Origin of the sequence: Streptomyces sp. AA4 (genome assembly GCF_000158875.1) — a bacterium.
GTDB lineage: Bacteria > Actinomycetota > Actinomycetes > Mycobacteriales > Pseudonocardiaceae > Amycolatopsis.
Genome location: NZ_GG657747.1, coordinates 169436 through 225579 on the forward strand (window position 1 = coordinate 169436; position 56144 = coordinate 225579).

Genomic DNA, 56144 nt, shown 5'->3' on the forward strand with positions numbered 1-56144 from the left:
TGCCATTTCCGGCTGCCACCTCGAAATCAGCTGTTCGCAACCGTCGTCGCGAATCCGCCGCCTCGGATCGCCGTGGGCGTACTGCGTATGCGTTTGTCTCAATCGCTCGCAGCAAACACGCTGTCTCAACCTCGCGCCGCTGTGAACCCACCGCTGTGAACACACCGCGCACCAAGAGATTCAGCCTTCACGAGTCATCGAACACGCTCCTTCCTCGAATTCTTTCGCCTGCCACCGAGCCGTTGTCCATGGTAGCGAACAATCGAACATCCATTCGGCACTCAATTGGGTGAACCAATCCACGGAACTCGGCTACCCTCAGCTCTGTCTTGGCCGCCGAGAACCCCGTCCGCAGCAACGCGGGCGGGGTTTGGGCGCGGAATCAGCAGAAGTCAGTCGCGGTTAGCGAAGAAAGCGCGAATGTCGCCGGCGAGGAGGTCGGGGCGTTCCATCGCCGCGAAGTGTCCGCCTTCCTCGAAGCGGCTCCAGTGCACGATGTTGGTGTTGTCGCGTTCGGCGAAGGTCTTGATGGTCTGGAAGTCGTCCTTGAACACCGCCACTCCGGTGCGCGCGTCGCTCACGCGCGGTTCGGCCTGTGCGCGGGCGTTCTCCAGGTAGCTGCGGCTCATCCCGGAAGCGGCGTTGGCGAACCAGTTCACGCTCACCTCGAGCAGGATGGTTTCCAGCGGGACAAGGGAAGTCCCGTTGCCGAAGGAGTTGAACAGCTCGCTGTAGGCGAGTAATCCGATCGGGGAGTCACTGAGGCCAACGGAAACCGTCTGGGGGCGCGAGGCGTTCATCGTGTTGTAGCCACCGACTGATTGAAACCATTGCATGTGCGCGAGGCCGGCGTGGTCGGCGGGTTCGAGGCGTTCGAACTCCGCCGGGTCGCCGGACGGGAACGAGAACAGCTGCAGGACGTGCAGGCCGAGGAAACCGTCCGGGTTCAGCAGGCCGAGTTCCCGGGCGACCATCGCGCCGTTGTCCGAGCCGTGGATTCCGTAGCTCTCGTACCCGAGGCCGCGCATCAGGCGGTCGTACGCGGCGGCGACGCGGGCGACTGTCCAGCCGGCTTCGGCGACGGGCTGGGAGAAGCCGTAGCCGGGTGCGTCGGGGATGACGACGTCGAAGGCGTCCTCGGCGCGGCCGCCGTGCGCGACCGGGTCGACCAGGCGGTCGATCAGGTCGAGGTAGTCGACCGACGAGCCGGGGTAGGTGTGCGCGAGCAGCAGCGGCGTCGCGCCGGGGTGGGCGGAGCGGACGTGGATGAAGTGGAACGTCTGGCCGTCGATCTCGGTGGTGAAGTGCGGGACGGAGTTGATCCGCGCTTCGGCGGCGCGCCAGTCGAAGGTCCGCCACGCTTCGAGCGCCGTGCGCAGGTAGGCGTTCGGGGTGCCGGCGTCCCAGTCGTCGGTCGGCGACGGCTGCGGCAGGCGGGTGCGGGCGAGGCGGTCGTGGAGGTCCGAGAGTTCGGCGTCGGTGACCTCGACGGTGAAGGGGCGGAGGGTGAGGGAGGCGGTTGCGTTCGTCATGAGAAAGACACTAGGAGGCTATTAGGCTAGATTACTTCCTAATAGAACAAGGAGTTTCGATGGCCGATCCGACGGCGCGGTTGCTGGCGCTGCTCGCCCTCCTCCAGACCGCCGCTGGACGGAGCGGCAGGGAGCTGTCCGAGCGACTGGGCGTCTCGGCCCGGACGATCCGGAGCGACGTCGAACGGCTGCGTGACCTGGGCTATCCCGTCGAGGCGACGCGCGGCAACGTCGGTGGCTACCGGCTCGGCTCGGGCGGGAAGCTGCCGCCGCTCCTGCTCGACGACGAGGAAGCGGTGGCGGTGACCGTCGGGCTGCGGGCCGCGGCGGGCATTTCCGGGATCGAGGAAGCCGGTACGCGGGCGCTCGCGAAGCTCGAACAGGTCCTGCCGTCGCGGCTGCGTCCGACGGTCGACGCGCTGCGCTCCACGATCGACCGCGGTCCGGAGAACACCGGCACCGACGCGCCCGATCCGGAGGTCGACGCCGCCGTCCTGCAGGAGGTCGCGCGGGCGATCCGGCACGTCGAATGGCTCCGGTTCGACTACGCGGACGAGCTGCGGCTGGTCGAGCCGTACCGGTTGCTCAGCTGGCAGCGGCGCTGGCACCTGGTCGCCCGCGACCCGCGGGACGGCAGCTGGGCGACCTACCGCGTCGATCTGATGCAGCCGCGGATGCCGACGCGCCGCCGGTTCGAGCCGAATCCCTTGCCTGGCGGGGATTACACCGCCTTCGCGATGCGCACGATCGTGGCGAGCGGGTGGATCGTGCACGCGCGCCTGCGCATCGACGCACCGGCGGACAAGGTGCTGGCGCGGATCAACCCGACGGTCGGCGTCGTCGAACCCATTGACGACAACCACTGCGTGCTGGTCACCGGCGCGGACAGTTTGGACACCGTGGCTGTCTACATTGGAATGCTAATGATGGACTTCACCGTCGAGTCACCGCCGGAACTGATTCCGTTGCTGCAGTTGCTGTCCGAACGCTACGCGCGGGCCGTCGCGGGCAGCTGATTCACTTGCCGCGCCGGGCGATCCACGCGGCGGCCTGGGTGCGGCGCTGCATGCCGAGCTTCGCGAGCACGGACGTCACGTAGTTCTTCACCGTTTTCTCGGCGAGGAAAAGACGTTCGGCGATCTCGCGGTTCGACAACCCCTGTCCGATCAGCTCCAGGACGTCGCGCTCGCGGTCGGTCAGGGCGGCCAGTTCGTCGGTCGGCGGATGGCGCAGTTTGTCGAGCACGCGAGCGGTGCTGACCGGGTCGAGCAGCGACCGGCCGGCGGCGACCTCGCGGACCGCGTTCACCACGTCCTGGCCGCGGACCTGCTTGAGCAGATAGCCCGAGGCGCCCGCCATGATCGCGCCGACCATGGCTTCCTCGTCGTCGAACGCGGTGAGCATGAGGCAAGCCGGCGGATTCGGCTTGGACCGCAGTTCGCGGCAGAGCGTGATGCCGTCGCCGTCCCCGAGCCGGACATCGACGACCGCGACGTCCGGCTCGACGTGCATGGCCACCGCGAGCGCCTCTTCGACGCTCCCGGCCTCGGCGACCACTTCCAGGTCGGCCTCGTCGCTGAGCAGGTCGCGCAGGCCCCGCCGGACGAGTTCGTGGTCGTCTACGAGCAGCACCTGGATCGGCATATCTCCAGGTTACGGGCCGTGAGGCGGTTCGTCTGCCGGTGGTGCCGCACGACACCAGGAGTCACCGCTCGCAGGCGATTCCGTCTCCGTCGCGGTCCAGGGCGGGGCGGTAGCCCGGGTCGCCGCGGTGCAGCGGCGCGACCCCCGCAGCCTTCGCGGCCGCGCAGTTCTTGTAGTACGCGCTGCTCGGCTGCTCAGGTTCCGGCGCGTCCTCGACCGGCGGCGGGGCGGGTTGCTCGGACGTGCGCGGCGCGGGAGGCGGCGCGGGCGCTTCCTTCGGAGGAGCCGGGGGCGGGACCGGCGTCGGCGCGGTGATCACGCCTTTGCACGGTTCCGCCCACAATCCCGTCGCAGCTTGCTGGGCCGCATTCGCCGCGTTGCGCAGCGAATCGGAGATGACATTGCCCGCCAGCCGGGCATATCCGGAGGAGAGCGCGGCGGTCGCGTAATCGGTGCCGTCGCTCAAGGCCAATGCGACGCCGTCGGTGGTGTCCGCGGTGATCTTCACCGCCGCGCCAGTGAGCTTGTTGTTGGCCCAAATCGCGGTTTCGCTCGCGTAGCAGTTGTTGCCGGTCGCCACTTCGAGTCCGAGGATGTGCACGGTGCGATGGCTGCCGTCGGAACCGGTCAGTTCGATGTTGGCGGCGTCGGTGATTTTGCCGACGGTGTAGGTCACCGGTACTGGGGTGGCCGAGGTGGTTGCCGAAGTCGGGGGCGGAGCGGCCGGTGCGGCGACCGGCTCCGGAGTCGGCGCCGACTTTCCGAAAACCGCGCCAAGAAGAAAAAGAACCGCGAAGACGCTGAGCACCGCCGTCAGCCAGGCCGGGAATTTCAGCCGGGGACGCGACGGCGGCGCGGGCGTGGAGTGCATTCGGAATTCCTCTTCCTGAGGCGGGTGCCGAATGGTGTTCGCAAAACCGGCGGCAAGTGTTACGCGGCCGGCAGCAAGAACTAAGAAGACGTCACGGATCCGTCACAAAGGCAGCGTTTCCCGTTCCGCTTGTGACGATTCGCTCGCTGCTCGCGATGGACAAGGGAACTGCCCAGGAGAAAGCGCATCCACGATGGCCGAGCTGATCGAACGACTGTCCCTGTCCTCGCGCGGGCGGGTGCCCGCGAGCGGCACGGAATTCACCGCGCTCGACGTGAAGACGACCGGACTGCACACCGGCCGGGTCCTGGAGGTCGCCGCGATCCGGTTCCGCGGGGACGGAACGTTTCTCGGCGAGTTCGCGACGGTCGTCGCCGCGGACGCGAGCCGGCGCAACCCGCACCGCATCACCGCGGCCGAACTGGCGGACGCGCCGGCCTTGAGCGGCATCCTCGGCCGGTTGTTCGAACTGTGCCAGGGCGCGGTCCTCGTGGCGCACGACCTGTCCTCGGTGGAAGGGCTCCTCACCGAGATCGGCCAGCTGGGCGTCCGGCTGCCGCGACTGCCAGCGATCTCGCTCAAGGACACCGCGCAGGCGGCGTTGCCCCTGCCCAACTACCGCCTCGCCACCATCGCGCGCGCCTTCGGCATCGAGGACTTTCCTGGCTACCTGGCCGAACCGGCCGCCCGGGCATGCGCGCAGGCGATGCTCGCGCTCGTCGGTACGCACGGGTTGCGGTTGGCGCAGCCGGTGCGTTTTCCGGAACTGCCGTGGTACGCGGGCAATGCGGCGACCCTGCGCCGGACGGTGGCCGGTGCGGAGACGGGCTGGATGGCCGAGGCGGTGGACCGCGTTCCCGCGGGCGCCTGGGGACCAGTCGCGCAGGCTTACCTCGACCTGCTCGCCGAGGCGGTCGGCGACCAGTTCCTGACCGACGAGGAGGTCTGGGCGCTCGCCGACCTCGCCGCCGAAGCCGGGATGGCCGCGGCGGAGGTGCAGCGGATCCACACCGGCTTCATCGCCGAACTGCGCCGGGTCGCGGAGGCCGACGGGGTCGTGACTTCCGCCGAATACCGCGAACTGCGGCAGGTCGCGGACGCGCTGGGCGCGTTGGAAGTGGTGGTGGACCTCAAGGTCACCGCTACCGGGGACAAGCCGACGCGAGTCCTGGTGCTCGGTACGACGGCGGACGCGGACCAGCTGCGGGCGCGGGTGCTGTCCGAAGGGTTCCAGCTCGCGAAGAACCTCACGGGTTCGGTCACGCACCTGGCGTACGACTCGGGAGTGCGCGACTCCGAACCGCGGCTTTCCCGGGCGCTCGAACTCGGTGCGCACGTCGCGCGGCTCGACGAGGCCGCCGTGCTGCTGGGCTTCGCCCCAGCTCCGCAGCCGAGGCACCAGAAAGCACCGTCGAGCAGCGGGCACCTGGTCGGGCGGGTGCTGATGGGCCTCGGGCTGGTCCTGATGGTCCTCACGGTCGCCGCGATGTTCGGCGGGGCTGGGCTCGGGCCGGGGATCGTGCTGGCCGTTTTCGCCGTCGGTGCGCTGGTCGGCGGCTGGTACCTCGACGAGACGAAGCGCGCGACGGCCGGGTCAGCGGGCTAGCGGAGGGAACCTCTTCTCGTTCCGGTCCACCTTCGCGTTCGCCGCTTCCAGCAGGTCGATCCCCAGCACGTCCGCCAGCCGGACCAGGTACAGCATCACGTCGGCGATTTCGTCCTGGACGTTGAACTCCTGTTCCGGGTCCGAGCGCCAGTTCGCGGCCTCCTCCGGCGTCAGCCACTGGAACAGGGCGGTCAGCTCGCCGACCTCGCCGGACAGGGCCATCGTCAGGTTTTTCGGGGTGTGGAACGGTTCCCAGTCCCGGGCGGCGGCGAAGTCGCGGAGGCGCTGGGCGAGGTCGTCTAGGGTCACTGGACCTGACTATCACGCGCGGTGCTCACCTGGGGTGTCCGGGTTGGGCCGAAAAGAGTACGCCGTTGGCCCACACGCTGGTTACCGGCCATACGGCAGACTGTTCGCGTGAGCGTCCCCGACCCGGTCGAGTACACCGCCAAAATCGGTGCGGTTCTCGATACTGTGCGGCGGCTGCTCGACTCCGGCAGCCGCGCTGATCTCGCGCCGCTCGCCCGGCGCGCGGTGGACGACATCGTGGGCATGCTCGAACAGCACGGCGATCTCGCCGGGGACCTTCAGGTGCGGCTCGACCAGGCGGTCGCCCTGTACGCGCGGGCTTGTGCGGCTCGGCCGCCGGATCCGGAGCAGCTCGCGGACTGGGTGCTGGAGGCGGCGTTCAGCGGACGGGCGGTCGCGGTGGCCGATTTCGCGGCGGCGCTCGGGGACGCCGGGCTCGCGCGGATGAAGTCCATTGTGGACGAAATCGCGAACGAACCGGGCGAGAAGCACGAGATCGCGCAGCGGCTGCGCGAGGAAATCGCGGAGGCCAGCGGGGACGTGGACGGGCTGGTCGCCATTCTCGCGGCCAAACCGCCTCGGGTGGACGTCAGTCTCAAGATCGTCCGGGTGTTGCGGGCGGCGGGGCGGCACAGTGAGGCGATCGCGTACGCGGCGCGAGTGCTGACTCCACAGCGGACAGAGAAACCGCGGGCAGTGAAACCGCCGCGAGCAGAGAAACCGCCGCAGGCAGAGAAGTCGCGGCAGGCGGAAAAGCCACCGAAGGCGGAAAAGCCGCAGCGAAAAGAAACACCCCAGCAGAAAGAAGCACCGCCGAAAGAGGAACACTCCATCCCGGAGTACCGCGAGCGGATCGAGCAGCTGATCGCCCAAAAGGAAGCCAGCGCGTACCAGGAAGCCGCGCAGTGCCTCAAAAAGCTGCGCACCCTCCACAAACAAGCGGGCACGGCGGAGGAGTTCACCGGCTACGTCGCCGAGCTGGTGAACGTCCACCGCCGCAAGACCCGATTGCTCGCGGAGATCCGGTCGGCCCGGATCGCGCTTCCGAAGGGCTAGATCTCGGCCAGTGCGGCGCGGTAGGCGTCCAGGTCGTAGTCCAGCTGGTCTTCTTCCTCGGTTTCGGTCAACTGTCCTTCGAGGACGGACACCAGGCGGTCGAGGACGTCGGCGCGGGAAAGGTCCTGCCGCAGCAGGTTCTGCGCGGCGGTCCACACCTCGGCGGGCTCGTCGTCCCACAGCTGGTCCACAATGGACGTCTCAAGGGCGAGCCGGAGGCCGTCCGCGCCGTCGAATTCTTCCGCGGCCAGCGATTCGTGGTATTCCGGGTGCGCGCCGATCACCAGCAGGCGGCGCTGTTCCGGGTCGCCCGGGTCGAGGTCGGTCAGTTCCTCGTCACCGATCACTGTGGACAGTTCGGGCACCGCGAAACGACGGCGCGCCACCACTTCCAGGGCTTCCTCGGCGGATTCGGTGCCGTCGAGGTAGTCGCTGAAGTCGTCTTCCTCGTCGTCGTCCGAGAGGTATTCGCCGAGGTATTCGGTGACCTCTTCCAGCAGCGCGGCCGTGGCCACTTCGGACAGTCCGGCGCGAGCCGCGGCCCAGCCGGCCCAGGACAGCACGACCGGCGCGACGGCGTCCTCGTCTTCCAGCTCGTATTCGCCGTCCAGCAAGGATTCGAGGAACCGGGCCAGCTTCTCCGGGCCGACGCGCAGCGGGTTCGCCGGTTCCGCCCGGCAGCCGTGGTCGACCAGCAGGCCGGCGATTTCGCGGGCGGCGTCGGCGTCCGGCAGGTTCGTGTCGGCGAGGAACTGGGCGACCGCTTCGTCGCGCTGCGCGGCGGTCCACTCGGCGACCGGCGGGGCCTGCGAAGGCTCCGGCAGCGAACGCGCCCAGGTCAGCGCGATGGCGTGGAACCGGGCGTAGTCCTCGCCGACGTCCGGTTCGTCCAGCGCGTCCGTGGCCGCGATCCCGGACACCAGCAGCCGGTGCGCGTCGGCGGGCTCGATTTTCTCCAGCACGACCAGTTCGCCGTCTTCCTCGACCTGCGAGCGCATTTCGGCGAGCACCTCGTGCGGCTCCTCGATGACCACCAGGTCGCGCACCCGGCCGCCCTCGGTGAAGTCCAGCAGCGCGAGCAGGCCGAGCGAATGGTCGCCGCGGGAAAAGACGCACAACACCGACGACTCGTCGCCGTAGACGTCCCCGGTGCGCCAGCATTCGCCGACGCTGACCTGCCCGACCTCGGCGGCCCACTCCGGCTCCGGAATGCCGCGGCCGAGCACGACGCCCAGCGCCTCGGCCGCCGCCGCGCGCTCCTCTTCGGACTCGGCCAGCACCTTCAGCGCGGCCAGCAGCGCCGCCGCGCCGGGCGTGATCTTGCGCTGGGCGAACGCGATCAGCTCGAGTCCGAGCTGGCTTTCCGGCTCGTCCTCCACGACGACGTCCCGCCACTGCCCGACGACCTCGGAACCCAGCAGCTCGATGTCGAACGGACCGGGCTCGGCCGCGACCGCGGAGAAGTCCCGCAGCACGTCCTTGAACAGACCGTTGACGCTGGGGGCGGTGGGGAGGGAACTCTTCTTGCGCGCGCGGCTCACCGGACTCATGCCGCACATCTTGCCTGGGCCCGAAGGCGCGGCATCAGCTGGTCGGCTCCGCCGTGCCGCGTGCCTTCACGCGCCGTTCGCGCAGCGCGTCGTCGAAGTCGACGACGAACGCCCCCGCGGCCATCGCGACCAGCAGCGTCAATCCCAATACCGCGCCGACCCAGGTCAGGACGATAGTCAACATCGTGGCCTCCTTCGCAGGTCAAGTGCGACATCCTGCTGCTCTCAGGGTCGCTTGCGGACGGAGGTGCGGGTATCGGCCAAGTGGTTACGAAGACGCTGGCCGATCGGTCAATTACCCGGCCCTCTGTGCAGGGACGGGACTTCCGAGGCGCGTGTGGGTGAACTCAGAGCTTCCGCAGCCGAACCCGGTTGATCGCGTGGTCGGCGTCCTTGCGGAGCACGAGCGTCGCCCGGGGACGCGTCGGCTTGATGTTCTCCATGAGGTTCGGCTCGTTGATGGTGCGCCACAGGTGCCGTGCTTCTTCGCGGGCCTCGTCGTCGGGCAGGCCGGCGAAGTGGTGGAAGTGCGAGGCGGGGTCGGCGAACGCGGTGTGCCGCAGCTTCAGGAACCGCTCGACGTACCAGTGCTCGATGTCGTCGATGTGCGCGTCGACGTAAATCGAGAAGTCGAACAGGTCCGAAACCGTCAGGCTCGGGCCGGGCTGCAGGACGTTCAGCCCCTCGATGATGAGGATGTCCGGCCGCTCCACGACCTGTTCCTGGTCCGGGAGGATGTCGTAGGCCAGGTGCGAGTACACCGGCGCGGACACCCGCTCGGCCCCGGACTTCACCTCGGTGACGAACCGCAGCAGCGCGCGCCGGTCGTAGCTTTCCGGGAAACCCTTGCGGTGCATGATCCCGCGCCGCGTCAGCTCCGCGCGCGAGTAGAGGAACCCGTCGGTCGTCACGAGGTCGACGCGCGGGTGGTCGGGCCAGCGGGCGAGCAGGGTGCGCAGGATGCGGGCGGTGGTCGATTTGCCGACCGCGACGCTGCCCGCGATGCCGATCACGAACGGAGCTTTGGTGTTGCGGCAGTCCTCGCCGAGAAATGTCGTGGTGGCCTCGTACAGTTGCTGCCGGGCCTTCACCTGGAGATTGATCAACCGCGAAAGCGGCAGGTACACGTCGGCGACCTCGGCGAGATCGATTTGCTCCCCGAGTCCGCGGAGCCGGACCAGCTCGTCCGCGGTCAGCGGCAGCGGAGTGGAGCTGCGCAGCTCCCGCCACTGTTCCCGATGCAGCTCTACATAAGGGCTGAGTTCACGGACCCGTGTGGGCATCGCACACTCCTCGGCCGTCGCCTGCGCTGGCTCCGTCTGCGCTACTTCCGTAACGCCGTATCAACGGTAGGGCTTACCGCGCGTGAACGCGCTGTGATGTGATGCACGCACCCCCGGGCGGGCAAGGATTCGATCACCGAAGGTGACCGTTGCTCCCGAAAACTTCCTGCCACGCGGCGGCGACCTGACGGGCGCACGCAGCCGGGGACACCCCGCCGACGCCGGTGCCGAGACCGGGCATCGCGATCGTCCGCACGGCCGAGGCGACCGGACCGGAATCCAGCTGCCCGCGCTGCCACTGCAGGAACACCGCGCGCGCCGCGAGGTACGGGTGGACGGTGTCGACGGGCAGCCGCTCGCCGGGTTCGCGCATGGTCGGCGCGCTGATCAGCCACGCCGGTTCGGATTCGCCGGTCGGGACGATCACCGATTCGCCGATCGGCAGCTCACCGCCGTAAGAAGCCAGCACCGCGCTGCGCACGCTCTGCTCGATGCCGGGGAACGCCCGCGCGTAGACCGCGTCGATCCCGCCGCGCATCCAGCCGTAGGAGTTGGCCGGGCTGACCACCGCCTGCGCGGCGATGTCGAGCACCGAACCGCGGTGCACCCGGACGGAGCCGCCGAAGTCCGCCACGGCGGACGTCCACGCCGCGGCGAGCGGTTCATCGACGGCGCACAGCACCAATTCCGGCGTTCGGGGAGAACCCGGCGAACCGGCTTCCCCGTGCCCGGCGTGTGTGCCTGAGTCGGCGGTCACCGTTCCAGCATGGCAAAAAACGCCACCCGGCGTAACCGGTTTAGCCACCGGCTGTCCGAGTGAAAAGCGCCACGCACGCGGTCGCTAGCCTGACGTTCGTGTTGCGGATCGCGTATTTCGGCCCTCAGGGCACGTTCACCGAGCAGGCCGCCCGCGCGCTCGCGCCGGGCGAGGACCTGACCCCCTACGAGACCGTCCGGCTGGCGCTGCAGGCCGTCCGCGACGGAGCGGCGGACGCCGCGTGCGTGCCCATCGAGAACTCGGTCGAGGGCGTGGTGCCCGCGACGCTCGACGGGCTCAGCGACGGGGACCCGCTCGTCGCCACGGCCGAGACGATCCTGCCCATCCACTTCAGCGTGCTCAAACGGCCCGGCAGCGGCGAAATCCGCACCGTCGCGAGCCATCCGCACGCGCTCGCCCAGGTGCGCGAGTGGCTGGAGGCGAACCTGCCGGACGCCACCCCGGTCGCCTCGTCGTCCACCGCCGCGGCGGCGGTCGGCGTGGTCGAGGGCGATTTCGACGCGGCTGTCTCCGCCCCGGTCGCCATCGAGCACTACCCGCTCGAGGAGCTGGCCACCGGCGTCGCCGACGTCCGCGACGCGCAGACCCGGTTCCTGATGGTGCGCCGCCCCGGCGAACTGCCCGCGCCCACCGGAGCCGACCGCACGTCGATCGTCGCGGCCGCGGTCAACCGCACCGGGACGCTGTCCGACCTGCTGGTCGAACTGGCCGGCCGCGGGATCAACCTGACCCGGATCGACGCCCGGCCGACCCGCAACAACTTCGGCGAGTACCGCTTTTTCATCGACTTCGAGGGACACATCGCCGAACCTAGGATCATCGACGCGATGACCGCCCTGCGCCGCCGCTCTCACCTGCGCTTTCTCGGTTCGCACCCGCGCGCGGACCAGGTCGCGGCCACCATCGAGGAAGGCGCCGGGAACCAGGATTTCCTCGACGCGCAGGCGTGGGTCGACGCGGTTTTGAAGGGAGAGGGCGCGTGAGGCTGCTGCTGGTCCGGCACGGACAGACCGAAGGCAACGTCCGCCGCGCGCTGGACACCGCGTTGCCCGGCCCGCCGCTCACCGAACTCGGCCGCGAGCAGGCCGCGGCACTCGCCGAACAGCTGAAGGCCGAGCCGATCGTGGCGGTGTACGCGTCGGAAGCGGTGCGTGCGCAGCAGACCGCGGCCCCGCTGGCCGAGGCGTTCGGCTTCGACGTGCAGGTGATCGAGGGCGTCAAGGAGGTCGACGCGGGCGATCTCGAAGGCAACACGGACCTGGACTCGATCGGCGTCTACCTGCGCGTGGTGAAGGCGTGGACGGAGGGCGATCTGGACGTCTCGATCCCCGGCGGCGAGACCGGCAGGCAGGTGCGCGACCGGATGCTCGGCGCGGCGGCCGAGCTGCGGGCCAAACACGAGGAAACCTCGCCGGACGGCGTGGTCGTGCTGGTCAGCCACGGCGGCGCGATCCGGCTCGCCGGGGAATGGCTGGCCTCGAACGTGCCCGCCGAGCTGGCGAACGAGGCCCTGATCCCGAACACGAAGTTCGTCGAGCTGGAAGCCCGCCCCGGTGGCTGGGAGTGCCTGCGCTGGGTCGACACCCGCCTTTCGTGAGCGGTCGATCACTCGTGCGGGGAAACGCTGAGTGAAGCCGGGTCCGGTGGGGAACTCACCGGATGCGGAGCAACCCCGTCCGGACCTGGCACGTCCTCCGGATGAAGGTTTCACCCAGATCGGCGTTCACCAGCACAGCGAGGCGAGTGAGATGGCAAACACGAAGAAACCGTGGATTTCCCTGGTCTTCCTGTCCGCAGTGGGTGCGTCGGGGGCGCTGCTGCTTTCCGCGTGCGGCCAGGGCGCACCCGCCGCGAGCGGGCCGGCGAGTTCGGACACCCCGTCGAGCAGCCCGATGTCGTCGGCCTCGTCCGCCGCGTCGTCCGCTCCGTCTTCCGCGTCGTCCGCGCCGAGCGGCGGCACCGCACCGGCCGAGAAACCGCCCGCCGACAACGGCCTGTGCAAGGCGGGCGACGTGTCGCTGTCGCTGGGCAGCGGCGACGCCGGCGCGGGCTCGCAGTACCGGCCGCTGCTGATCAAGAACACCAGCAGCCAGCCGTGCACCATCCAGGGCTTCCCCGGCGTGTCCTACGTCGGCGGCGAAAACGGCGCCCAGATCGGCCAGCCCGCCCAGCGCGACGGGGCCAAGGGCGATCCGGTGAAGCTGGCTCCCGGCCAGACCGCCGCGGCCGACCTGCAGTTCGCGCAGGTGCGCAACTTCGACCCGGGCGTCTGCAAGCCGACGCCGGTGAAGGGCCTGCGCGTGTACCTGCCGCAGGAGACCGCGTCGAAGTTCGTGCCGCTGGACGGCACCGGCTGCGCGGGCACGAACATCCCGGGCAAGCAGCTCGGCGTGAAGACCGTGCACAAGGTCTGACCGGGCGCTCTGCGCGGGAAGCTCAGCCTCGCGCGCAGAGCTGTTCCGCTTGGACCACCGCGGCCTGTCCGTCGCGGTTGTCGAAGCGGCTGCTGAGCACCATCTTGTTCACCGCTTCGAGGCTTTTGGCCAGCGGCTGGTAGTTGCCGTCGAAGGTCGCCGCCGCCTTGGCCAGCTCCATCGCGCCGGTCACGCGGTGCACCGCGTCGTCGGACATCCGGGTGAACTGCGCCGCGTCGACGCCGCCGGTCGTGTCCGGGATGTGCCCGGCGCGAGCGAACGCGGCGCAGGCGGCCGCGGCGTCGACGTTCGCTCCGGCGCGCTGACCGGACAGCCCCCACAGCAGTCCGAGCACGCATCCGCCGAGCACGAACCCGGCGACCGCGGCGAGGACGAGCGGACGGCGGGCGGCAGGAGGCGGCGGCTCAAGGCCGGTGTCGCGGTCGTCGTCCGGCAGCGGCGGAGTGTCGAGCGCAGTCATCACGTACCTCCGGGCAGCCGGGGTGAGGTGCTATTCCAGCACCAAAACCGCGCCGGATCACTGCTGCGAGCGGACTCCGTCGCCGGTCGAAGCCGTTTTGTCATCGAGCGGGCGTCCGCGCAGCGCGAACAGTGCATAACCGGTCACGAACAGCAGCAGCACGCCGGACGCGGTGAAGGTGTCGCCCGCCGAACCGAGCAGCTTCGTGAGCAACCCGCCGAGCAGCGCGCCGAGCGGAATCGCGCCCCAGACGACGGTGCGCCAGACCCCGAGCACGCGGCCGAGCAGCTCGCCCGGCACCAGCGTGTGGCGCGCGGTCGCGAGCACGACGTTCACCGCCACCACCGCCGCCGCGAACACGCCGAACAGCACCGCGGACACCACCGGCTGGCGGATCAGGCCCATGCCGCCGAAGCCGAGCGCGCAGAACAGCACGCCGCCGACCAGGACCGTCCGCCGTCCGACGCGCCGGACCAGCCGCGGCGTCAACCCGGCCCCGAGCAGGCCGCCGGCCCCGCCGACGAAGGCGAAAGCGCCGAACGTGGCGTCGGACAAATGCAGGTCTTCCAGCGCGTAGAGCACCAGCTGGGCCTGGGCCAGCTCGCTGATCAGACTGAGCAGACCGGCGATCGCGAGCAGCCGCAGCAGCAGCGAATGCTTCCTTAGCCAGCGGAAACCGTCCGCGAAATCCGCCCGGATGTGTGACTTGGTTTCCTGCCGCGGCCGGTAGCTGCCCGCCATGCCCAGCAGCACCGCGGCGCCGACCGCGAACCCGACCGACGAGAGCAGGAACGGGAAGACCGCGAACATGGCGAAGGTGGCGCTGCCGACCGGACCGCCGAGGAACGTCTGGCCGACGATCTCGCACGCCTGCAGCTTGCTGTTCGCGCTCTCCAGCCGGTCGGCCTCGACCAGCGCGGGCGGCAGCACGTTCGCCGCGCTCTCCGCGACCGTCTCCGCGATGCCCACGAGCAGCGACGCGACGTAGATCGTCCAGATCTGCACGGTGCCGAAGGCGAGCAGCGCGACAACGGCGGCGACCACGAGCGCGCGCATCGCGTTCGCGGCGACCATCGCCCTCTTGCGGTCGATCCGGTCGACGAGCGTGCCGGCCGGGATGGCGAACAGCAGCCACGGAAGGAACTGCACCGCCGACAGCGCGGCGATCTCCACCGGATCGCGCGTCAGCGTGGTGGCCAGCAGCGGGAAGGCGACCTTGGCGATGCCGTCGGCGAGATTCGACGTGCCGCTCGACGCGAGCAGCCAGCGCAGCCGGCTGTCCGTCTGACGATGCGACACGAACCACCTCACGAGGAAGAAAACGCCCTGGTGAGGCCAGTCTAGGGAGAACTGCGGCGTTCGGTGACGCTTTGGTGACTTTCGGTGGTTTCCGTGGTGGCGGCCCGATGTTGATCAGGGAACAGCACCGGGGTCTCGCGGCCGGGGCGGGATTCCGCCGGGATCAGCCCCAGCCGAGTTCGTGCAGCCGCTCGTCGTCGATGCCGAAGTGGTGGCCGAGTTCGTGCATCACGGTGATCAGCACTTCCTCGACCACGTCGTCCTCGGTGTCGCAGATTTCGAGGATCGGCTCGCGGTAGATGGAGATCCGGTCCGGGAGCGCCCCGCTGTAGTGGCTGGTGCGCTCGGTGAGCGCGATGCCGTGGTAGAGCCCGAGGATGTCCGGGGCTTCCTCGTTGAACTCCTCGACCAGCACCACGACGTTGTCCATCGCCGCGGCGAACTCCGCGGGCACCTGGTCGAGCGCGTCGGACACGAGTTCCTCGAACCGCGCCTGGCTCATCTCGACGGGCACTGCTCAGTTCCCGCCCGAACCGGAACTCGGCGGCGGGCTCTGCTGCTGGCCCGACGAACCGGAGGACCCGCTCTTCACGCTGCCGGTGACCGCCTGGAACCCGCTGCCGTCCTGCAGCGTGGCCGCGACCTTGCAGTTGACCTTGGTGGACCCGGCGTCCCAGCTCTCCTGCTCGCGCGAGTCCCAGCCCAGGATGAGCTTCTTCGAGGACAGATCGGTGCTGCCGGTGTAGTCCTTCGCGGCCTTGTTGCACTCGGTGTCGAGCCAGGACTTCTGGTCGTCGAGCTTCGGGTAGCCGTCCTTGAAATGCGAGGCGAGGTCGAGCGTCGCGATGATCTCGTAGGAATGCGGCTTGCCGCAGTCGACCGGGTCGCCGACGCCCTTGCCGACCAGCGCGAGGCAGGTGCCCGGGGCCCACACCATCGACTGGTCCTGGGTCTTCGCCGGGCCGGTGGTGGGCTGCAGGGCTCCGCCCGGACCGGCGAACTGCAGACCGCAGCGCAGTTGGCGGTCGCCCTGGGACCACTGCGCCGCGGTCGGCCGCAGCAGGTTGGTGGTGAGCTTGCCGTACGGGTCGAGCGGGTGGCCGAGATACGGGCGCACGTCGGCGTTGCACTGCTGCTGCGCGATGTCCTGCCACTGGTCGAGGCTCGGGAACGGAGCCTGCTGCGGGTACTTCGCGCCGATGTCGACCACGCTGGTGACCTCGAACAGGTGCGCCTCGGTGCACGGCACCTGGTGCGCGTCCGAGGCGTCCTTGGCGTTCCAGGTCAGGCAGGTGCCCGGCGGCGAGTGGAACGCCTGCTGGGCGGCCTCGCTGAGCTTGCCCTCCCCGCCGCCCGCGCCGCCGCCGGCGAGCGTGTCGGTCCAGGAGAAGGCGACGCTCAAGGCCAGCGCGATGACGGCACCGAAGAACACCCCGGCCATCACCACGCGGGTGGTCAGGGTCTGCATACGCGAAGGGAACCGCTCCGAGCGTTGAGACATCGATACCCATGATGCCCGCGCCGCATGAACCGCGCGTGTGCCGGGTCGATTAGGGTGGAACGCGGGGTTTGCAGTGCTGGGGGATTACGGAGCGCACATGACGCAAGACGACAACAGCGGCGTGCAGCCGACCGAGGAGCCGAAGAAGCCGGGCTCGATGCGTTTCCAGGACGCGAACACGCAGCCGCGGCAGCCCTCGGTGGCCGAACAACGGGCCCGCAAGCAGGCCATCGCCGACCAGGAACGCGAACGGCAGGAAGCCCTCGCGGCACAGGAGGCGGCGGACGCGAAGGCGGCCACCAAACGCAAGATCCTGATCGGCGGCGGGGTCACCGTCGGTCTCGTCGGGCTGGTCGCGACGTTCTACACGATCGCGAAGCCCGCCGAGGTCACCGCATCCTGCGTCTCGTCCGACGGGGTCATCCAGGACGACAAGTACTGCTCTGAGGACTACGCGCTCGCCAACCACGGGCACTACAGCGGCGGGTTCTGGTTCATCCCGCTGCCGGGTGGCCACGGGTACACCCAGTACCGCTACAACTACGGCGGCACCGGGAACATCGGCCAGCACGTGTCCGGCGGCAGCTACACCGCGCCGTCGGGCAACACCAACGTCACGACCAAGTCGGGCACCAGCGTCCAGCGCGGCGGGTTCGGCATCAGCGGCAAGAGCGGCACCTCCGGAGGCACCGGCGGGACCGGCAAGAGCGGAGGCTCGTAGGTGTATCGGGACCGGCGGGAACCGCGCCGCGACTGGCAGCGGATCGTCGAAGAGCAGGGCCTGGTCTACGGCACCCCGGCGCGCGACGGCACCGGCAAGCCCCGGCCGTACTGGGACGAATCGGTGCACTACGTCTTCGACATGGACGAGGTGCTCTCGCTCGAGGCGGACGTCGAACTGCTGCATTCGATGTGCCTGGAGGCCGTCGACAACGTCGTGACCACCGAGCAGTACCACCGCTTCGGCATCCCGGAATGGGTGTGGCCGCACATCGCGGAGTCGTGGAAGCGGCAGGACCCGCACGTCTACGGCCGCTTCGACCTGCGCTACGACGGCAAATCGCCGGCCAAGCTGCTGGAGTACAACGCGGACACGCCGACCACGCTGCTCGAGGCGTCGCTGCTGCAGTGGCACTGGAAGACCGACGTCTTCCCCGAAGACGACCAGTGGAACTCCATCCACGAGAAGCTGGTGGAGCGCTGGGAGGAGATCGGCGGCAAGCTGCCGTCGAACGAACTGCATTTCACCTGGTCCGCGGCCGATCCGAGCGGCGAGGACCACGTGACCACGGCGTACCTGCAGGAAACCGCGGCCGAGGCCGGGCTCGACACGGTCGGGCTCGCGATCGAGGAGATCGGCTGGGACCCGGTGCTCAAGCGGTTCGTCGATCTCGCCGAGGCGCAGATGTCCACGGTGGTGAAGCTGTACCCGTGGGAATGGGTCGTCGACGAGGAGTTCGGCAAGTTCGCGGTGGAGACCATGCCGCGCACGCTGTGGGTCGAACCGCTGTGGAAGATGCTCCTGTCGAACAAGACGCTGCTCGCCGTGCTGTGGGAGAACTACCCCGGGCATCCGAACCTGCTGCCCGCGTTCGCGGACGACCCCGGCCTGCTCACCGAGTACGTGCGCAAGCCGAAGCTCGGCCGCGAGGGCGCGAACGTGCAGATCGTGGCCACCGGGTACGAAACGCAGACGGACGGCGTCTACGGCGCGGAGGGCTACGTCTACCAGGCGTTCGACCCGCTGCCCGAATTCGACGGCTACCGGCCCGCGCTCGGCGCGTGGATCGTCGGGGACTCCTCGGCGGGGCTGGGCATCCGCGAGACCAGCGGTTTGGTCACCGACGACGGCGCGGCGTTTGTGCCGCATCGGATCCCGGAGTCGTGATACAACCCTGGATGTCCGATTCCACCGGCTGAATTGGCCATCCAGGGAGACCCCGTGACCTCGACGCTCGCGCTGCCCGCAACGTTCGGTTCCGACCTCGTGCGCGGCATCGGCGCGATCCTGCTGTACGGCATCGTCGGACTGCTGCTGATGTTCGCCGGCTTCTACGCGATCGACTTCACCACGCCGGGCAAGCTGTCGAAGCTCGTCACCCGCGGGCTGCCGAACGCGGTGATCGTGACCGCGTCCGGGCTGCTGTCGATGGCGTTCATCGTGGTCGTGGCGATCTACAGCTCGGCGAGCGACCTGACCGCCGGGCTGATCACGTCGCTGGTCTACGGCCTGCTTGGGGTCATCGTGCAGGTGCTGGCGGTGCGGCTGCTGGAGTGGGCGACCCGGATCGACGTCGGGTCCACGATCCAGAGCGAGAAGTTCGCGCCGGCGAGCATCGTCGTCGCGGCGGCGCACCTCGGGCTCGGACTGGTCGTCGCGGTAGCGATTTCCTAGCGTTCGCGCACTGCCGCGCGGTCCCGTTCCCACTAACGTGGGAACCGTGCGACTCCTCAGGACGCCGGAAGACCGGTTCGCGGACCTGCCCGATTTCGCCTTCGAACCTCAGTACACCGACCTGTCCGACCCGGACGGCGGGCTGATCAGAGTCGGCTACGTCGAGGCCGGTCCCGCCGACGGACCGCCGGTCCTGCTCCTGCACGGGGAGCCGAGCTGGTCGTTCCTCTACCGGAAAATGCTCCCGGTGCTCGCCGACGCCGGACTGCGGGCGATCGCGCCGGACCTGGTCGGCTTCGGCCGGTCGGACAAGCCCGCGGAGATCGCCGACCACAGCTACGCGCGGCACGTCGAGTGGATGCGCCGGTTCTCGTTCGACGTCCTCGGGCTCGAAGGGGTCACGCTGGTCGGGCAGGACTGGGGCGGGCTGATCGGGCTGCGCCTGGTTGCCGAGAACCCGGGACGGTTCGCCGGGGTGGTCGCGGCCAACACCGGGCTGCCGACCGGGGACGTGGACATGCCGCCGGTGTGGCACAAGTTCCGGGAAGCGGTGGAGGGCGCGCAGATCCTGGACGTCGGGCGGTGCGTGCAGTCCGGCTGCCGGAGCGCGTTGCCGGAGGACGTCCGGGCCGCTTACGACGCGCCGTTCCCGAACGAGATGTACAAGGCCGGGCCGCGGGCGATGCCGGGGCTGGTGCCGACGCGGCCGGACGATCCGGCGTCGGAGGCCAACCGGACGGCCTGGGCGACCTTGACGGAACTGGACGTGCCGTTCCTGTGCGCGTTTTCGGACGGCGATCCGATCACCGGCGCGATGGGACCGATTCTGCAGCGGTCGATGCGGGGCGCGGCTGGTCTGGACCACCCGACGGTGGCCGGGGCCGGGCACTTCCTGCAGGAGGACGCGGGGGAGGTGCTCGCCGAGCACGTGGCGCGGTTCGTGCGGCGGTGAGCCATGGCCGTGCGGGACGGGTTTCCGCACGGCTTTCCGGGCCGCGGGGTCAGGACAGAAAGGCCGCGGCCAGCCGGGGCAGCCTGCGCCGCATCTCGTCGGCGTCCTCGTAGTCGAACTCCCAGTCCGGGTCCAGCGGCGGGTACCGGACGGTGAACGAGTCCGCCGGAAGATCCTCTCCGGTCGCGTCGATGTGCGCGCTCGACGCGATGCCCAGGGCTGCTTCGCATTCCAGTTCCTCGCCGTCCGCTGCGGCCTCGCGCGCCGCGGGCAGTCCGGCCAGTTCGTCCGGGGCGGCCACGATCCGCTCGAAGACTTCCCGGCCCTGCAGGACCAGCCAGCCGCGGAAGTAGTCGAAGCCGTCGTCGGAGCAGCCGCCGTTGACCAGGTAGGCGGCTGCCCACAGCGGCGCGCGGTAGGAGTCGGCCAGGAGGTCCCAGACGATCTGCTGGGCGGCCACGATCTCCTCCCGCGGCCGCGCGGCGAGCAAGGCGCAGGCTTGTTCGGCTACGTCGTAGCTGTCTTCCGGGGCGGAGGCTTGGCCGCGTGCCTCGTCGATCAGGGCCCAGAACTGTTCGGTGTTCACGAGCACGGATCTTCGCACCGGGGTACGACAAAACCGGTGGGGCGAGCGGTCAGGACAGCGCGGCCAGCGAGTCGAGCAGGATCTGCAGGCCCTCGTCGGCTTCGGCTTCGGTGAGCGTCATCGGCGGCCCGATCCGCAGGACGTTTTTGTGCAGACCGCCCTTTCCGATGAGCAGACCGCGCTTTTTCGTTTCTTCCAGCATTTGCTTGGCGGCAACGGTATTCGGCGTCGTCGTGCCGGGTTCGACCAGCTCGACGCCGATCATCAAGCCCTTGCCGCGGACTTCGCCGACGTACGGGCTGTTCGCCGCTCGCAGGCCGCGCAGCAACTGGTCGCCGCGGGCCTTGCAGTTCGCTTGCAGGTCGTGGTCGTCGATGTAGTCCAGGACGGCCAGCGCGCCCTGCATGGACACCGGATTGCCGCCGAAGGTGGAGAACGACTCGGCTTTGAAACAGTCCATGATCTCGCCGCGGGCGACCACGCCGCCGACCGCCAGGCCGTTCCCGAGGCCCTTGGCGAAGGTCATCATGTCCGGCACCACGTCGTGCGCCTGGATGCCCCAGTAGTGGTCGCCGGTGCGGCCCCAGCCGGTCTGGACCTCGTCGGAGACGAACAGGATGCCGTGCTCGTCCAGTACCTCCTTCATCGCCTTGAACAGCCCGTCCGGCGGGGAACTGAAGCCGCCGACGCCCTGGATCGGCTCGGCGATCAGGCAGGCGACGTCGCCCGCGGTGGCGGTTTCCAGGAGTTCCACCAGGTCGGCGACGCAGGCGTCGACGTAAGCCGCGTCGGGGAGGTCGCGGAAGGGGCTGCGGTAGCGGTAGCCGCCGTGGACGTAGTTGACCTTGACCGGGCTCAGCGACGACGCGGACCAGCCGCGGTTGCCGGTGATCGCGACCGTGCCGAACGACCGGCCGTGGTACGAGTTCCGCATCGCCAGCACCTGGTTGCTGCGGCGGTACTGGGTGGCGAGCATCAGCGCGGTGTCGTTGGCCTCGCTGCCGGAGTTGGTGAAGAACACCTTCGCGTCCGGGATGCCGGAGCGTTCCGCGATCCGTTCGGCCAGTTCCACCTGGGAGCGGATCAGGTACAGGGTCGAGGTGTGCAGGACGCCGGTGTCCAACTGCTTGCGGACCGCGTCGCTGATCGCGGGGACGTCGTAGCCCATCGCGTTGGTGAGCACGCCGGCGAAGAAGTCGAGGTAGGTGCGGCCGGTGGAATCGGTGAGCCGGCGATCCTGCGCGTGCACGATTTCGATCGGCTCGTCGTACAGCAGGGACATCCAGGACGGGAGCACCGCGCGGTGGCGCGCGAGCAGGTCGTCGGTCATGTGAGTTCCCTCCGCTCCGGGTTCTAGCGAGTATGGGGAGCGCGGGAAACGGGCGACAACGATCAGACTGTCGGGTTGTCTTCGGGGCGCCGCACAGTGTGTACGGGAAACCGCGTCGAAGTCGTGGCTGGCCTGCGACTACCCTTCTGTCCGTGATTGACCCCAGGACTCTGCGCGAAGACCCGGAAGCCGTGCGCGCGTCGCAGCGTGCCCGTGGCGAGGACGAGGGAGTGGTCGACAAGCTGCTCGACCTCGACACGCGCCGCCGCTCTGCGATCGCGACCGCCGACAAGCTGCGGGCCGAGCAGAAGTCCGTGTCCAAGCAGGTGCCGAAGGCCTCCCCGGAGGACAAGCCCGCCCTGCTCGCCCGGGCCAAGGACCTGTCGGCGCAGGTCAAGGCCGCGGAGGTCGAGCAGAACGAGGCCTCCGAGGAGTTCGACCAGCTGTTCCGCGTCCTGCCGAACCTGGTGCACCCGGACGCGCCGATCGGCGGCGAGGACGACTTCGCGGTGCTGAAGACCGTCGGCGAGGTGCCGACGTTCGACTTCGCCCCGCGCGACCACCTCGACCTGATGGAAGGCCTCGGCGCGCTCGACATGGAGCGCGGCGCGAAGGTGTCGGGCTCGCGGTTCTACTTCCTGTCCGGCGTCGGCGCGCAGCTGCAGCTCGCGCTGCTGAACATGGCCGTGGCGCGCGCGACCGCGAACGGCTTCACGCCAATGATCACGCCGTCGCTGGTCCGCCCGGAGATCATGGCGGGCACCGGCTTCCTCGGCGCGCACTCGTCGGAGGTGTACCGCCTGCGCGACGACGACCTGTACCTGGTCGGCACGTCGGAGGTCCCGCTCGCGGGCTACCACTCGGACGAGATCCTCGACCTCAGCGCCGGTCCGCGCCGCTACGCCGGCTGGTCGTCGTGTTACCGCCGCGAGGCCGGGTCGTACGGCAAGGACACCCGCGGCATCATCCGGGTGCACCAGTTCGACAAGGTCGAGATGTTCGTCTTCGCCAAGCCGGAGGACGCCGAGGCCGAGCACGAGCGGCTGCTGGGCTGGGAAGAGGACATGCTCGCCGCGATCGAGGTCCCGTACCGGGTCATCGACACCGCGACCGGCGACCTCGGCACGTCCGCCTACCGCAAGTACGACTGCGAGGCGTGGGTCCCGACGCAGGAGACCTACCGCGAGCTGACCTCGACGTCCAACTGCACGACGTTCCAGGCCCGGCGCTTGTCCGTGCGCTACCGCGACGACAACGGCAAACCGCAGACGGCCGCCACGCTGAATGGCACGCTGGCGACCACGCGCTGGATCGTCGCGATCGTGGAGAACCACCAGCAGCCCGACGGTTCGGTCCGGGTGCCGGTGGCGCTGCGTCCGTTCCTCGGCGGGCTCGAGGTGCTGGAACCGGTCAAGCGCTGAACTTCGCGAAGGCGAGACAACCTCAGATGGAATCCGACAGAGTCCTGGTCCCTGCTCTGCGCAAGGCCGGTGCGCTGGCGACCGTGGACTACGCGCTGGCGTTCGCGGTGCTCGCGACCGCAGGCTGGCTGCTCTTCACGGCCGAAAAGGGGACGCACGCGTCGTTCCGGTTCGGGCTGATCTCGATCGGCGGCGCGGCGTTCTGCCTCGTCGTCAACGGGGTCATGCTGGTCCGCGGGCGCGATCGGCGGCCGATGTTCCGGTCGGCGGACGCGCAGTTCCTCGCGACGCTTCGCCAAGGCGCGCTGCGGATCTGGCTGTTCGGGCTGCTGCTCGCGGCGATCGGCTCCGGCGTCATTCTGCTGGTGCCGAACTCGCATCCGTTCCGTCCGCAGGTGAGCGGCCGCTGGGATCTCCGCGCTCGTCGTGCGCCGTGCGGTGCCGAAGCCGTGAATGCCGGGTTGTTCCTTCCCGTTCCGCGAGTGCGGAACCGCACTGGTCAGTAGGGTGCGGAGCGGAGGAGGCAGCTGATGAGGTTCAAGGGAGCGGCGGTCGCCCTGGCGGCGGTCGCGACGCTGCTCGCCGGGTGCACGCAGCAGGTGAGCGGCGTGGCTTCGCCGGTGCCGGGGCAGGGGCCGGTCACGCCGGTCGTCGACCCGTGCACCCTGCTCGACGCGCAGCAGCTAGCCGGGCTCGGCTACCAGCCGCAGGGCAGGTTGGTCAAGGCGCGCAAGGAACAGCGCGCGCCGGCGATGTGCCTGTGGACCGCGACGGACACCGAGCACACGATCGTCATGTCCGTCGGCTGGTCGGTGGACCTGAGCCTCGACGACTACCTCCAGGGCGCCCTCAAGAAGGCCGACCCGGTGCAGCTCGGCGGTTTCGCGTGGACCCGCTACGCCGGGTTCATCAGCGGAAGCTGCGACCTGTACACGACGCTCGGGCCCAAGTCGTTCGCCTTCGTGAGCGTGAACTTTTCGGACGAAGCGCAGGGGTGCGAGCGAGTGAAGAAGGCCATCCCGCAGGTCGCCGCGCATCTGCCGGGCGGGCAGCCCGCGCCGCCGATCGCGCCGAGCACGCCGCCGGAGGGCACCGCGCCGACCGGGCCGCTCGCGTCGGTCAACCCGTGTCAGCTGCTGAAACCGGAGCAGGCGCAGCAGCTGAAAATGGTGCCGAACGGCCAGCTGGACAGTTCCAAGGTCATCTCGCCCAACGTGACCTACTGCCTGTGGAAGGACACCGACGGCGACGGCGGGCAGAAGCCGTTCGAGGTCTGGGTCGGGCCGGACGTGCCGTTGAAACGCTGGCCCGGCATGGACGTCGCGCCGACCGAGCAGATCGACGTGAACGGCCGGAAATGGTCGCTGTTCCCGAACTTCAACGATTCCGGCGGCGTGATCTGCGCGGCCGGGCTCGCGGTTTCGGACACCGCGTCGATCCAGATCGTCAGCGGGCAGCTGGCCGACAAGTCCAAGGCGTGCGACGCGATCAAGGCCGGAATCCCGATGGTGTCGGGGAATCTGCCTTCTTGAACCGTCTACATCGGACTGTCGAGAAGCTCAGTCGGTGACCCGGTCGGCGATGTACTTGGCGATCTCCAGCGCACTCGTCGCCGCCGGGCTCGGCGCGTTCAGCACGTGCACCTGGTTCTTCGCGGACTCGATGAGGAAGTCGTCCACCAGCGAACCGTCCGGGCGCAACGCCTGCGCCCGCACGCCGGATCCGTGGCGCACGATGTCGTCCTCGGTCACCGCGGGCACGAGCTGCGCGAGGCTGGCGGCGAACCGCTTCTTCGAGAACGACCGCAGCACCTCTTCGAGGCCGGTCGGGTACGCGTATTTGCGCGCGAGCTTCCAGGCGCCGGGGAAGCGCGCGACGTCGGCGAGGTCCTTCACCGACACGTCCGCCCAGCGGTAGCCCTCGCGGCGCAGCGCGAGCACGGCGTTCGGGCCCGCGTGGACACTGCCGTCCAGCATGCGGGTCAGGTGCACGCCGAGGAACGGCAGCGTCGGGTCGGGCACCGGGTAGATCAGGCCGCGCACGAGGTGGCGGCGCTCCGGCTTCAGCTCGTAGTACTCGCCGCGGAACGGCACGATGCGCGCGCTCGGCTTGAGCCCGGCCAGCTCGGCGACGCGGTCCGCCTGCAGGCCCGCGCAGTTGACCAGCGCGTCCGCGTGCAGCACCTCGGTGCCGGTGGCCACCTCGACGCCGCCGCCGCGAGCCGGGCGGATGCCGAGCGCGGGGGTGTTCAGCCGCAGGTCCGCGTCCGCCTCGTCGAGCAGCCGCACGAGGGCCGCGCAGACCGCGGGGAAGTCGATGATCCCGGTCGACTCGACGCGCAGCGCGGCGACGCAGGACACCTCCGGCTCGTACTCGCGGGCCTCGGCGGGGGTGATCCGCTTGGCCGGCACGCCGTTGGCCTCGGCGCGCTCGGCGAGCGTGTCCAGCGCGGGGATCTCCTCCTCGCGGGTGGCCACGACGAGCTTGCCGCAGACCTCGACCGGCACCCCGTACTGCCGGGCGAAATCCACAATGGACCGGTTGCCGCCGACCGACATCCGCGCCTTGAACGAGCCCGGCTTGTAGTAGAGCCCGGCGTGCACGACGTTGGAGTTGTGCCCGGTCTGGTGCGCCGCCCAGCGAGCTTCCTTTTCGAGCACCGTCACGTCCTGGCCGCGCTGGGACAGCTCCCACGCGACCGACAGCCCGACGATTCCCCCACCGATCACAACTACGTTCCGCACGGCAGGGAAGGCTACGCGCTCTCCGGCGGCGCTGCGTACCCCCCGACGGCTTGTCCCCGGTTCACTGAACCGGGGACAAGCCGGCCAGCGCGAGGCGTCGGTCCGGTTCCAGCTGCTGACCGGCGGTGTAGGCGGCGGCGAACCCGTCGGGCCCGAGTGCCTTCTCCGCCGCCGCGGTGACCTGCGCGACATCGTGCTGCCCGGGCACGGCGGTCCCGCGCACGGCGGCCGCCGCGCCGAGCAGGGCGGCGGCATCGGCGAACCGGCCCTCCTCGGCGAAGACCCCGGCGACGCCCTCGAACGCGGTGGCCAGTGACCCGTGGTCATGCCAGCGATGCGCGGTTTCGACCCCGACCCGCATCCGCCGCCGGGCGTCCTCCGGACGGTGTTCGGCCACGTCGATCCAGCCGAGCGCGATCGACGCGGCGGCCCGCGCGATGGCGGCCGAGAACGAGTCCGCCGCGCATTCGGCGAGCGCCTGCTCGGCGAGAGCCCGCGCCCCCGCCAGATCGCCGGAGCGCCGCGCGAGGCCGGACAAGCCCACGTGCCCGCTGGCCCGCGTCTCGGGCATCCCGGTGCGGTGCGCCAGTTCGACAGTCCGCTCGTAGTCCGCCTTCGCCCCGTCGAGATCGCCGCGCAGCGCTCGGCTGTCGCCGCGGCGGCACAGCAGGTCCGCGTAATCGTCGGTCGCGCCGAGGGTCTGCATGAGCGACAGGGACTCAGTCATCGCGGCGAGCGCTTCCTCGTGCCGGCCGCGCAAAACCAGCAGTTGCGACAGGTGGTCGAGCGCCATCGACAGACCCCAGCGTTCGCCGAGCGCCCGGTAGCGCGCCTCGCCTTCCCGCAGGCCGCGTTCGGCTTCGTCGAGTTCCCCGGCGAGCATCGACCGGAGACCGTCGCCCATCGGCACGAGCGCGGTGAGCCACGGGTCGGGGTTCGTTTCGAGTCCGGACAGCCGGAGCCGCGCGTCGTCGTCCTCCGGCGGCCCGAGCACGACGCCGGACAGCATGAGCATCATCGGATGCTGCGGGGTCCAGGAACTCTCCACTAGGTACTGCTCTGCATAGGACCGATAGTGCGCGGTCTCGGCGGCTTCGGGAGCACCGGCCATCGCGGTCAGCAGGCACATGAGGAACTGCTCGCGATGTCCTTCCGGCGGCTCGGCTCGGCACTGGCGCACGATTTCTCTCGACAGCGCCGCTCCTTCGTAACGTCGTCCGCGCAGCCACCAATACATCGACAGTGCGGTGGCGATTCGCAAGGCGGTTGACGGATCCGCCGCGGCCGACCACCGGAGCGCGGCCACGATGTTGTCGTACTCAGCGTCGATTTTCCGCAGCCAGTCCAGCTGTTCCGCGGTACGCAGCTTCGGGTCGGCTTCTTCCGCGAGCCGAAGGAACGCCTGCGCGTGGGCATGGCGGAAGTGTTCGGTCTCGCCTGCGGCATCGAGCTTTTCCGCACAGAACGCGCGGATCGTCTCCAGCATTCGGTAACGCCCGCTCGACGGTTCCACGAGCGACTTGTCGGCGAGTTCGGGGAGCAGATCGACTGGTGCGTCGCATACCTGCTCGGCGTACGCGAGCGTCGCGCCGCCGGTGAAGACGGTCAGCCTGCGCGCGAGACGGCGTTCGTCGTCATCGAGGAGATCCCAGCTCCATTCCACAACGCCGCGGAGCGACCGGTGCCGCTCGTCGGCGGTGCGGCTGCCGCGGGCCAGCAGTTGGAAACGGTCGTCGAGCCGCGCGGCGATGTCGGCGACCGGCAGCGTGCGCACTCGGGCGGCGGCCAGTTCCAAGGCGAGGGGAAGGCCGTCGAGTGCGGTGCAGATTCGTACGACGTCGGCCGCGGTCTCGTCGGTCAGCCGGAAGGCAGGGTCGCTCGCCCGAGCGCGGTCGAGGAACAGCCGTACCGCGGGATAGGTCTCCACAGCGGATGCGCCGGGCGGCGGAACGGCCAGGCGGGGGACCGGCGCGAGCTGTTCGCCGGTGATGCCAAGCGGTTCCCGGCTTGTCGCGAGGACGCGCAGACCGGGGCAGGCGGGCAGCAACTGCGCGACCAACCGCGCTGCCGCGGTGATGACGTGTTCGCAGTTGTCCAGCACCAGCAACGTCGCCTGGTCGCGCAAGGCCGAGACAAGCCGGTCGACCGGGTCCTGCCGACCGCGGGCACCTTCACGCAGACCGAGCGCGGTGAGGACGGCCTGCGGAACGTCGTCCTCGACGTGCGGGGCCAGTTCCACGAAGACGCACGGTCCCGCGTCGGCCGCGGCTTCGATGGCCAACCGGGTCTTCCCGGTCCCGCCCGGGCCGAGCAGCGTGACGAGCCGGGCCTGCTTCAGGAGATCCGCGACCTGCCGCAGTTCGCTGTCCCGGCCGACGAAGCTGGTGAGCTGTGCGGGCAACGGCGTCGCGGCGTTCGCCGACTCGCCGCGCAAGGCGGCCAGATGCGCCTCGGTCAGGTCTGGACCAGGATCGGCACCCAGCTCGTCGGCGAGCGTGCGGCGCGCGTCCTCGAACGCGGCCAGTGCCTCGGCGGTCCGACCGGCCGCGTGCAACGCCCGCACCAACTGTGCTCGCGGCCGCTCGCGCAGCGGGTGTTCGGCGATGGCGGTGCGCAGCTCGTCGAGGACGTCGGCGGCGCGGCCGAGCGAGATCTCCGCGTCGACCCGGTCGGCTGCGGTCTCGGCCCGCAGTTCGGTCAGCCGGGTGGCCTGGACCTCCGCGGCCGGGACGTCGGCGAACGCCGGTCCGCGCCACAGCGCCAGCGCTTCGCCGAGCAGGTCGCTGGCCCGCGTCGGGTCTCCCTCGGCCAGTTCTCGGCGGCCCTCTCCAGCCAGCCGGGCGAAGCGGTGCGCGTCCACTTCGTCCGGTTCGATCCGGAGGCGGTACCCCGCCGAGGTGAGTTCTATCGGCAGTTTCAGCGCGCTGCGCAGCCGCGACACCTGCGATTGCAGCGCGTTGGCCGCGCCGTCCGGCGGGTCCTCGCCGTAGAGCCCGTCGATGAGCCGCTCGGCGGACACGAACCGCCCGGCGTCCGCCGCGAGCAACGCCAGCAGCGCCCGGCCTCGCGGGCCGCCCACGGCGACCGTCCCGCCCGCGCCGTCCCACGCGACGACGGCCCCCAGCACCCCGATCCGCATTCCGTGAGCCTATGCCCCGAACGGGTGCCTACCCGTGGGTTCTGTCCCCGAAACAGGCATGAAGCGCGACTTCTATACACTTCGGCGCGACCCCGCGCAATGCGGGACACCCCGATGCACAGGAGATCTACAGTGGGCGAACCCGTCCTGCTCGGGAAGCCGACCGTCGGCGACGAGGAGCTCGCAGCCGTCGCCGAGGTGTTCCGTTCCGGCTGGCTGGCCGGCGCGGGTCCGGCGTGCCGTCGCTTCGAGGAGCGGTTCGCGCAGCTGACCGGCACCGCGCACGCTCTGACCACCAGCAACTGCGGCTCCGCCCTGTTCCTGGGCCTGAAGGTGCTCGGCGTCCAGCCCGGCGACGAGGTGATCGTCGGCGACTACACCTTCCCGGCGACCGGCCACGCCGTGCTGCAGGCCGGCGCGAAGCCGGTCTTCGCCGACATCCGCCCGGACATCTTCAGCGCCGACCCGGCCGCGATCGAAGCGCTCATCACGCCGCGCACGGTCGGCATCCTCGCCGTCGACGTGGCGGGCCAGCCCGGCGACTTCGACGAGTACCGCGCGATCGCCGACAAGCACGGCCTGTGGCTGTTCGAGGACGCCGCCTGCTCCGCGGGCGCGACCTACCGCAACCGCCCGGCGGGCAGCTTGGGCGACCTGGCCGCGTTCTCCTTCCACGGCCGCAAGGGCATCACCGCGGGCGAGGGCGGCGCGCTGGTCTCGAACCGCGAGGACCTGATCGCGCACGCGCGCAAGATCCACACCTACGGCATCGAGCCCGCGATCAGCCGCGAAGGCTCGGACGCGCTGCCGATCCCGTCCTTCCACGAGCTGGGCTGGAACTTCCGGCTGTCGGACATCCAGGCCGCGATCATGGGCGTCCAGCTCGACCGGCTGCCCGACCTGCTCGCCGCCCGCCGCTCGGTGGCCAAGCGCTACCACGAGGCGTTCGCGGACGTCGACGCGCTGACCGTGCCGGTCGAGGCCCCGGACCGCGAGCACCCGTGGCAGGCCTACCTGCTGACGGTGGCCCCGGAGGTCAGCCGCGACGCGCTGGCCCTGCGGATCCGCGAGCAGGGCGTGCAGTGCAACTTCGGCACCTACGCCTCCCACCTGCAGCCGGTGTACGGCGAGCAGCAGCCGCTGCCCGTGTCCGCCGACGCTTTCCGCCGCCAGCTGGCGATCCCGATGCACGCGGAACTCGCCGACAGCGAAGTCGAGCGCGTGGTCGCCACCGTGCGCGAAGCCGTGTCCGCTCTTTCCTGACCCCGCCGACCTTTCCTGAGGAGAACCCATGTCCGACAAGAAAGTTTTCTTCACCGGCGGCGGCGGTTTCATCGCCTCGCACGTGATCCCGATCCTGCTGGAGAAGGACTACTCGGTCCGGATCTTCGACAACATGACCCGCGGCGACCGCGACCGCGTCGCCGAGTTCGTCGCGACCGGCAAGGTCGAACTGGTCGAGAAGGACGTGCGCTACGGCGTCGGCGTCCGCGAGGCCATGCGCGGCTGCACGCACGCGATCCACTTCGCCACCGTGTCGATCAACAAGTCGATCGCGGACCCGGGCGAGTCGATCGACATCAACATGGTCGGCAACAACAACGTCTTCGCGGCCGCGGCCGACGAGGGCGTCGAGCGCCTGGTGTTCGCCTCCAGCGCCTCGGTGTACGGCGAGCCGGAGAAGCTGCCGATGCACGAGGACGACAAGCTGAACCCGCTCACCCCGTACTGCATCTCCAAGCGCGCGGGCGAGGATCTGCTCGGCTTCTACGAGCGCACCAAGGGCCTGTCCTGGAACGCGCTGCGCTTCTTCAACGTGTACGGCCCCGGCCAGAAGATCGAGGCGTACTACACCTCGGTCATCAACCACTTCATCCAGCGCCTGCGCGCCGGCCAGCCGCCGATCATCGACGGCGCGGGCGACCAGTCGATGGACTTCGTGCACGTGACCGACCTCGCCAAGGGCGTCGTCGCCGCGCTGGAGTCGGAGCAGTCGAACCTGCCGATCAACATCGGCACCGGCATCGACACCTCGATCGCCACCCTGGCGAAGATCCTGATCGAGGCGGTCGGCGTCGACGTCGAGCCGGTGTTCAACAAGCGCGACGTCCTCGTGTCGCGCCGCGCCGCGGACATCACCCGCGCCCGCGAGGTGCTCGGCTGGGAGCCGTCGATCACCGTCGAAGAGGGCATGCGCGCCTTGGTGCGGGACTCCGAGTGAGCCTCTCCGTCGGCGCGTCTTCCGAGGGGAATGCGTAATGAGCACTGCGGGCCCGGCCGAAGGAAAGCCCATGCGGATCGTGGTGGTGAACAACTTCTTCCCGCCGCGCGTGGGCGGGAGCGCGCACATGTCGGCCTCGCTGGCCGCCGAGTACGCGGCCGCCGGGAACGAAGTGCTGGCGATCACCGCTGCCTACGGTGACGCGCCGGCGGAGGAGGAGCGCGACGGATACCGCGTCGTGCGCCTGCCCGCGGTGAAAATGCCGCAGCTCGGCCTGTCGATCGACTTCGACATGACGTTCGCGTCGATGCGGCCGGGCAACTGGCGGCGGCTGTGGAAGCTGCTGAACGAGTTCAAACCGGACGCGGTGCACCTGCACGGGCAGTTCTTCGACCTGTCCTGGATGGTCGGCATCTACGCGCGCCGGCGCGAGCTGCCGATTCTGCTGACCATCCACACGCTGCTGATCAGCGAGAACAAGATGTACGGCCGGGTGTTCCGCGCGCTCGACGCGATGCTGGTGAACCCGGTCCTGAAGTACCTGCGCCCGCGCTTCGTCATCCTCGACAAGCTCGGCGTGGACTACTGCGTCGACCGCTACGGCACGAGCGACGACAACTCCGAGTACTTCCCGATCGCGGTGGACACCGGGCATTTCGCGAAGCCGGTGACCAAGGACGTGCGCGCGGAACTGGAGATCGGGGACGCGCCGCTGATCGTGTCGCTCGGGCACGTGATCCCGCTGCGCAACCGGCTGCCGCTGATCGAGGCGCTGCCGGCGATCCTGGAGAAGCACCCCGGACTGCGCGTGGTGATCGTCGGCCGGGTGTACCACGACGCGTTCCAGCAGCGGGCCAAGGAACTGGGCGTGGCCGACGCGCTGATCGTCACCGGCGCGGTGCCGAAGGCGGACGTGCCGGCGTACTTCGCGGCCGCGGACATCGTCACGCACGACCTCAACGGCGGCTGCGGAACCGCGTCGCTGGAAGCGATGCTGTCCGGCACCGCGACCATCGCGTCGGTCACCGAGGACAACTACCCCGGCATCGAACTGCACAACGGCGAGAACATCCTGCTGGTGCGGCCGAACGATTCCGAGGCGGTCGCGAGCACCGTACTGTCCCTTTTGGACGATCCGAAGGAACGTGCGCGGATCGCCGAGCGGGAAGCCGCGATGGTCCGGGACAACTTCGGACTGGACGTAGTGGCCGAGGAACACCTGCGGGTGCTCACGAAACTGGTGGCGGACAACTGATGTTCTTCGACGACGAGCGCAGCAACCGGTTGCGCCCGATGATCCTGAACGACCTCGTCGCGCAGTACATGAACGACGCCGAGCGGGCCAAGTTCTTCGGCCTGCCGGAATCGTGCCGCGTGCGCGAACGGGTCAAGATCGTCAGCCCGGACAACCTCACGATGGGCGAGCACTGCTGGGTCGGCGAGGGCGCGACCCTCGACGCGAGCGGCGGCCTGGAAATCGGCGAGCACACCAGCATCGGCCTGAACACTCTGGTGTTCACGCATTCGAGCTGGCTCGCGAACATGGCGCTGGAAAACCATTCCGGCAGCGATCTGATCGAACGCAAGCCGGTGAAAATCGGCAAGGGCTGTTTCATCGGCGGCCTGGTGGTGATCATGCCGGGCGTCACGATCGGCGATTTCGCGACGGTGCAGCCGAACTCGGTGGTCGCGAAGGACGTTCCGGCACGCTCGCTGGTGGCGGGCAACCCGGCGAGGGTGTTCCAGCGCTACGACGAGGAGTACATCGAGTCGGAGGTGAAGCGGGTCCGCGAGGAGAACGCCCGCCGCCGTGCGCTGTCGGACGATTCCTCGGGATGGGGCTCCCCGTCGGGCGACTTCACGGAGAAGTGAATCGGACACGGTGCGTCACGCGCTGGCGGATGCTCCGGGTAACATGGGGCACTGCTCTCAGTCACTGTCGGTGAAGGAGAAGTCATGAGTGTCCTGGAATGGCCTCACCACCTCCTGACCCTTGACGACTGGGCGGACCTTCCGGAGAACCCGAGGGTCCGGATCGAGGTTGTCGAAGGGGTTCCGTTGCCGGGATCGAGCAGTACTGGATTGTGGACTTGGCCCCGCCGGTCAGCCTGATCGCGTACCGGCTCATCGACGGCGATTACGGGAATTTCGGCGAGTACTCCGGCTCCGTCGAGCTGGAAGTAGCGGGAGCGCCGGTGAAGCTCGACCTGAACGCGCTCGTCGACCCCCGCGCGCAGCGCTGACCCGAACCCCATGCGTCGCCAGTGAGACCAGACTGACCAGCCATTACATCGACGCACGGCTCGCCTCCCCGTAACCTGGACCGCAAGACGACCGGGAAACAGGGGTGGGGCAGTGCGCGGGGACGACGAGTTCGCCGACTTCGTGCGGTCCTGTTCGGCCCGGCTCACGCACGCGGCCTTCCTGCTCACCGGCGACCGGCACCAGGCCGAGGACGCCGCGCAGACCGCCTTCACCCGCACCTACGCCGCTTGGCCGCGGGTGCGGCGCAAGAATCCCTACGCGTACGCCCGCCGCGTGCTCGCCAATCACGTCATCGACATCTGGCGCCGCCCGATCCGCGAATACGCGACCGAGGAGATGCCGGAACCGGCGAAAGTTCCGGACATCTCGCATGCCGTCACCGATCGCGAATGGCTTTCCGACGCGTTGGCCCGGCTCACCGCCCGGGAACGCGCCGTCGTAGTCCTCCGGCATTTCTTCGATTTGCCGGAACACCAAGTCGCCGAAGAACTGGGCGTGTCCGTCGGCACGGTGAAGAGCACCAATTCCCGCGCGCTGGCGAAGCTGCGGGTCGACGGGGACGCGCTGGTCGGGGAGGTGAGCGCATGACCGACGAACTCGAACGGTTGCGTGCCGCACTTCAGGAAGCGCCCGCGGAGCCGTTCAAGGAGCCGGATCTCGATCGGATTTTCCAAGAAGGCGGGCGGATCCGGCGTCGGCGGCGGTTTCTGACGTCCTCGGGCGCGGCGGTGGCCGTGGTCGCCGTGGTGTTCGGCGCGGTTTGGCTGCGTTCGCCGGGCGGTGCGCCGGAGCAGGTGCACGCGGCGGCCGCGCCTCCGCCGTCGTCCATCACGAAAACGACCAGCACCACGCCGATTCCGGCTCCGACGACGGCTGAATCGCGGCCGCTCGGCGAGGTGATTTCCACCGGCACCTACGCCGACGGCGCGGAACTCGTCTTCTACGCGACGCAAATCGAAGACCCGGACAACCTGCCGACTGTCCAATTCGGAGTGATGGCCAGCCTGTCCGAGCCGGACGGCAACCTGCGTCCGCTCTACCTCGCCAACGAATCCGAAGGCCAGGACCGCTCTTTCGGCTTCCACGCCACCTCGGGCGGCACCACGATCTCCGACATCTGGGTGCCGGTCTACGGCTACTTCAGCGGACCGGCCGCCCGCATCGAGACCACAGTGGACGGTCGCACGATCCAGGCGCACACGGCGCGCTGGAGCGAGGATCCCGACGTGGTCGTGTTCTGGTTCGACCAGGACGAGGTGCCGTCCGCCGAGCGGGCGAGCCCGCTGGTCGCCTACTCCGCGGACGGCAAACGCCTCACCAAATAACTCAGGCGGCCTCGGCCAGAACCTGCGCCACGACCTCGTGCGACGGCAGGATCAAGGCCCGCTCGACGTCCGCGTCGACCTTGCCCTCCAGCAGGTCGACGAACCGGTCCAGCTGCGTGGCCAGCGGTTCGCGCGCGGTGACCAGTTCCGGGATCTCGATGACGGTCTGCTGCCGGTAGCCGAGGCCGTCCGGGGTGACCGAATCGTGCGAAACGTGCCGGTAGATCGTCACGTCGCGGCGCAGCAGGTCGATCTCGACCATCCGGTCCAGTTCGGACACCGTCAGCGACCGGACCTTGCGCTGCGCCAGCCGCGAGGCCGACACCGTGGCCAGCCCGCTCGGGAACGACAGCACCGTTTCGATGGTGTCCTCGGCCCCGGCGACCGACTGCGGGTGGAAATACCCCGCGCTGGAGGTAACCCGCCCCGGCGTGGCCCCGCCGAAGAACTGGATCGCCAGGTCGACGTCGTGCACCAGCAGGTCCCACGCGACCCCGGTCTTGATCCGCGGCGCGTACGGGCCGTGCCGGCGCGCCATCAGGTGCACCGGTTCGTTCACCAGCGCCCGTGCGGTCATCACGGCCGGGTTGTAGCGCTCCAGGAGCCCGCACATCAGCGGAACATCCTTTTTTGCCGACAGGGCAACGATTTCCTGCGAGAACTCGAGGCTGTTGCACACCGGCTTCTCGACCAGCATCGGCTTGCCCTGGCCGAGAATCTCCTGTGCCAGCTCGTAATGCACCTCGGTGGCCGAGGCGAGCACCACCGCGTCCACGTCGGACAGCGAGCCGATTTCCGGCGTCCACTGGGTTTCGTAGCGTTCGGCGACCGCCCGGCCCGCTTCCTCGCGGGGGTCGATCACGCGGGCCAGGTCCACCCGGTCGTTCTGCGACAGGACGCGCGCGTGCAGCGAGCCCATGTTGCCGGTGCCGACGAGGGCGATGCGGTGCGTCATGCGCCGAGCACCTCGCGAACGGTCTCGATGATCCGGTCCAACTCGGACTCGGTCAGCCGCGGGTGCACCGGAAGCGAAAGCGCTTGCGCGGCAACGGCGGACGCGACCGGGAAGTCCTCGACCCGGGCGTCCGGGATCAGCGGGTGCCCGCGGTAGCAGTCGTAGTCGAAGACGATCTTCGGGTAGTAGATCCCGTTGCCGATGCCCTTTTCGGTCAGCGCGGCGGCGAATTCCTCGCGCGAGAGCATCGCGTGCGGACCGACCAGCACGGTGTACTGGTGCCACACGTGCTCGCGGCCGGGCAGCACCTGCGGCACTTCGAGGCCCGGCGTGCCGGCGAGGCCCTCGGACAGCCGCTTCGCGTTGGCCTGGCGGGCCGCGGTGAGCTGGTCGAGCTTCTCCAGCTGCGGGATGCCGACCGCGGCGTGCAGGTCGGTCATCCGGTAGTTGTGGCCGGCCATCTCGTACTGGTAGCGGGCCTTCATGCCCTGGTTGCGCATCACGCGCAGCTTGTCGGCGAGCGCGTCGTCGTCCGTGGTGATCACGCCGCCCTCGGCGGTGGTCACGTTCTTCGTCGCGTACAGCGAGAAGCAGCCGATGCCGTACGACCCGGCCTGCTTGCCCTCGAAAGACGCGCCGACGGCCTGCGCGGAGTCCTCGATGATCTGCAGCCCGTGCTCGGCGGCGAGCGGCGCGAGTTTGCCCATGTCCGCGGTCTGGCCGTACAGGTGCACCGGCATCAGCACCTTGGTGCGCGGGCCGACAGCGGCGGCGACGGCGTCCGGGTCGATCGCGAAATCGTCGCGCCGGATGTCGGCGAACCGCACGGTCGCCCCCGCCTCCAGGATCGCGTTCAGCGTCGCGACGAAGGTGAACGGCGAGGTCACTACCTCATCCCCGGGCCGGAGGTCCAGCGCCTGCAGCGACGCGACCAGCGCGGTCGTCCCGTTGTTCACGGCGATGGCGTGCTTCGTGCCCGCGACGTGCGCGAACGCGTCCTCGAAGCGCTTGACCATCGGCCCCTGAGCGATGGCGCCGGATCGCAGCACCTCGACGACCAGGTCCTCCGCGTCTCGGACGTCGACCACGGTAATGGGGATCATCGGCAGTCTCTCTCGGCTGGGGAAATCGATGCGTCCGGTACAGTGCTAGGCGCTCCGGCCGCGAGGCCGGAAAGCCGCCGGTGCCGCGCCCGGACGCCCTGCGTGCACGCGGGCCACACGTTACCGGGCGCCGCCGCCAGCCCTCGACCCCAGGCCGTCCCGGCCGGAAGCGACGAACGGATCATCGACTGTGTCACCTGCGGCACCCAACCGGATCCATCCCACGGCAGTCGTCGGCGAGGGGGTGGAACTGGGCGAAGGCAATGTCATCGGCCCGTACGCGGTCATCGTCGGCCCGACGCGGATCGGCGACGGGAACTGGATCGGCCCGCACGTCACCATCGGCACGCCGGGCGAGGACCGCGGCGGCCCGCACCCGGCCGCCTGGGAGGGCGCGCCGGCCGGCGACCCGGCTCAGGACGGGCACGGCGTCGTCGTCGGCAGCCGCAACCGGATCCGCGAGTACACCAGCATCCAGCAGGGCACCTGGCGCGCCACGACGCTCGGCGACGACTGCTACGTGCTGCGCGGCAGCCACATCGGGCACGACGTGCTGGTCGACGACCAGGTCACGCTCGCCTGCAACGTCATGCTCGGCGGCCACACGCACGTCTGGTCGTTCGCGAACCTCGGCATGGGCACGGTCGTGCACCAGGGCGGCAGCATCGGCCCGGGCGCGATGGTCGGGATGGGTTCGGCGGTCCGCCGCGAAGTGGGCGCGTTCACCATCACGGTCGGCAACCCGGCCCGGGTGACCGGCGTCAATACGGTGGGCTTGTCGCGGCGCGGCCTGGACGAGGCGGCCGTCGAGGCACTCGGCCCGTGGGTCAAGGGCAAAGGCGACCTCCCGGACGACGGGCTCCCCGAAGACCTCTCTACCTTGGTGAGGGCGTGGGACGCACGCCCGCGCGACGAGCACTAGGAGCTACGCACATGTCGGAAATCGCCCCCAAGCTGCGCGCGGTCTTCGTCGAGGCGCTGGACCTCGACGGGGACGTGGACGTGGAGAACCTCAAGTACCGCGACATCGAGGCGTGGGACTCGGTCGGCCACATGGCGCTGGTCGCCGCGATCGAGGACGAGTTCGACATCGAATTCGACACCGACCAGGTGATCGACATGTCGAGCTTCAAGGTCGCCGTCGACATGGTCACCGACCTCGTCGCCAAGAATGACTGACCTGACCGGACGCGTCGCGCTCGTCACCGGCGGGACGCGCGGAATCGGGCTGGCCACCGTTCGCGCGCTCGTCGAAGCGGGTGCGACAGTCGTGCTGACCGGGCGGGACGAAAGCCGGGCGAAGGAAGTCGCCGCCGAGGCGGGCGCGGCTGCCGGTCTCGCGCTGGACGTCACCGACGCGAAGGCCGTGTCGTCGCTGGTGCGCGGCGTCGCGAAGGAGCACGGGGCGCTCGACATCGTCGTCGCCAACGCGGGGGTGCTCGAAGACGCGCTGCTCGGCATGATCAGCGAAGACCTGGTCGACCGCATGTTCAAGACGAACGTCGGCGGCACGATCAACACCGTGCAGGCCGCGTCGCGCGTGATGAGCAGGCGCAAGTCCGGGGCGATCGTCCTGCTGGCCTCCATCGTCGGCGAGAACGGCAGCGCCGGGCAGACCGCCTACGCCGCCTCCAAGGCCGCCGTCGGCAACATCGCCCGGTCCGCGGCGAAGGAGCTGGGCAGGCACAACATCCGGGTCAACGCGGTCGCGCCCGGCGTGATCGAGACCGACATGACGTCCCACCTCGGCGAGAAGGTCATCGCCGAGCGCATCGAGGACACGGCGCTGGGCAGGCTCGGCAAGGCCGAGGAGGTCGCGAAGGCGATCCGCTTCCTGGCCAGCGACGAGGCGTCCTTCGTGACCGGCCAGGTCCTGGGCATCGACGGCGGCTTGGTGTTGTGAGCGCGGATGCCGGTTCGTTCCGGCAGGCACGCTCGCGAGCACGACGAGGAGGTTCGGTGAATCTGGTTGGCGAAGGGTCCCGGCTGGTCGACGTGGTCGGGGGCGCCACGCTGGCGGGCGACGAGCTGACGGCCGAGATCGAGCGGTCCGCGGCCGCGCTGGCGGACCTCCCGTCCGGCGTGCTGTTCGCGCGGATGTCGCTGGACCTGGACAGCGTGCTGCGGTACCTCGGCGCGTTCGAAGCGGGGCGGGCGATCGCGCTGATCGACCCGGCGCTCGACGCCGACGTGCTCGCGGGCCTGATCACCCGGTTCCGCCCGGCCGCCGTGCTGGCCGCGCCGGAAGCGGACGCGCCGGAGGGCTACCGGGCCGAGGACGGGCACTGGGTGCGCGAGGCGGCCGATGGCGCCGTCCCGCACCCGGACCTCGCCGTTCTGCTCCCGACCAGCGGGTCGACCGGCAATCCGAAGCTCGTCCGGCTGTCCCGGCAGGGCCTGCTGGCCAACGCCGACGCCATCGCGCAGGTGCTGGAGATCGACGCGGAGGAGGTCGCGCCGACCTGTCTGCCGCTGCACTACAGCTACGGCCTTTCGGTGCTGAATTCGCACCTTATTCGCGGCGCGACGGTGGTAATCGAATCGTCTGGCGTTCTTGGCCGCGGATTCTGGGATGCGGTGAAGGAACACGGCGTGACCTCGCTGTCCGGCGTGCCCTATCACTACGAAATGCTGCGCCGGCTGAAGTTCGACCCGGCGAAGTACCCGACCCTGCGGACCCTCACCCAGGCGGGGGGAAAACTGCGGGACGAACTGGTCGTCGAATTCAACGACAAGATGCTCGCGGTCGGCGGCCGGATGTACGTCATGTACGGCCAGACCGAGGCGTCCCCGCGCATGACGACGGTGCCGGCGGAGCGGCTCGCGGACAAGATCGGCTCGGCCGGTCCGGCGCTGCCCGGCGGCTCGTTCGCCATCCGCCGCGACGACGGCGAGGAAACCACGCATCCCAAAATTGTCGGTGAGGTCCTTTACCGTGGACCCAACGTGATGATGGGTTATGCCGAGGACGAAGCAGGGCTGAGCGCGGGCGACGAATATCGCGGAACGCTGGCCACCGGTGATCTCGGGTATCTCGACGAAGAGGGGTACCTGTACATCACCGGCAGGCTCAAGCGGATCGGCAAGGTGTTCGGAAACCGGGTCAGCCTGGACGACCTGGAGCAGGCCGTGCGCACGGCCGCGGTGGGCATCGACGTGGTGGCCGCGGTGCCCGCGGGCGACAAGGTCGTGCTGTTCGCCGAACTGCCCGAGGGCGACGGCGCGAAGGCGATCTGCAAGGACGCGGCGCGGGCGCTGTCCGAGCGGCTGCACCTGCACGCCAGCGGGTTCGACGTGCGTCCGATCGACACCGTGCCGCTGCTGGCCAGCGGGAAGATCGACTACCGGTCGCTGGAAGGACGGGTATGAGTGTGTTCACGCGCTCGCAGGCGGAGCGGGAGGCGGCGCTGCTCCCCGAGCTGGCGGAGCTGACCGCGCACCACCGGGCGAACTCCGCCGGGTACGAGCGCATCCTGGCTTCGCTCGGTTTCGCGCCGGACGCGTCGTTCGCCACGATCGCCGACCTGCCGTGGCTGCCGGTGCGCATGTTCAAAACGCACGACCTGAAGTCCATTCCGGACGCCGAGGTCTTCAAGACCCTCACGTCCTCGGGCACCACCGGGGCCGGCGCGTCGCGGATCTACCTGGACAAGGAAGCGGCGGGCGCGCAGACGAAGCAGCTCGGCGCGACCCTGCAGGAAGTGCTGGGCGGCGAGCGGCTGCCGATGCTGATGGTCGACACCATCGGCATCATCAAGAACCGCCGGTCGTTCTCCGCGCGCGGCGCGGGCGTGCTCGGCATGGCGAACTTCGGCCGCAAGCACACCTACGTGCTGGACGAGAACGACCAGCCGGACGTCGAGGCGGTGCGGAAGTTCCTCGCCGAGTACGGGGACAAGCCCTTCCTGATCTTCGGCTTCACCTTCATGGTGTGGCAGTACCTGTACGAGGTCGCCCGCGAGCACAAGCTCGACCTGTCGAACGGCATCCTCATCCACTCCGGCGGCTGGAAGAAGCTGATCGACCGCGCGGTCGACAACAACGAGTTCCGCCGCCGGTTCAAAGAGGACACCGGCCTCACCCGGATCCACAACTACTACGGGATGATCGAGCAGATCGGCACCGTGTTCCTCGAGGGTCCGTCCGGGAACTCCTTGTACTGCCCCGATTTCGCCGACGTCGTGATCCGCGACCCGGAGACCTGGGAAGAGCAGCCGGTCGGCAAGCCGGGCGTCATCGAGGTGGTGAGCACGCTGCCGCGGTCGTATCCGGGACACGTGCTGCTCACCGAGGATCTGGGTGTCTACAACGGAATCGACGATGGCGATTGGCCGGGCAAGCATTTCTCAGTGCTGGGCCGGCTGCCGAAGGCCGAGGCGCGCGGATGCTCGGACACGTTCCAGGGAGCGGCCGCGTGAGTGCGTTGGAACAGCGTTTTCCGCTGGGTGATTCGGTTTCGGTCGGCGCGCTGCTGGACGAACTGCGCGAGGAACCGCCCGGCGGCCGGTTGACCGTCGGCGACCCGCGGGTAGTCGAGTTCGTCACCAAGTTCGCGCGCAAACTGCTTGCGCCCACGCTGGCTCGGCGGTTCCCGGAGCTGGCCTCGCTGGGTTTCTTCCTGCGCAAGGGAGAACTCGCGAAGTCACTGTCCACTTTGGAAACCAGCGGGGATTCGCTGCGGTTCCCGCGGGGGCTCGTGTTCCACGTGCCGCCAGCCAATGTGGACACCATTTTCGTGTACTCGTGGGCGCTGTCGGCGCTGGCGGGCAACAGCAACGTCGTGCGGGTGTCGTCGCGTTCGGCCGGTGCGGCCGAAGCCGTGCTGGAAGCGCTGAACGCGGCGATGGAAGACGTGTCGCCGGAAACCGCGGCCGCCGTCCGGGCCACCCAGCGCATGGTCACCTACGACCGCAGCGACGAGATCAGCGGCGCGTTGTCGCTGGCCGCGGACCTGCGGGTGATCTGGGGCGGGGACGCTTCGGTGGCCGCGCTGCGGAAGTACCCGCTGGCCCCGCACGCCCGCGACCTCACCTTCCCGGACCGCTCGTCGTTCGCCATCGCGTCGGTGCGCGGCTGGCAGGAGGCCGCTCCGGAGCAGCGCAAGGCCGCCGCCGAGGGCTTCTACAACGACTCGTACTGGTTCGACCAGGCCGCCTGCTCGTCGCCGCGCGCGGTGTTCTGGGTCGGCGACGCGGCGGGCGCGCGGGTCGCCGGACAGGAGTTCCGCGAGCTGCTCGCTGAGGTGCTGGCCGCGAAACAGCACGTCACCGAGCCGGCGATGGCCGTCCAGAAGCGGGTGTCGGCGTACGGCGCGGCGGTTGACGGGCTGGTGTCGTCGATCCGCTTCGACGGCAACGCGCTGGCGACGCTCGAGCTGGCCGACGCCACCGTGATGCCGCGCGAATGGCTGGGCGCGGGCACGTTCGCGAACGCCGCGGTGGCGTCGCTGGACGAGCTGGTGCCGATCGTGCAGCGCAAAGACCAGACGGTGAGCCAGTTCGGGTTCACCCGCGAGGAACTGACCGGATTCGTGACGGCTCTCGCCGGACGCGGGGTGGACCGGGTCGTGCCCTTCGGGTCGGCCCTCACGTTCGCCGGGGTCTGGGACGGCTACGATCTGCTGTCCGAGTTCAGCCGCCTGGTCACGGTGCAGGCCTGAGGAGCTGAGAGGCAGTGACGACCGTTCGTACGCCGACGCCGGGGGACGACGCCCCGTCCGCTGAGGACGCCCCGACCACCGGAAAAGCCCGCAAGTCCACCAAGGCGCGGGTGCTCGACGTCGTGCGCTGGGTCGCCATCCTCCTGGTGATCGGCTTCGCGGCGAAAAGCCTGGCGTCCAACTGGGACGAGTTCTGGCACACGCTGTCCGACGTCGCCTGGCAGTCGTCGGCGCTGAGCCTGGTGGCGCTGGTCCTGTCGATCCTCGTGTCCACCTGGGGCTGGCAGGTCCTGGTCGACCACCTCGGCAAGCCGATCGGCTACGCCCGCGGCGCGCAGATCTGCCTGGTCGGCTCGCTCGGCAAGTACGTGCCGGGTTCGGTGTGGGCGTACCTGCTGCAGATGGAACTGGGCCGCAAGGCGGGCCTGGCGAGGGCCCGGATTTTCACCGGCTCGCTGATCCAGCTGGGCGTCGGCGTGGTGTCCGCGCTGGTCGTGTCGCTGCTGGCGGCGCCAGCGGTGTTCAGCAACAGCCCGCGCGCGATGTGGCTGTTCGTGCTGATCCCGGTCGGTCTCGCGCTGCTGCACCCGCGCATCCTGACCTGGGGCACGTCGCTGGTCCTGAAGATCCTGCGCCGCCCGCCGCTCGCCGAGCCGCTCGGCTGGAGCGTGGTGTTCAAGACCTTCGGCGCGTCGATGGGCGCCTGGGTTCTGCAGGGCGTGCACCTGTGGCTGCTGGCGAACTCCGTCGGCGCTCCCGGTTTCAACGGCCTGATCCTGTGCGTGGGCGCGATGGCCGTCGCGATGACGGTCGGCACCTTCGCGTTCATCCTGCCCAGCGGCGTCGGCGTGCGCGAGGTAGCCCAGGTCGCGGTCCTCACGGCGAGCGGCCTGACGGTCGGCCAGGCGACGGCGTTCGCGGTCGCGTCGCGAGTGATGTTCACGGTGGCCGACCTGCTCACCGCAGGTTTCGCCGCGTTGGCCGCGAAGATGAGCGCCCGTCGTCCTCTTCCAGTCGACGCTGCTTGATCTTGCTGTGACGAGGGGCCGCCCGGGTTCGGGCGGCCCCTTTTCGTCTTGCCGGACGCCGGTCCCGGCTGTGCACCCGCGCCGCCGGGTGGACCCGGTCAGCGGTTCAGCTGGAAAATCACCGAATCCGCGTTCCGGTAAACCTCTTTCAGGAACGGCGCCCCGTGCTCCAGACCCTGCAATCCGACGGAGTATTCCTTGCCGGGTTCGGGCTTGCCGAGGATCAGCCAGTGAATGTTCAACCGGGCCACCGCGGCCCGGACCGCCGGGTTGGTTTCGTATTCGCGGAAATGCTTCGCCAGCAGGTCCGCGTCGGAGGGCGGGAACATCGTGTCGAAGTGGGCGGCCACGGTGCGCACGCCGGTGAGGGCGTAGGACCACGCGCTGCCGTCGCCGCGGTCGTTCATGGCCCATTCTCCGGGCTTGGCCAGCTGGCCCAGTTTCTCGATCGCCGTCTGCTCGAGCGGGGTCACGCGCTGGTAGGCGAGGTCGTCCTGGTGGAAGCCGGTGCGCACGATGTCGCCGTTGGGCTTGGCGTAGAGGCCGTTGCTCACCGCGACGAAACCGAGGAACACGACCGCGGACAGTGCGGCGGTCGCGGCGAACCGCTCGCGTACCCACGGAATGCGGTCGCGAAGCCATGCCTGGGTTTCCGCCAGGCCGTGCGCGGCGAGCAGGGTCAGCGGGAGCGACGCCAGCGTCATGAGCCGCCAGGGGTCGTCCCACCACGGGCGCGAGAGCGCCATCACCAACCGGGAATCGTCCGACGAGACGACGATGTAGAACAGGCCCGTCACCGCGGCCGAGAGGCCGACCCACCGCATCGGACCGGCTTTCCGGAAGAAGACGATGCCGAGGAAGAGCGCGACCGACATCCACACCTGCGGATGCGCCTCCAGTTTGTGCTGGAAGCCGAGTAGGGCGCCGAGCGCGTCCGTCGCCCGCCATTCGCTCGGCCAGCCGTAGTACGGCACCTTGCCGGCGGCCAGGCCGAGCGCGCCGAACAGCTGCAGCCACGCGACGAACACCGACACCACCGCGATTGGCAGCAGCGCGAGAAGATCGCGGCCGATTCCGCGCCAGTTCTTGAGCCACCGCTGGACGAGCATCGGCCCGGCGAAAAGAATGCCGCCGAACAACGTCGAGGAATGGACGCACAGCAGCCCGACCGCGGCGAGCACCATCAGGAATCCGGTGTCCAGCGCGACCCGGTTCAGGTAGCGGTTCAGCGCGACGGCGGCGAGCGGCGTCAGCGCGTTGCCGAGCGCGAACGGCAGCAGCTGACCGCCGGTCAGCGATTCGTACAGCCCGAAAACCGGGGCGACCGAGACCAGCGCCACCGCGCCGGCCAGCGCGGCCCGGCCGCGGAACTCCCGCACCAGCGCGATCAGCGCCAGCGCGAGCAGAATCGGGAGCAGCAGCATGTTCGCGTCGAGCGTCGCCGGAATGCTCGCTCCGCTGATCCGGTAAACCAGCGCGGAAATCAGGTGATACGCATTCGGGTAGAACACCGGGAAAGCGTCGCCGTACCAGTTGACAGTTCCGGTGCCGAACAGGCTGCCGTCGCCGGTGTCGGCGATGTAGCGGACCGCGTTGCCGTGGTAAACCGCGTCGAAACCCTGCGGCAGGGCGTCGGTCGTGCCGAGCCCGCGCATGATCGCGTACATCCCGGCCACCACCGCGACCACCAGGCAGGCGCCGATCGCGAGGTGTCCGCGCAGGTCCCACAGCTTCGGGGCCGGTTCGTGCGGCCACCGCCGGACCGTGAGCCGGCGGACACCGAACGCGACGCCGGCGAAAAGCACGGTCGCGATCGCGTACGTGACGGTGTTGAACGGCAGACCCATGGCCGCCGCCCAGGGACCGGTCAGGCCGCCGATCGCGTAGCTCAGCAACGGTGCGAGTCCGGCGAGGGTCCACCCGCGCAGTCCCAGGGCGAGACCAGTCAGCAGCCCGGGAACAGCGATTACGACGACAGCAACGCACACGGCAAGCACATAGCAGACTATGCCTGGGCCGATCAGGGCGCGTGCAGCCGGGATGGCGGCACGACCACGCCACGGGCAGTGCCGAGTCGTCCCGGACATACACCCGATCGGCTGATGTCGGCGTAGCGTAGCCGCGCGCTTGACTGGAACGGGTGAGGAACGGTCCGCCTGGGGTCGGCTGGGCCGGTGAGGGGCGCGGGAGGCTGGGGGCGCGTGGTTTACGCGGTCGTGGGGGGATGGCTGGCGCTGGCCGCGCTGGTCGTCGCCGCTTGGCGGCGGATGGGGCGGGACCGGCGGTGGCGGGGCGGCGTTCTTCTGCTCGTTCTCGGGTTTTCCCTGCTGCACCAGCTGTTGTTCGCCACCGCGACCGAGGACGCGTACGTCAGTTTCCGGTACGCGCAGAACCTCGCCGACGGAAATGGCCCGGTATTCAACATCGGCGACCGCAGCGAGACGTACGCGAATTTCCTCTGGCTCGTGGTGATCGCGTTGCCGCGCGGCGCATTCGGGGCGGAAGTGCCGCCCGCGGCCGTCGCGGTGAGTTGCGCGGCCGCTTTGGGGTGCGTTTTGGCGGCGTATTTCCTCGCCAATCGCATTGCCGCGCTCGGCTTGCCGGAAGGGGCTGAGCCGCGGCGGGCGATCGGGATCGCGGCGGCGTTGCTGACCGCGGGGGCGAACGGGCTCGCGGTGTACGGGCTTTCGGGCACTGAGCAGCCGATGTTCGCGTTGCTCGTGCTCTGTGCCGCGTACGCGTTGGTCGCGGGCCGTCCGCTGGTCGCCGGGGTGCTCGTAGCCAGCGCGGTGATGACGCGGCCGGAAGGGCTGGCGCTCGCGGTCGTCGGCGCGGTCTGGCTGGTTTTCGCCGCGGCGCGCGGACGGCACACCTGGTGGGCTCCGGCCGGTTTTGTGCTGGGCGCGCTGGTGTTCCTGGTGCCGTGGACGGCTTGGCGCGTCACCTACTACGACCGGTTCGTGCCGGACGTGAGCCAGCCGCCTGGGCCGGATTGGCCGTATCTCGGCGGCTTCGCCTTGGCGCACTTAGGCTTTCTCGTCCCGGCCGCGCTCGTCGCGGGACTGGTGGCGGCACGCGGACGTGCGGTGGAGGCCCGGTCCGCGCTGTGGTTGCTGCTCGCGCTCGCCGTCGGGCACACCGCGCTCGTGGTGCTCTTCGAGGAGGATCCGGGACTTTCGTGGCGGCTGCTCGTGCCGGTGCCGCCCTTGCTGGCGGTCGCCGCGGTGGCCGGATGCGGCGTCCTCCTGCCGGTACCGAGGCCGCGAGCGGTTTCCCGGGCGGTTCCGGCGGTCACCGCGGCGCTCACCGGGATCGCGGTGGCGGTCTCGGTGTTCAGCCCCGAGGTGCTGGCGCGCGTGCGGGCCTGGAGCACCCAGGGCGCGCAACTGGCCGAGGTCGGCGACTGGCTCGCCCGCTATCTGCCGCCGGGCTCGGTCGTGAGCGCCGGGTCGCCCGGGCTGCTCGCGAGCCGCGCCGGTTCGCACGTGCTGGTGGTCGGGCTGGACGCGGAGCGGTCGACGCTCGCCGTGCCCGGCCGGTCCGGGTACGCCGACCGCCAGGATTGCGCCGACGACCTGCCCGCCTGGTACCGCGTCGCGACCTTCCGGCGCACCGGGACGCCGTTCTGGATCTCGGTCTACCCGCGCGCCGACGACGCCAGCCGGCTCGTCGGCGAGCTCGACCGCGCCCCGGACTTCCGCTACGTGTCCTGCCCCTGAAGTGTGGCGGAGCCGACCCGCGCAACCTACCGGCGGGAAACTTACGGTCCCGTAGCCTTGGGCGCATGGCTGACTTCGTGTACCCGCCCGTCCTGGTCGCCGCGCGGCTGATGTTCCGGCTGCTCGACAACCGCCTCCGGGTGACCGGCGCCGAACACGTGCCCGCCCGCGGCGGTGCGGTGCTGGCCTGCACGCACGTCAGCTACCTGGACTTCATCTACTGCGGCCTCGGCGCCCGTCCGGCGAAGCGGCTCGTGCGGTTCATGGCGAAGCAGGAGATCTTCGGCAACCCGGTCGCCGGTCCGCTGATGCGCGGCATGCACCACATCCCGGTGGACCGCGCCGCCGGGCAGGCGTCCTACGACGAGGCCGTGGCACGGCTGCGCGCGGGCGAGGTCGTCGGTGTCTTCCCGGAGGCCACGATCAGCCAGTCGTTCACCGTGAAGGACCTCAAGACCGGCGCGGTCCGGATGGCCGCGGAGGCGGGCGTGCCGGTGGTGCCGATGGCGCTGTGGGGCACGCAGCGGCTGTGGACGAAGGGCCGCCCCCGGGACCTCACCCGCAGGCACGTGCCGATTTCGGTGGTGATCGGCGAGCCGATGCGCCCCGGCCCGGAGGACTCGTGCGAAGCGCTGACGACGGACCTGCGCGCCCGGATGTCGGAGCTGCTCGAGAAGGCTCAGGCGGAGTACCCAGAGGCTCCGGAGAGCGACGCCGAACGCTGGTGGCTGCCCGCGCACCTCGGCGGCAGCGCGCCGACGCCGGAAGAAGCTGCTGCGCTCGACCGCCGCTCGTGACCTGCTGAGCGCCCCAATGCCACATTGGGTGCGCTCAGCGCACCGAACGCCACATTGGGTGCGTCAGATGCACCCAATGCCACATTGGGGCGCTTAGAACCAGCGCTCCAGCACCTGCGCCACCCCGTCCTCCGCGGCCGGCCCGGTCACCTCGTCCGCCACCGCCAGCACGGTCGGGTGCCCGTTGGCCATCGCGACGCCGTGCCCGGCCCACTGCAGCATCTCGACGTCGTTGGGCATGTCGCCGAAAGCGATCACCGACGACTGGGGCACGTCGAAGCGTTCGGCGATGTCCGCGAGGCCGGTCGCCTTCGTCACGCCGTGCGCGGACAGTTCGATCAGGCCGCCGGAGGACGAGTACGTGACGTCCACCGCCCCGTCGAGCACCGCGCTCGTCGCCTCGGCCATTTCCTCCGACGTCATCCCGCGGCGGCTCACCAGCAGCTTGATCGCGGTTTTCCCGAGCACCTCGGCGCGCGGCGCGATCCGGCTCTCCTCCTCGCCCCACGGGTTGTGGTACTCCGGCTCGATCACGAAATTGCGCAGTTCGTGGTCCACCGAGCCGGTGCTGATCCGTTCCGCCGCGAGCCGGCAGCCGGGCAGTGCCTTGTCGAGCGCGGAGGCCAGGTCGTGCAGCAGTTTCGGCTCGAGTTCCCCGTGCACCGCGACCACCGTGTCGGTGCCGATGTCCAGCAGCACCGCTCCGTTGGCGCACACCGCGTAGCCGGTCAGCCCGAGCGGTCCGGCGATCGGCGCGATCCAGCGCGGCGGGCGGCCGGTGCACAGCACGAACGGCACGTCGTCGGCCAGCACCCGCTGCACGACCGACACCGTGCGAGGGGTCACTTGTTCGCTGGGACCGAGCAGGGTGCCGTCGACATCGGACGCGATCAACCGGGGTTTCTCCACCCGTCCCATTCTCCCGGTCGCCGCCCGTTCGAGCGAATGTCAGTGCCGGACGTTACGGTCGGCGTCGTGCGAGCAGGCATCGTAATTCTTCCTGAAGACCGCTGGTGGGCGGCGGAGCCGAAGTGGCGCGCGGCCGAGGAGTACGGCTTCGACCACGCGTGGACCTACGACCATCTCGGCTGGCGATCGCTGGTCGACGGGCCGTGGTTCTCCGCTGTGCCCACCCTCACCGCGGCCGCCATGGTCACCTCCACGATCCGGCTGGGCACCTTCGTCGCCTCTCCGGTCGCGCGGCACCCGGTGCCGTTCGCGCGCGAGCTGATCACCCTCGACGACGTGTCCGACGGGCGGTTCGTGCTGGGCGTCGGAGCCGGCGTGGACAGTTCGCGGTACGACGCGCAGGTGCTCGCCGCCCCGGAGCTGACCGCGCGGCAGCGGGTCGACCGCTTCACCGAGTTCGTCGAGGCCCTCGACGGACTGCTGATGACCGACAACTTCGACTTCTCCGGCGAGTACTACTCCGCGCGCGGCGCGCGGAACCTGCCCGGCACGGTGCAGCGGCCCCGGCTGCCGTTCCTGGTCGCGGCCAACGGCCCGCGCACCATGACGCTGGCCGCGCGGTTCGGGGCGGGCTGGGTCACCACCGGGCGCGGCGGGGCCACCCTCGACGAATGGTGGACCGGCATCGCGGACCTGGTCCGCACGTTCGACCAGCGGCTCGAAGCGGCCGGCCGCGAACCGGCGGGCATCCAGCGGTACCTGAGCCTCGACGCGGCGCCGGTGTTCTCGCTCAGCAGCGTCGCGGCGTTCCGCGAGGCCGCCGAGCGGGCCCGGGAGCTGGGCTTCACCGACGTCATCGCGCACTGGCCGCGCTCGAGCGGGCCGTACGAGGGGCACGAATCGGTGCTGGAAAAGGTCGTCGAGGAAGTGCTGCCGAGCCTTAAGGCGGAGTGACTGCTCGTGGCCGCGGCGGGGGAGGCCGCGGCCACGAACCTCACTTGACGATCGTGTAGATCTGCGCGCCGGGGTTGCGGTAGACGAGGCGCAGGAAATCGCTGCCCATGAGGTCGCGCAGCCCGGGGGCGATCGGCGCGCCCTTGGCGATCGAGCCGCTGCCGATCAGCACGTGGCGCACCTTCAGCCGCTGCACCGCTTCGCGCACGCGGACGTCGACGTCGTAGTCGCGGAAGTGCAGCGCGAGATACGTCGCGTCCGGCGAGACCGGGCCGCCGCCGTCGTAGTGGCCGGCGACCGGGTGCACGCCGGTCAGCGCGTACATCCACGCGGTGCCGTCCAGCCGGTCGTTGAGCACCTTCTCGTCCGACGGGATGTGCATCCGGCCGAGGAAGTCCATGGCCGCGATCTCGTCCGGGCTGACCGGCGGCGTGACCTCGCCCTCCGGCCCGTTGTAGTACAGGAACGACACCGCGGTGGCGTTCGCGGTGCGGTAGAAACCGCCGGTCAGCACCGCCGTCACGGCCACGACGACCGCCGCCGCCGCGATCCCGAGCCGGGAGACCACCTTCGGCCGCGCCTTCGCCCAGCTGATCGAGCGGATCACCTGCGCGATCCAGCGCTGCAGTTCCGCCATGCCGTGCCCGGCGAGCAGGCACAGCGGGATCGCGGCCAGCGCCATCAGCCGGAACCGGTCGTTCCACCACGGCCGCGACAGCGAGATCACCAGCGGCGACGCGCCGTACGACGTGACCAGCACGAACAGCCCGGACAGGCCGATCGCGGAGATGATCAGCCAGCGCAGCCTGCCGAGCGTGCGGAAGCTCAGCACGCCGACCACGAGCAGCACGGTGAGCCACAGCTGCGGTTTGTGCAGCACCTGCTGGAACGTGCCGAGCATGTTCAGCGCGGACAGGACCGGCAGGTCCGAATTCCACGGCTGATACGGGTACGCGCCCGAGGTGAAGCTGATCGCGCCCAGGATCTGCGGCGCGGCGAAGACGACCGCGAACACCATGACCGGCACCGTGCGCACGATGTCGCCGCCGATCACGCGCAGCCCGCTGCGGCCCTCGGGCACACCGTCGACGCGAAGCCGGCGAAGCGAGCGATACCAACGCTGCAGAACCAGCGGCGCCGCGAAGAGGACCCCGCCGAACAGCGCGCTGGAGTGCGCGCAGAGCAGGCCGTCCGCGGTCAGCGCGAACACCAGGCCGGTGTCGACGCCCGGGCGTACGAGGAAGCGTTGCAGCGCGACCACCGTCAGCGGCGTGAGAACGATGCCCAGCGCGTACGGCAGCAGGCCGCTCGACACGGACTCGTACGCGCCTGTCGTGGCCGCAGCGGCGATGAGGGCCGCGCAGCCCGCGAAGACCGCACGGCCGCCCATCTGGCGGACCAAGGCGACCATCGAGAGCGCGAAGATGCCCGCGACCGGCATGGTGATGGCGTTCAGCGTGACCGGGATGCTCGTCCCGGAGATCTGGTACACCAGCGCGCCGACCAGGTGATAGCCGTTCGGGTAGAACGAACCGTCCGGGTACCAGTTGATCTTGCCCATGCCGATGAGCGAGCCGTCGCCGGTGTCGGCGATGTAGCGGATGCCGTTCGCGTGGAAGACGGTGTCCCAGCGCTGGAAGACCGCCGTCGTCCCGCCGCGCGCGGACAGCACCACGGCGATCGACAGCGCCGTCGCCACCGCGACGCACGCGGCCACCGACCACTGCGCCCGCGCGCTCCAGGCGACCGGAGGCTCCTCCGCTCCCGGGGTGATCCAGCCGCGGACGAGGCACAGCCGCCGGATCCCCCACGCGACCCCGGCCAGCAGCAGGGTGCACGCCGAGGCCGTGAAGACGTTGTACGGAAGACCGACAGTCGACAACCAGGGCCCAGCCAGGCCGGTGACGGCATAGCTGAGCAGCGGCGCGAGCCCGGCGAGGGCCCACCCGCGCACTCCCGCGGCCCGGCCGATGAGGCCGCCCGGGACTGCCAGCACGGCCAGGTAAGCGGCGACCGCGCCGAGATAGGTCCAGAAGGTGTCTGGTGCAGGCATGCTTCTCACGTGTGTAGTGCCGGTAAAACCTGGCGGGATGCCGAGGTCGGTTCGGGACGCGGTCGCGCGACTGCGTACCCTGAGCGCCCGTGAGCGAGCACACGAACTCCGCCAAGATTACTGAAGACGACTTTCGCGGTTACGACCTCGTCGTCGTCGGGTCCGGTTTCTTCGGCCTGACCATCGCCGAACGGGCCGCGGCCGAGCTGGGCAAGAAGGTCCTGGTCCTCGAGCGCCGCCACCACCTCGGGGGCAACGCCTACTCCGAGGTCGAGCCCGAAACGGGCATCGAGGTGCACCGCTACGGCGCGCACCTGTTCCACACGTCCAACAAGCGGGTGTGGGAGTACGTCAACCGCTTCACCGAGTTCACCGGCTACCAGCACCGGGTCTTCGCGCGGGTGAAGGACCAGGTCTACTCGTTCCCGATGAACCTCGGCCTGATCAACCAGTTCTTCGGCAAATCGCACACGCCGGACGAGGCGCGCGAGCTGATCGCGAAGCAGGCCGCGGAGTTCCGGACCGAGGACGCGCAGAATCTCGAGGAGAAGGCGATCTCCCTGATCGGCCGTCCCCTCTACGAGGCGTTCATCCGCGGGTACACCGCGAAGCAGTGGGAGAACGACCCCAAGAACCTCGGCACGAACATCATCAACCGGCTGCCGGTCCGCTACACCTTCGACAACCGGTACTTCAACGACACCTACGAGGGTCTGCCGGTCAACGGCTACACCGCGTGGCTCGAGAAGATGGCCGAGCACGAGAACATCGAGATCCGGCTGAACGTCGACTACTTCGACGTGCGCGACCTGATCCCGGCGGGCACCCCGACCGTCTACACCGGGCCGCTGGACCGCTACTTCGACTACTCGGCGGGCCGGTTCACCTGGCGCACCGTCGACTTCGAGTCCGAGGTCGCGCCGACCGGCGACTTCCAGGGCACCTCGGTCGTGAACTACAACGACGAAGAGGTCCCGTACACCCGGATCATCGAGTTCCGCCACTTCCACCCGGAGCGGGACTACCCGAAGGACAAGACGGTCATCTTCCGCGAGTACTCGCGCTTCGCGAAGGAAGACGACGAGCCGTACTACCCGATCAACACCGCCGAGAACCGCGAGAAGCTGGAAAGCTACCGCGAGCTGGCGAAGGCCGAGGCGCGCGAGAAGAACGTGCTGTTCGGCGGGCGGCTCGGCACGTACAAGTACCTCGACATGCACATGGCCATCGGGTCGGCGCTGTCGATGTTCGACAACAAGATCGCCCCGCACCTCACCGAGGGTGCGCCGCTGGACGGGTCGATCGATGCTTGAGAAGGACACCCCGCGCGGTGAGGTGGCCGTGCTCTCCAGCACCCAGAAGGCGCTGAAGAAGCCGGGCGCGGTGCAGGTCGCGCGGGGGATGTCGCTGTTCGGGGAGCACAGCGCGGGATGGTTCGCGCTGGGCTTGCTCGGAGCGGCGGTGGACCGCGACCGGCGCAAGGACTGGCTGGTCGCGGCAGCCGGAGTGGTGGGCGCGCACGCCGCGTCGATCGCCGTGAAGCGCGTCGTGCGGCGGCGCCGTCCGGACCATCCCAGCGTGGAGGTTCTGGTCGGCACGCCGAGCAAGCTGAGCTTCCCGTCGTCGCACGCGACGTCGACGACAGCGGCGGCGGTGCTCTACTCCGGATTGACCGGGCGTAACCTGGTCCCCGCCCTGGTACCGCCGATGCTCGCCTCGAGGCTGCTTCTCGGCGTTCACTATCCGACAGACGTTCTGGCCGGAGCCGCCCTGGGTGGCGTCGTCGGCGGTCTGATCCGACGGAAGCTGACCACAAAGCGATGAGCGAAACGACCGACGAGCGAACCGAAAACGCGTCCGGTACGGCCGAATCCGCGGAAGCGACGGAAGCGGCCGCCGAGAAGACCGAGGTCGCCGAGGAAACCGACAAGGCCGAGAAGACCGAATCCCCGGTCCCGGCCGCCCCCGCCCCTGCCTCGGGCCCGAGCCCGGTGGGTCTCGTGCTCGGGGTGATCAAGACCGCGCGGCCGAAGCAGTGGGTGAAGAACGTCCTCGTCTTCGCGGCGCCGTTCTTCGCGTTCTCCAAGGCGACGAACCGGACTGAGCTGGTCATCGACGCGCTGATCGCGTTCGTGGCCTTCTCGCTCACCGCCTCGTCGGTCTACCTGATCAACGACGCCGTCGACGTCGAGGCCGACCGGGCCCACCCGACGAAGCGCAACCGCCCGATCGCGGCGGGCATCGTCCCGGTCCCGGTGGCCTACGCCGCGGCCGTGGTGTTCTTCCTGGCCGGGCTCGCCGTGTCGTTCGCGGCGGACTGGCGGCTGGCGATCGTGCTGGCGGTCTACGAGGCCGTGCAGCTCGGCTACTGCTTCGGCCTGAAGCACCAGCCGGTGGTCGACCTGGCGATCGTCGGCTCGGGCTTCCTGATGCGCTCGGTGGCGGGCGGCGTCGCCGGCGGCATCGCGATGTCGCAGTGGTTCCTGCTGGTCACGGCGTTCGGCTCGCTGTTCATGGTGGCGGGCAAGCGGTACGCGGAGATCATGCTGTTCGAGCGCACCGGCGCGAAGATCCGGTCCTCGCTGAAGAAGTACTCGGCGAGCTACCTGCGCTTCGTGTGGGCGACGTCCGCGGCGATCCTGATCATGTCCTACTGCCTGTGGGCGTTCGAGATCCGCCAGGCCGAGCACAACTCGGTGTGGGCGGTCGTGTCGATGGTGCCGTTCGTGATCGCGGTGCTCCGCTACGCGGTCGACGTGGACGGCGGCAACGCCGGCGCGCCCGACGAGATCGCCCTGAAGGACCGCGTGCTGCAGGTGCTCGGCGCGACGTGGGTCGTGACCCTGTTCCTGTCGTTCTACCTGTGAACTGCGCGCGGATTTAAACAGCTGGGATTCAGCTTCTCCACAGCATCGCCGGTCACCCTCGGGGTGGGAGCCGGGACACCCCGCCTCCCGCCCGCTCAGCCCGGAGGACCGACGATGAACGACGACAAGAACCCCTCGCCCGGCGAGCCGACCGAACAGTTCGGACGGGCGGGGGACCTGGGCGGGGCTTCCGCTGGCGAAGCCCCGGCCGCTGCCGGTGGCCAGCCGGAGGCGGCTGAGGAAGCCGCTCAGCCGGGGGCGGCCGCCGAGCAGACCAGCGAGCTGGGGCAGCCCGCTCCGGGCGCTGAGCAGCCCGCTCAGCCCGCTTCGGGTGCCGCGCACGCCAGCCAGCCTGCTTCGGCCGCTCAGCAGCCCGGCTACTACGCACCTCCCGGCCCGTGGGGCATGCCCCTGCCGCCGCCGAAACAGGGCGGTTTCCGCCGGTTCGTCTCCCACCGGGCCACGCAACTGGTCGGAGTGGGAGTCCTGGGCCTGGTCGTCGGAGGCGGCGTCGTCGGCGGCGTCATGGCCGCGACGCACCATTCCGGCCGCCCCGGCATGAGCCAGCACCAGGGCGGACACCGCTTCAACGACGGCGGCCCCGGCCAGCGGCACCGTGTTCCGGGCGGCCAGAACGGCGGCAACGAGAACAACGGCCCCGGGTTCGGCAACGGATACGGCAACTGAGCGATCAGGTCAGTCGCGCAGAGCCAGCAGCTTCATGCGGCCGGGAGCTGATGCCGTTCCTGCGGACGCGGCTGGAAGCGATCAGAGTGCCTCGAGTGTTTCGTTCAAAATCTTGACGATCGCACGCGGGTCGCCGGGGATGAGTTCGGTCCGCTCGCCAGTGGTCCGGTACGTCAGGACTCGGCCGGCCACCAGGTCCAGGGCGAAGATCGGGCCGCCGGTGCGGTGCACGCCCGCCGCCCGGCGGCCGGCGTACAGCTGGTGCACTGCTTCCCGGGGCTGGTCCAGGATCGAATTGAGGTACTCGGCGCTGGTGCTTTCGTCGAACGGGTCCGGCGCCTCGTCGGATGCCACCGACACCGAGCGCACGGGCGCGCCGGGGAGCTGCGGAAGCGTGTCGAAAAGCGCGGTGGCCAGCCGGTTCGGGGCAATCTGCCGGATCTCGACCACGTCGTCCTGGACGGACACCCGTACCGCGTCCGGCCCGCGCCGCGCGACCAATGCGCTGCGATCGGTGCCGGTGCTGAATTGCGAGTGCGCGAAGTATTCGCCTTCGGCATACGCGATCACCTGCAAGGTCGCCCGGAAGTCCGGTGTCGGCACCGCGTCGCGCGCGAGCCCGAGTTGCCCGAGGTACTCGATGGTTTCGGCATGCAGTCGACGGTCTGCCCCGTCCCTCACCCACAATCGCTTACCGCCGAGCATCGGGTG

56 protein-coding genes (1 of these 56 cut by a window edge) are annotated in these 56144 nt (G+C 69.7%); 34 read left to right on the forward strand and 22 right to left on the reverse strand.

What is annotated here, in order from left to right:
* Positions 1 to 392: 392 nt before the first annotated feature.
* A complete protein-coding gene (locus tag SSMG_RS39595) occupies positions 393 to 1532 on the reverse strand; it encodes an epoxide hydrolase family protein (protein ID WP_009085779.1) in 1140 nt (379 codons plus the stop codon).
* A 59-nt stretch (positions 1533 to 1591) separates the two neighbouring features.
* On the opposite strand from SSMG_RS39595, the gene SSMG_RS39600 reads away from it, so the two are divergent.
* Positions 1592 to 2548 carry a YafY family protein gene (locus tag SSMG_RS39600; protein WP_009085781.1) on the forward strand — a complete coding sequence of 319 codons (957 nt, stop codon included), beginning with the start codon at positions 1592 to 1594 and terminating at the stop codon, positions 2546 to 2548.
* Position 2549: 1 nt separating this feature from the next.
* On the opposite strand, the gene SSMG_RS39605 is transcribed toward SSMG_RS39600, so the two are convergent.
* Both SSMG_RS39605 and SSMG_RS39610 read right to left on the reverse strand, forming a co-directional pair.
* Entirely contained in the window at positions 2550 to 3176 is a 627-nt protein-coding gene (locus tag SSMG_RS39605; protein ID WP_009085782.1) for a response regulator transcription factor, read from the reverse strand.
* 61 nt (positions 3177 to 3237) lie between these two features.
* A complete protein-coding gene (locus SSMG_RS39610; protein ID WP_009085784.1) occupies positions 3238 to 4047 on the reverse strand; it encodes an excalibur calcium-binding domain-containing protein in 810 nt (269 codons plus the stop codon).
* Between the two features lie 193 nt (positions 4048 to 4240).
* Between SSMG_RS39610 and SSMG_RS39615 the strand changes: the two genes are divergently transcribed.
* Positions 4241 to 5653: a DNA polymerase III subunit epsilon gene (locus tag SSMG_RS39615; RefSeq protein WP_086025039.1), complete on the forward strand. Its 1413-nt coding sequence runs from the start codon at positions 4241 to 4243 to the stop codon at positions 5651 to 5653.
* On the opposite strand, the gene SSMG_RS39620 is transcribed toward SSMG_RS39615, so the two are convergent.
* Positions 5642 to 5962, reverse strand: a complete 321-nt coding sequence (locus tag SSMG_RS39620) for a nucleotide pyrophosphohydrolase (RefSeq protein ID WP_009085788.1) — start codon at positions 5960 to 5962, stop codon at positions 5642 to 5644. The two genes, SSMG_RS39615 and SSMG_RS39620, sit on opposite strands and share 12 nt — an antisense overlap.
* 108 nt (positions 5963 to 6070) lie before the next feature.
* Here SSMG_RS39620 and SSMG_RS39625 point away from each other — a divergent pair, with 108 nt between their 5' ends.
* On the forward strand, positions 6071 to 7018 hold the full coding sequence (locus SSMG_RS39625; protein WP_100267001.1) for a hypothetical protein: 948 nt from the start codon (positions 6071 to 6073) through the stop codon (positions 7016 to 7018).
* On the opposite strand, the gene SSMG_RS39630 is transcribed toward SSMG_RS39625, so the two are convergent.
* The 4 genes from SSMG_RS39630 to SSMG_RS39640 form a co-directional block, all read right to left on the reverse strand.
* On the reverse strand, positions 7015 to 8568 hold the full coding sequence (locus tag SSMG_RS39630; RefSeq protein ID WP_037718972.1) for a hypothetical protein: 1554 nt from the start codon (positions 8566 to 8568) through the stop codon (positions 7015 to 7017). The genes SSMG_RS39625 and SSMG_RS39630 overlap by 4 nt on opposite strands.
* 34 nt (positions 8569 to 8602) lie before the next feature.
* Entirely contained in the window at positions 8603 to 8752 is a 150-nt protein-coding gene (locus tag SSMG_RS46550; RefSeq protein WP_009085794.1) for a hypothetical protein, read from the reverse strand.
* 163 nt (positions 8753 to 8915) lie between these two features.
* Positions 8916 to 9851, reverse strand: a complete 936-nt coding sequence (gene coaA / locus SSMG_RS39635) for a type I pantothenate kinase (RefSeq protein WP_009085796.1) — start codon at positions 9849 to 9851, stop codon at positions 8916 to 8918.
* A 133-nt stretch (positions 9852 to 9984) separates the two neighbouring features.
* The gene (locus SSMG_RS39640) at positions 9985 to 10608 is read right to left on the reverse strand and encodes a macro domain-containing protein (RefSeq protein ID WP_009085798.1); all 624 of its coding nucleotides are present in this window, start codon (positions 10606 to 10608) and stop codon (positions 9985 to 9987) included.
* Between the two features lie 98 nt (positions 10609 to 10706).
* Here SSMG_RS39640 and pheA point away from each other — a divergent pair, with 98 nt between their 5' ends.
* From pheA to SSMG_RS39655, 3 genes are all read left to right on the forward strand, one after another.
* On the forward strand, positions 10707 to 11612 hold the full coding sequence (pheA, locus tag SSMG_RS39645) for a prephenate dehydratase (protein ID WP_037719099.1): 906 nt from the start codon (positions 10707 to 10709) through the stop codon (positions 11610 to 11612).
* A complete protein-coding gene (locus SSMG_RS39650) occupies positions 11609 to 12226 on the forward strand; it encodes a histidine phosphatase family protein (protein WP_037718974.1) in 618 nt (205 codons plus the stop codon). The genes pheA and SSMG_RS39650 overlap by 4 nt, the downstream gene beginning before the upstream one ends.
* A 151-nt stretch (positions 12227 to 12377) precedes the next feature.
* Positions 12378 to 13043 carry a DUF4232 domain-containing protein gene (locus SSMG_RS39655; RefSeq protein WP_009085804.1) on the forward strand — a complete coding sequence of 222 codons (666 nt, stop codon included), beginning with the start codon at positions 12378 to 12380 and terminating at the stop codon, positions 13041 to 13043.
* Positions 13044 to 13065: 22 nt separating this feature from the next.
* On the opposite strand, the gene SSMG_RS39660 is transcribed toward SSMG_RS39655, so the two are convergent.
* From SSMG_RS39660 to SSMG_RS39675, 4 genes are all read right to left on the reverse strand, one after another.
* A complete protein-coding gene (locus SSMG_RS39660; RefSeq protein ID WP_037718976.1) occupies positions 13066 to 13524 on the reverse strand; it encodes a hypothetical protein in 459 nt (152 codons plus the stop codon).
* Positions 13525 to 13581: 57 nt separating this feature from the next.
* On the reverse strand, positions 13582 to 14823 hold the full coding sequence (locus SSMG_RS39665) for an MFS transporter (protein ID WP_037718979.1): 1242 nt from the start codon (positions 14821 to 14823) through the stop codon (positions 13582 to 13584).
* 163 nt (positions 14824 to 14986) lie between these two features.
* Positions 14987 to 15325 carry a metallopeptidase family protein gene (locus tag SSMG_RS39670; RefSeq protein ID WP_199786459.1) on the reverse strand — a complete coding sequence of 113 codons (339 nt, stop codon included), beginning with the start codon at positions 15323 to 15325 and terminating at the stop codon, positions 14987 to 14989.
* A gap of 15 nt (positions 15326 to 15340) precedes the next feature.
* A complete protein-coding gene (locus SSMG_RS39675; RefSeq protein WP_199786438.1) occupies positions 15341 to 16291 on the reverse strand; it encodes a septum formation family protein in 951 nt (316 codons plus the stop codon).
* 130 nt (positions 16292 to 16421) lie between these two features.
* Here SSMG_RS39675 and SSMG_RS39680 point away from each other — a divergent pair, with 130 nt between their 5' ends.
* Genes SSMG_RS39680 through SSMG_RS39695 form a run of 4 tightly spaced genes read left to right on the forward strand, consistent with a single transcriptional unit; the run spans position 16422 to position 19671 of the window.
* On the forward strand, positions 16422 to 17045 hold the full coding sequence (locus SSMG_RS39680) for a hypothetical protein (RefSeq protein WP_086025040.1): 624 nt from the start codon (positions 16422 to 16424) through the stop codon (positions 17043 to 17045).
* Positions 17046 to 18212: a glutathionylspermidine synthase family protein gene (locus SSMG_RS39685; RefSeq protein WP_009085817.1), complete on the forward strand. Its 1167-nt coding sequence runs from the start codon at positions 17046 to 17048 to the stop codon at positions 18210 to 18212. It abuts the gene before it with no gap.
* 54 nt (positions 18213 to 18266) lie between these two features.
* The gene (locus SSMG_RS39690; RefSeq protein ID WP_009085819.1) at positions 18267 to 18719 is read left to right on the forward strand and encodes a DUF350 domain-containing protein; all 453 of its coding nucleotides are present in this window, start codon (positions 18267 to 18269) and stop codon (positions 18717 to 18719) included.
* A gap of 46 nt (positions 18720 to 18765) precedes the next feature.
* Positions 18766 to 19671 (forward strand): haloalkane dehalogenase, encoded by a 906-nt coding sequence (locus SSMG_RS39695; protein WP_199786439.1) that lies wholly within the window; start codon positions 18766 to 18768, stop codon positions 19669 to 19671.
* A gap of 49 nt (positions 19672 to 19720) precedes the next feature.
* On the opposite strand, the gene SSMG_RS39700 is transcribed toward SSMG_RS39695, so the two are convergent.
* Both SSMG_RS39700 and SSMG_RS39705 read right to left on the reverse strand, forming a co-directional pair.
* The gene (locus SSMG_RS39700; RefSeq protein WP_009085823.1) at positions 19721 to 20257 is read right to left on the reverse strand and encodes a DUF4240 domain-containing protein; all 537 of its coding nucleotides are present in this window, start codon (positions 20255 to 20257) and stop codon (positions 19721 to 19723) included.
* A gap of 49 nt (positions 20258 to 20306) precedes the next feature.
* A complete protein-coding gene (locus tag SSMG_RS39705) occupies positions 20307 to 21587 on the reverse strand; it encodes an aspartate aminotransferase family protein (RefSeq protein WP_009085825.1) in 1281 nt (426 codons plus the stop codon).
* Between the two features lie 152 nt (positions 21588 to 21739).
* On the opposite strand from SSMG_RS39705, the gene serS reads away from it, so the two are divergent.
* From serS to SSMG_RS39720, 3 genes are read left to right on the forward strand one after another with little or no spacing between them, the layout of a single operon-like run.
* Entirely contained in the window at positions 21740 to 23008 is a 1269-nt protein-coding gene (gene serS, locus SSMG_RS39710; protein WP_009085827.1) for a serine--tRNA ligase, read from the forward strand.
* A gap of 26 nt (positions 23009 to 23034) precedes the next feature.
* Positions 23035 to 23514: a hypothetical protein gene (locus SSMG_RS39715; RefSeq protein ID WP_009085829.1), complete on the forward strand. Its 480-nt coding sequence runs from the start codon at positions 23035 to 23037 to the stop codon at positions 23512 to 23514.
* A gap of 24 nt (positions 23515 to 23538) precedes the next feature.
* Complete coding sequence (locus SSMG_RS39720) at positions 23539 to 24540, forward strand: DUF3558 family protein (RefSeq protein WP_009085830.1); 1002 nt, start codon at positions 23539 to 23541, stop codon at positions 24538 to 24540.
* Positions 24541 to 24567: 27 nt separating this feature from the next.
* Here the strand turns inward: SSMG_RS39720 and lhgO are convergent, their stop codons facing one another.
* Together lhgO and SSMG_RS39730 are read right to left on the reverse strand one after the other, a co-directional pair.
* Positions 24568 to 25752, reverse strand: coding sequence for an L-2-hydroxyglutarate oxidase (gene lhgO, locus SSMG_RS39725; protein WP_009085831.1), 1185 nt, complete (start codon positions 25750 to 25752; stop codon positions 24568 to 24570).
* Between the two features lie 61 nt (positions 25753 to 25813).
* Positions 25814 to 28891 (reverse strand): BTAD domain-containing putative transcriptional regulator, encoded by a 3078-nt coding sequence (locus SSMG_RS39730; RefSeq protein ID WP_009085833.1) that lies wholly within the window; start codon positions 28889 to 28891, stop codon positions 25814 to 25816.
* Positions 28892 to 29023: 132 nt separating this feature from the next.
* Here SSMG_RS39730 and SSMG_RS39735 point away from each other — a divergent pair, with 132 nt between their 5' ends.
* The 7 genes from SSMG_RS39735 to SSMG_RS39765 all read left to right on the forward strand — a co-directional run bounded on the left by SSMG_RS39735 (position 29024) and on the right by SSMG_RS39765 (position 34702).
* Positions 29024 to 30154, forward strand: coding sequence for a DegT/DnrJ/EryC1/StrS aminotransferase family protein (locus SSMG_RS39735; RefSeq protein ID WP_009085834.1), 1131 nt, complete (start codon positions 29024 to 29026; stop codon positions 30152 to 30154).
* A gap of 28 nt (positions 30155 to 30182) precedes the next feature.
* Positions 30183 to 31112: an NAD-dependent epimerase/dehydratase family protein gene (locus SSMG_RS39740; protein WP_009085836.1), complete on the forward strand. Its 930-nt coding sequence runs from the start codon at positions 30183 to 30185 to the stop codon at positions 31110 to 31112.
* 37 nt (positions 31113 to 31149) lie between these two features.
* Complete coding sequence (locus SSMG_RS39745) at positions 31150 to 32367, forward strand: glycosyltransferase family 4 protein (RefSeq protein WP_009085837.1); 1218 nt, start codon at positions 31150 to 31152, stop codon at positions 32365 to 32367.
* Positions 32367 to 32984, forward strand: a complete 618-nt coding sequence (locus SSMG_RS39750; RefSeq protein ID WP_037718985.1) for a DapH/DapD/GlmU-related protein — start codon at positions 32367 to 32369, stop codon at positions 32982 to 32984. The genes SSMG_RS39745 and SSMG_RS39750 overlap by 1 nt, the downstream gene beginning before the upstream one ends.
* 212 nt (positions 32985 to 33196) lie before the next feature.
* Positions 33197 to 33355: a hypothetical protein gene (locus SSMG_RS46555; protein WP_199786440.1), complete on the forward strand. Its 159-nt coding sequence runs from the start codon at positions 33197 to 33199 to the stop codon at positions 33353 to 33355.
* Positions 33356 to 33467: 112 nt separating this feature from the next.
* A complete protein-coding gene (locus SSMG_RS39760; protein WP_009085840.1) occupies positions 33468 to 33965 on the forward strand; it encodes a SigE family RNA polymerase sigma factor in 498 nt (165 codons plus the stop codon).
* Complete coding sequence (locus SSMG_RS39765; RefSeq protein ID WP_009085842.1) at positions 33962 to 34702, forward strand: hypothetical protein; 741 nt, start codon at positions 33962 to 33964, stop codon at positions 34700 to 34702. Before SSMG_RS39760 ends, SSMG_RS39765 begins: the two co-directional genes overlap by 4 nt.
* Position 34703: 1 nt before the next feature.
* Here the strand turns inward: SSMG_RS39765 and SSMG_RS39770 are convergent, their stop codons facing one another.
* Together SSMG_RS39770 and SSMG_RS39775 are read right to left on the reverse strand one after the other, a co-directional pair.
* Positions 34704 to 35657 carry a Gfo/Idh/MocA family protein gene (locus tag SSMG_RS39770; protein ID WP_009085843.1) on the reverse strand — a complete coding sequence of 318 codons (954 nt, stop codon included), beginning with the start codon at positions 35655 to 35657 and terminating at the stop codon, positions 34704 to 34706.
* Positions 35654 to 36760, reverse strand: coding sequence for a DegT/DnrJ/EryC1/StrS aminotransferase family protein (locus SSMG_RS39775; protein WP_009085845.1), 1107 nt, complete (start codon positions 36758 to 36760; stop codon positions 35654 to 35656). The genes SSMG_RS39770 and SSMG_RS39775 overlap by 4 nt, the downstream gene beginning before the upstream one ends.
* Positions 36761 to 36950: 190 nt before the next feature.
* Between SSMG_RS39775 and SSMG_RS39780 the strand changes: the two genes are divergently transcribed.
* The 7 genes from SSMG_RS39780 to SSMG_RS39810 are packed head-to-tail and all read left to right on the forward strand — an operon-like array spanning position 36951 to position 43447.
* Positions 36951 to 37682 carry a UDP-N-acetylglucosamine acyltransferase gene (locus SSMG_RS39780; RefSeq protein WP_009085847.1) on the forward strand — a complete coding sequence of 244 codons (732 nt, stop codon included), beginning with the start codon at positions 36951 to 36953 and terminating at the stop codon, positions 37680 to 37682.
* 11 nt (positions 37683 to 37693) lie between these two features.
* Entirely contained in the window at positions 37694 to 37939 is a 246-nt protein-coding gene (locus SSMG_RS39785; RefSeq protein WP_037718988.1) for an acyl carrier protein, read from the forward strand.
* Positions 37932 to 38663: an SDR family NAD(P)-dependent oxidoreductase gene (locus SSMG_RS39790; RefSeq protein ID WP_009085851.1), complete on the forward strand. Its 732-nt coding sequence runs from the start codon at positions 37932 to 37934 to the stop codon at positions 38661 to 38663. Before SSMG_RS39785 ends, SSMG_RS39790 begins: the two co-directional genes overlap by 8 nt.
* Positions 38664 to 38719: 56 nt before the next feature.
* Positions 38720 to 40129: an AMP-binding protein gene (locus SSMG_RS39795; RefSeq protein ID WP_037718990.1), complete on the forward strand. Its 1410-nt coding sequence runs from the start codon at positions 38720 to 38722 to the stop codon at positions 40127 to 40129.
* A complete protein-coding gene (locus tag SSMG_RS39800; RefSeq protein WP_009085854.1) occupies positions 40126 to 41178 on the forward strand; it encodes an acyl-protein synthetase in 1053 nt (350 codons plus the stop codon). The genes SSMG_RS39795 and SSMG_RS39800 overlap by 4 nt, the downstream gene beginning before the upstream one ends.
* Positions 41175 to 42419: an acyl-CoA reductase gene (locus SSMG_RS39805; protein WP_009085855.1), complete on the forward strand. Its 1245-nt coding sequence runs from the start codon at positions 41175 to 41177 to the stop codon at positions 42417 to 42419. The genes SSMG_RS39800 and SSMG_RS39805 overlap by 4 nt, the downstream gene beginning before the upstream one ends.
* A gap of 14 nt (positions 42420 to 42433) precedes the next feature.
* Complete coding sequence (locus SSMG_RS39810) at positions 42434 to 43447, forward strand: lysylphosphatidylglycerol synthase transmembrane domain-containing protein (RefSeq protein ID WP_009085857.1); 1014 nt, start codon at positions 42434 to 42436, stop codon at positions 43445 to 43447.
* 98 nt (positions 43448 to 43545) lie between these two features.
* On the opposite strand, the gene SSMG_RS39815 is transcribed toward SSMG_RS39810, so the two are convergent.
* Complete coding sequence (locus SSMG_RS39815) at positions 43546 to 45444, reverse strand: DUF6541 family protein (RefSeq protein ID WP_078561234.1); 1899 nt, start codon at positions 45442 to 45444, stop codon at positions 43546 to 43548.
* Between the two features lie 204 nt (positions 45445 to 45648).
* Between SSMG_RS39815 and SSMG_RS39820 the strand changes: the two genes are divergently transcribed.
* Positions 45649 to 47166: a hypothetical protein gene (locus SSMG_RS39820; RefSeq protein ID WP_037718992.1), complete on the forward strand. Its 1518-nt coding sequence runs from the start codon at positions 45649 to 45651 to the stop codon at positions 47164 to 47166.
* Positions 47167 to 47231: 65 nt separating this feature from the next.
* Positions 47232 to 47963 (forward strand): 1-acyl-sn-glycerol-3-phosphate acyltransferase, encoded by a 732-nt coding sequence (locus SSMG_RS39825; protein WP_009085861.1) that lies wholly within the window; start codon positions 47232 to 47234, stop codon positions 47961 to 47963.
* Positions 47964 to 48056: 93 nt separating this feature from the next.
* Here the strand turns inward: SSMG_RS39825 and SSMG_RS39830 are convergent, their stop codons facing one another.
* Positions 48057 to 48872 carry an HAD family hydrolase gene (locus SSMG_RS39830; RefSeq protein ID WP_199786441.1) on the reverse strand — a complete coding sequence of 272 codons (816 nt, stop codon included), beginning with the start codon at positions 48870 to 48872 and terminating at the stop codon, positions 48057 to 48059.
* A gap of 66 nt (positions 48873 to 48938) precedes the next feature.
* Between SSMG_RS39830 and SSMG_RS39835 the strand changes: the two genes are divergently transcribed.
* Entirely contained in the window at positions 48939 to 49826 is an 888-nt protein-coding gene (locus tag SSMG_RS39835) for an LLM class flavin-dependent oxidoreductase (protein ID WP_037719109.1), read from the forward strand.
* Positions 49827 to 49866: 40 nt separating this feature from the next.
* On the opposite strand, the gene SSMG_RS39840 is transcribed toward SSMG_RS39835, so the two are convergent.
* On the reverse strand, positions 49867 to 51879 hold the full coding sequence (locus SSMG_RS39840) for a DUF6541 family protein (protein WP_037718995.1): 2013 nt from the start codon (positions 51877 to 51879) through the stop codon (positions 49867 to 49869).
* An 89-nt stretch (positions 51880 to 51968) separates the two neighbouring features.
* Between SSMG_RS39840 and glf the strand changes: the two genes are divergently transcribed.
* From glf to SSMG_RS39860, 4 genes are all read left to right on the forward strand, one after another.
* Positions 51969 to 53192: a UDP-galactopyranose mutase gene (gene glf / locus SSMG_RS39845; protein ID WP_009085867.1), complete on the forward strand. Its 1224-nt coding sequence runs from the start codon at positions 51969 to 51971 to the stop codon at positions 53190 to 53192.
* Positions 53185 to 53703 (forward strand): phosphatase PAP2 family protein, encoded by a 519-nt coding sequence (locus tag SSMG_RS39850; RefSeq protein ID WP_037718997.1) that lies wholly within the window; start codon positions 53185 to 53187, stop codon positions 53701 to 53703. The genes glf and SSMG_RS39850 overlap by 8 nt, the downstream gene beginning before the upstream one ends.
* The gene (locus SSMG_RS39855; protein WP_009085870.1) at positions 53700 to 54746 is read left to right on the forward strand and encodes a decaprenyl-phosphate phosphoribosyltransferase; all 1047 of its coding nucleotides are present in this window, start codon (positions 53700 to 53702) and stop codon (positions 54744 to 54746) included. Before SSMG_RS39850 ends, SSMG_RS39855 begins: the two co-directional genes overlap by 4 nt.
* A gap of 114 nt (positions 54747 to 54860) precedes the next feature.
* A complete protein-coding gene (locus tag SSMG_RS39860) occupies positions 54861 to 55433 on the forward strand; it encodes a hypothetical protein (RefSeq protein WP_009085871.1) in 573 nt (190 codons plus the stop codon).
* An 81-nt stretch (positions 55434 to 55514) separates the two neighbouring features.
* On the opposite strand, the gene SSMG_RS39865 is transcribed toward SSMG_RS39860, so the two are convergent.
* Positions 55515 to 56144, reverse strand: the 3' portion of a protein-coding gene (locus SSMG_RS39865) for an ESX secretion-associated protein EspG (protein ID WP_009085872.1). It continues 81 nt past the right edge of the window; 630 of the gene's 711 nt are visible here — the last part of the coding sequence; its start codon lies beyond the right edge, outside the window; it ends in the stop codon at positions 55515 to 55517.

Bases quoted from the DNA above. Each gene is read 5' to 3' on its own strand.
- SSMG_RS39630 (WP_037718972.1), bottom strand. From the start codon at position 8,568: ATGAGTCCGGTGAGCCGCGCGCGCAAGAAGAGTTCCCTCCCCACCGCC.
- SSMG_RS39660 (WP_037718976.1), bottom strand. From the start codon at position 13,524: ATGACTGCGCTCGACACTCCGCCGCTGCCGGACGACGACCGCGACACC.
- SSMG_RS39740 (WP_009085836.1), top strand. From the start codon at position 30,183: ATGTCCGACAAGAAAGTTTTCTTCACCGGCGGCGGCGGTTTCATCGCC.
- SSMG_RS39610 (WP_009085784.1), bottom strand. From the start codon at position 4,047: ATGCACTCCACGCCCGCGCCGCCGTCGCGTCCCCGGCTGAAATTCCCG.
- coaA (WP_009085796.1), bottom strand. From the start codon at position 9,851: ATGCCCACACGGGTCCGTGAACTCAGCCCTTATGTAGAGCTGCATCGG.
- SSMG_RS39765 (WP_009085842.1), top strand. From the start codon at position 33,962: ATGACCGACGAACTCGAACGGTTGCGTGCCGCACTTCAGGAAGCGCCC.
- SSMG_RS39785 (WP_037718988.1), top strand. From the start codon at position 37,694: ATGTCGGAAATCGCCCCCAAGCTGCGCGCGGTCTTCGTCGAGGCGCTG.
- SSMG_RS39715 (WP_009085829.1), top strand. From the start codon at position 23,035: ATGGAATCCGACAGAGTCCTGGTCCCTGCTCTGCGCAAGGCCGGTGCG.
- SSMG_RS39615 (WP_086025039.1), top strand. From the start codon at position 4,241: ATGGCCGAGCTGATCGAACGACTGTCCCTGTCCTCGCGCGGGCGGGTG.
- SSMG_RS39730 (WP_009085833.1), bottom strand. From the start codon at position 28,891: ATGCGGATCGGGGTGCTGGGGGCCGTCGTCGCGTGGGACGGCGCGGGC.
- SSMG_RS39720 (WP_009085830.1), top strand. From the start codon at position 23,539: ATGAGGTTCAAGGGAGCGGCGGTCGCCCTGGCGGCGGTCGCGACGCTG.
- SSMG_RS39745 (WP_009085837.1), top strand. From the start codon at position 31,150: ATGAGCACTGCGGGCCCGGCCGAAGGAAAGCCCATGCGGATCGTGGTG.
- SSMG_RS39670 (WP_199786459.1), bottom strand. From the start codon at position 15,325: ATGAGCCAGGCGCGGTTCGAGGAACTCGTGTCCGACGCGCTCGACCAG.
- SSMG_RS39850 (WP_037718997.1), top strand. From the start codon at position 53,185: ATGCTTGAGAAGGACACCCCGCGCGGTGAGGTGGCCGTGCTCTCCAGC.
- SSMG_RS39600 (WP_009085781.1), top strand. From the start codon at position 1,592: ATGGCCGATCCGACGGCGCGGTTGCTGGCGCTGCTCGCCCTCCTCCAG.
- SSMG_RS46550 (WP_009085794.1), bottom strand. From the start codon at position 8,752: ATGTTGACTATCGTCCTGACCTGGGTCGGCGCGGTATTGGGATTGACG.
- SSMG_RS39860 (WP_009085871.1), top strand. From the start codon at position 54,861: ATGAACGACGACAAGAACCCCTCGCCCGGCGAGCCGACCGAACAGTTC.
- SSMG_RS39655 (WP_009085804.1), top strand. From the start codon at position 12,378: ATGGCAAACACGAAGAAACCGTGGATTTCCCTGGTCTTCCTGTCCGCA.
- SSMG_RS39675 (WP_199786438.1), bottom strand. From the start codon at position 16,291: ATGCAGACCCTGACCACCCGCGTGGTGATGGCCGGGGTGTTCTTCGGT.
- SSMG_RS39770 (WP_009085843.1), bottom strand. From the start codon at position 35,657: ATGACGCACCGCATCGCCCTCGTCGGCACCGGCAACATGGGCTCGCTG.
- SSMG_RS39855 (WP_009085870.1), top strand. From the start codon at position 53,700: ATGAGCGAAACGACCGACGAGCGAACCGAAAACGCGTCCGGTACGGCC.
- SSMG_RS39605 (WP_009085782.1), bottom strand. From the start codon at position 3,176: ATGCCGATCCAGGTGCTGCTCGTAGACGACCACGAACTCGTCCGGCGG.
- SSMG_RS39825 (WP_009085861.1), top strand. From the start codon at position 47,232: ATGGCTGACTTCGTGTACCCGCCCGTCCTGGTCGCCGCGCGGCTGATG.
- SSMG_RS39840 (WP_037718995.1), bottom strand. From the start codon at position 51,879: ATGCCTGCACCAGACACCTTCTGGACCTATCTCGGCGCGGTCGCCGCT.
- SSMG_RS39775 (WP_009085845.1), bottom strand. From the start codon at position 36,760: ATGATCCCCATTACCGTGGTCGACGTCCGAGACGCGGAGGACCTGGTC.
- SSMG_RS39705 (WP_009085825.1), bottom strand. From the start codon at position 21,587: ATGACCGACGACCTGCTCGCGCGCCACCGCGCGGTGCTCCCGTCCTGG.
- SSMG_RS39680 (WP_086025040.1), top strand. From the start codon at position 16,422: ATGACGCAAGACGACAACAGCGGCGTGCAGCCGACCGAGGAGCCGAAG.
- SSMG_RS39790 (WP_009085851.1), top strand. From the start codon at position 37,932: ATGACTGACCTGACCGGACGCGTCGCGCTCGTCACCGGCGGGACGCGC.
- SSMG_RS39595 (WP_009085779.1), bottom strand. From the start codon at position 1,532: ATGACGAACGCAACCGCCTCCCTCACCCTCCGCCCCTTCACCGTCGAG.
- SSMG_RS39750 (WP_037718985.1), top strand. From the start codon at position 32,367: ATGTTCTTCGACGACGAGCGCAGCAACCGGTTGCGCCCGATGATCCTG.
- SSMG_RS39800 (WP_009085854.1), top strand. From the start codon at position 40,126: ATGAGTGTGTTCACGCGCTCGCAGGCGGAGCGGGAGGCGGCGCTGCTC.